52 protein-coding genes, 4 tRNA genes and 1 pseudogene (1 of these 57 only partly in view) are annotated in these 56907 nt (G+C 70.3%); 38 read left to right on the forward strand and 19 right to left on the reverse strand.

What is annotated here, in order from left to right; translation table 11 throughout:
* The 4 genes and pseudogenes from ACFY1J_RS43090 to ACFY1J_RS43105 all read right to left on the reverse strand — a co-directional run.
* Positions 1 to 230: pseudogene (locus tag ACFY1J_RS43090) on the reverse strand (2-oxoglutarate ferredoxin oxidoreductase subunit alpha); the annotation flags it as partial.
* 238 nt (positions 231 to 468) lie between these two features.
* Positions 469 to 1128 (reverse strand): LuxR C-terminal-related transcriptional regulator, encoded by a 660-nt coding sequence (locus ACFY1J_RS43095; protein ID WP_390710291.1) that lies wholly within the window; start codon positions 1126 to 1128, stop codon positions 469 to 471.
* 233 nt (positions 1129 to 1361) lie between these two features.
* On the reverse strand, positions 1362 to 2711 hold the full coding sequence (locus tag ACFY1J_RS43100) for a sensor histidine kinase (protein ID WP_390733126.1): 1350 nt from the start codon (positions 2709 to 2711) through the stop codon (positions 1362 to 1364).
* Positions 2712 to 2822: 111 nt separating this feature from the next.
* Positions 2823 to 4025 (reverse strand): sensor histidine kinase, encoded by a 1203-nt coding sequence (locus ACFY1J_RS43105; protein WP_390733127.1) that lies wholly within the window; start codon positions 4023 to 4025, stop codon positions 2823 to 2825.
* A gap of 199 nt (positions 4026 to 4224) precedes the next feature.
* On the opposite strand from ACFY1J_RS43105, the gene ACFY1J_RS43110 reads away from it, so the two are divergent.
* The 12 genes from ACFY1J_RS43110 (at position 4225) to ACFY1J_RS43165 (ending at position 15809) form a co-directional block, all read left to right on the forward strand.
* Entirely contained in the window at positions 4225 to 4629 is a 405-nt protein-coding gene (locus ACFY1J_RS43110) for an NADH-quinone oxidoreductase subunit A (protein ID WP_363293580.1), read from the forward strand.
* Positions 4620 to 5249: an NADH-quinone oxidoreductase subunit B gene (locus ACFY1J_RS43115; RefSeq protein ID WP_390710274.1), complete on the forward strand. Its 630-nt coding sequence runs from the start codon at positions 4620 to 4622 to the stop codon at positions 5247 to 5249. The genes ACFY1J_RS43110 and ACFY1J_RS43115 overlap by 10 nt, the downstream gene beginning before the upstream one ends.
* The gene (locus ACFY1J_RS43120; RefSeq protein ID WP_390733128.1) at positions 5246 to 6718 is read left to right on the forward strand and encodes an NADH-quinone oxidoreductase subunit C; all 1473 of its coding nucleotides are present in this window, start codon (positions 5246 to 5248) and stop codon (positions 6716 to 6718) included. The genes ACFY1J_RS43115 and ACFY1J_RS43120 overlap by 4 nt, the downstream gene beginning before the upstream one ends.
* On the forward strand, positions 6715 to 7683 hold the full coding sequence (locus ACFY1J_RS43125; RefSeq protein ID WP_390710272.1) for an NADH-quinone oxidoreductase subunit H: 969 nt from the start codon (positions 6715 to 6717) through the stop codon (positions 7681 to 7683). Before ACFY1J_RS43120 ends, ACFY1J_RS43125 begins: the two co-directional genes overlap by 4 nt.
* Complete coding sequence (locus ACFY1J_RS43130; protein ID WP_390710271.1) at positions 7683 to 8234, forward strand: NuoI/complex I 23 kDa subunit family protein; 552 nt, start codon at positions 7683 to 7685, stop codon at positions 8232 to 8234. Before ACFY1J_RS43125 ends, ACFY1J_RS43130 begins: the two co-directional genes overlap by 1 nt.
* A complete protein-coding gene (locus ACFY1J_RS43135) occupies positions 8231 to 8842 on the forward strand; it encodes an NADH-quinone oxidoreductase subunit J (protein WP_390733129.1) in 612 nt (203 codons plus the stop codon). The genes ACFY1J_RS43130 and ACFY1J_RS43135 overlap by 4 nt, the downstream gene beginning before the upstream one ends.
* Positions 8842 to 9222: an NADH-quinone oxidoreductase subunit NuoK gene (gene nuoK, locus ACFY1J_RS43140; RefSeq protein WP_390710269.1), complete on the forward strand. Its 381-nt coding sequence runs from the start codon at positions 8842 to 8844 to the stop codon at positions 9220 to 9222. Before ACFY1J_RS43135 ends, nuoK begins: the two co-directional genes overlap by 1 nt.
* On the forward strand, positions 9219 to 11213 hold the full coding sequence (locus ACFY1J_RS43145; protein WP_390733130.1) for an NADH-quinone oxidoreductase subunit L: 1995 nt from the start codon (positions 9219 to 9221) through the stop codon (positions 11211 to 11213). The genes nuoK and ACFY1J_RS43145 overlap by 4 nt, the downstream gene beginning before the upstream one ends.
* Positions 11214 to 11219: 6 nt before the next feature.
* The gene (locus ACFY1J_RS43150; RefSeq protein ID WP_390733131.1) at positions 11220 to 12794 is read left to right on the forward strand and encodes an NADH-quinone oxidoreductase subunit M; all 1575 of its coding nucleotides are present in this window, start codon (positions 11220 to 11222) and stop codon (positions 12792 to 12794) included.
* On the forward strand, positions 12791 to 14314 hold the full coding sequence (locus tag ACFY1J_RS43155; RefSeq protein ID WP_390710266.1) for an NADH-quinone oxidoreductase subunit N: 1524 nt from the start codon (positions 12791 to 12793) through the stop codon (positions 14312 to 14314). The genes ACFY1J_RS43150 and ACFY1J_RS43155 overlap by 4 nt, the downstream gene beginning before the upstream one ends.
* 242 nt (positions 14315 to 14556) lie before the next feature.
* Positions 14557 to 15420, forward strand: a complete 864-nt coding sequence (gene htpX, locus ACFY1J_RS43160) for a zinc metalloprotease HtpX (RefSeq protein WP_390733132.1) — start codon at positions 14557 to 14559, stop codon at positions 15418 to 15420.
* A complete protein-coding gene (locus ACFY1J_RS43165; RefSeq protein WP_390710264.1) occupies positions 15417 to 15809 on the forward strand; it encodes a YccF domain-containing protein in 393 nt (130 codons plus the stop codon). Before htpX ends, ACFY1J_RS43165 begins: the two co-directional genes overlap by 4 nt.
* Before the next feature lie 93 nt (positions 15810 to 15902).
* Here ACFY1J_RS43165 and ACFY1J_RS43170 read toward each other — a convergent pair whose 3' ends face one another.
* On the reverse strand, positions 15903 to 17153 hold the full coding sequence (locus ACFY1J_RS43170) for an APC family permease (RefSeq protein WP_390733133.1): 1251 nt from the start codon (positions 17151 to 17153) through the stop codon (positions 15903 to 15905).
* 205 nt (positions 17154 to 17358) lie between these two features.
* On the opposite strand from ACFY1J_RS43170, the gene ACFY1J_RS43175 reads away from it, so the two are divergent.
* Positions 17359 to 17625, forward strand: a complete 267-nt coding sequence (locus ACFY1J_RS43175) for a GlsB/YeaQ/YmgE family stress response membrane protein (protein WP_363293592.1) — start codon at positions 17359 to 17361, stop codon at positions 17623 to 17625.
* 81 nt (positions 17626 to 17706) lie between these two features.
* Here ACFY1J_RS43175 and ACFY1J_RS43180 read toward each other — a convergent pair whose 3' ends face one another.
* Positions 17707 to 18195 carry a YajQ family cyclic di-GMP-binding protein gene (locus tag ACFY1J_RS43180; RefSeq protein ID WP_263211521.1) on the reverse strand — a complete coding sequence of 163 codons (489 nt, stop codon included), beginning with the start codon at positions 18193 to 18195 and terminating at the stop codon, positions 17707 to 17709.
* 225 nt (positions 18196 to 18420) lie between these two features.
* On the opposite strand from ACFY1J_RS43180, the gene ACFY1J_RS43185 reads away from it, so the two are divergent.
* Positions 18421 to 18502, forward strand: a tRNA-Tyr gene (locus tag ACFY1J_RS43185).
* A 172-nt stretch (positions 18503 to 18674) separates the two neighbouring features.
* On the opposite strand, the gene ACFY1J_RS43190 is transcribed toward ACFY1J_RS43185, so the two are convergent.
* The 4 genes from ACFY1J_RS43190 to ACFY1J_RS43205 form a co-directional block, all read right to left on the reverse strand.
* On the reverse strand, positions 18675 to 19073 hold the full coding sequence (locus tag ACFY1J_RS43190; RefSeq protein ID WP_390733134.1) for a DUF6234 family protein: 399 nt from the start codon (positions 19071 to 19073) through the stop codon (positions 18675 to 18677).
* A 139-nt stretch (positions 19074 to 19212) separates the two neighbouring features.
* Positions 19213 to 21285: a hypothetical protein gene (locus ACFY1J_RS43195; RefSeq protein WP_390733135.1), complete on the reverse strand. Its 2073-nt coding sequence runs from the start codon at positions 21283 to 21285 to the stop codon at positions 19213 to 19215.
* 229 nt (positions 21286 to 21514) lie between these two features.
* A complete protein-coding gene (locus ACFY1J_RS43200) occupies positions 21515 to 22171 on the reverse strand; it encodes an NAD(P)H-binding protein (protein ID WP_363293624.1) in 657 nt (218 codons plus the stop codon).
* Between the two features lie 123 nt (positions 22172 to 22294).
* A complete protein-coding gene (locus tag ACFY1J_RS43205) occupies positions 22295 to 23563 on the reverse strand; it encodes an amidohydrolase family protein (protein ID WP_390733136.1) in 1269 nt (422 codons plus the stop codon).
* Positions 23564 to 23821: 258 nt separating this feature from the next.
* Between ACFY1J_RS43205 and ACFY1J_RS43210 the strand changes: the two genes are divergently transcribed.
* The 9 genes from ACFY1J_RS43210 to ACFY1J_RS43250 all read left to right on the forward strand — a co-directional run bounded on the left by ACFY1J_RS43210 (position 23822) and on the right by ACFY1J_RS43250 (position 30502).
* Positions 23822 to 23894: transfer RNA gene (locus tag ACFY1J_RS43210), tRNA-Thr, on the forward strand.
* Positions 23895 to 23940: 46 nt separating this feature from the next.
* A tRNA-Met gene (locus tag ACFY1J_RS43215) sits at positions 23941 to 24013 on the forward strand.
* A gap of 88 nt (positions 24014 to 24101) precedes the next feature.
* Positions 24102 to 24266: a 50S ribosomal protein L33 gene (rpmG, locus tag ACFY1J_RS43220; protein WP_003948671.1), complete on the forward strand. Its 165-nt coding sequence runs from the start codon at positions 24102 to 24104 to the stop codon at positions 24264 to 24266.
* Between the two features lie 136 nt (positions 24267 to 24402).
* Positions 24403 to 24867, forward strand: coding sequence for a MaoC family dehydratase N-terminal domain-containing protein (locus ACFY1J_RS43225; RefSeq protein WP_390710259.1), 465 nt, complete (start codon positions 24403 to 24405; stop codon positions 24865 to 24867).
* Positions 24868 to 24872: 5 nt separating this feature from the next.
* Positions 24873 to 25301 carry a MaoC family dehydratase gene (locus ACFY1J_RS43230; protein WP_390710258.1) on the forward strand — a complete coding sequence of 143 codons (429 nt, stop codon included), beginning with the start codon at positions 24873 to 24875 and terminating at the stop codon, positions 25299 to 25301.
* A gap of 1033 nt (positions 25302 to 26334) precedes the next feature.
* Entirely contained in the window at positions 26335 to 26907 is a 573-nt protein-coding gene (locus ACFY1J_RS43235) for a TetR/AcrR family transcriptional regulator (RefSeq protein ID WP_390710257.1), read from the forward strand.
* A gap of 95 nt (positions 26908 to 27002) precedes the next feature.
* Complete coding sequence (locus ACFY1J_RS43240) at positions 27003 to 28487, forward strand: DHA2 family efflux MFS transporter permease subunit (RefSeq protein WP_390733137.1); 1485 nt, start codon at positions 27003 to 27005, stop codon at positions 28485 to 28487.
* A gap of 134 nt (positions 28488 to 28621) precedes the next feature.
* Positions 28622 to 29677 carry a UDP-N-acetylmuramate dehydrogenase gene (locus ACFY1J_RS43245; protein WP_390710255.1) on the forward strand — a complete coding sequence of 352 codons (1056 nt, stop codon included), beginning with the start codon at positions 28622 to 28624 and terminating at the stop codon, positions 29675 to 29677.
* Between the two features lie 150 nt (positions 29678 to 29827).
* Entirely contained in the window at positions 29828 to 30502 is a 675-nt protein-coding gene (locus tag ACFY1J_RS43250; protein WP_390733138.1) for a hypothetical protein, read from the forward strand.
* On the opposite strand, the gene ACFY1J_RS43255 is transcribed toward ACFY1J_RS43250, so the two are convergent.
* Positions 30483 to 31523: an adenosine deaminase gene (locus ACFY1J_RS43255; protein WP_390733139.1), complete on the reverse strand. Its 1041-nt coding sequence runs from the start codon at positions 31521 to 31523 to the stop codon at positions 30483 to 30485. The genes ACFY1J_RS43250 and ACFY1J_RS43255 overlap by 20 nt on opposite strands.
* Positions 31524 to 31675: 152 nt before the next feature.
* Complete coding sequence (locus ACFY1J_RS43260; protein WP_390710252.1) at positions 31676 to 32902, reverse strand: pyridoxal phosphate-dependent aminotransferase; 1227 nt, start codon at positions 32900 to 32902, stop codon at positions 31676 to 31678.
* Positions 32903 to 33163: 261 nt separating this feature from the next.
* Between ACFY1J_RS43260 and ACFY1J_RS43265 the strand changes: the two genes are divergently transcribed.
* The 3 genes from ACFY1J_RS43265 (at position 33164) to nusG (ending at position 34578) form a co-directional block, all read left to right on the forward strand.
* A tRNA-Trp gene (locus tag ACFY1J_RS43265) sits at positions 33164 to 33236 on the forward strand.
* Between the two features lie 107 nt (positions 33237 to 33343).
* Positions 33344 to 33631, forward strand: coding sequence for a preprotein translocase subunit SecE (gene secE, locus ACFY1J_RS43270; RefSeq protein ID WP_363293632.1), 288 nt, complete (start codon positions 33344 to 33346; stop codon positions 33629 to 33631).
* Positions 33632 to 33711: 80 nt separating this feature from the next.
* Positions 33712 to 34578, forward strand: a complete 867-nt coding sequence (gene nusG / locus ACFY1J_RS43275) for a transcription termination/antitermination protein NusG (RefSeq protein WP_390710251.1) — start codon at positions 33712 to 33714, stop codon at positions 34576 to 34578.
* 234 nt (positions 34579 to 34812) lie between these two features.
* Here nusG and ACFY1J_RS43280 read toward each other — a convergent pair whose 3' ends face one another.
* Positions 34813 to 35634: a hypothetical protein gene (locus ACFY1J_RS43280; RefSeq protein WP_390710250.1), complete on the reverse strand. Its 822-nt coding sequence runs from the start codon at positions 35632 to 35634 to the stop codon at positions 34813 to 34815.
* A 401-nt stretch (positions 35635 to 36035) separates the two neighbouring features.
* On the opposite strand from ACFY1J_RS43280, the gene rplK reads away from it, so the two are divergent.
* The 9 genes from rplK (at position 36036) to ACFY1J_RS43325 (ending at position 48193) form a co-directional block, all read left to right on the forward strand.
* A complete protein-coding gene (rplK, locus tag ACFY1J_RS43285) occupies positions 36036 to 36470 on the forward strand; it encodes a 50S ribosomal protein L11 (RefSeq protein ID WP_033528316.1) in 435 nt (144 codons plus the stop codon).
* Positions 36471 to 36575: 105 nt separating this feature from the next.
* Positions 36576 to 37301: a 50S ribosomal protein L1 gene (rplA, locus tag ACFY1J_RS43290; protein WP_250402411.1), complete on the forward strand. Its 726-nt coding sequence runs from the start codon at positions 36576 to 36578 to the stop codon at positions 37299 to 37301.
* Between the two features lie 162 nt (positions 37302 to 37463).
* A complete protein-coding gene (locus ACFY1J_RS43295) occupies positions 37464 to 38387 on the forward strand; it encodes a hypothetical protein (protein WP_390733140.1) in 924 nt (307 codons plus the stop codon).
* A gap of 97 nt (positions 38388 to 38484) precedes the next feature.
* Positions 38485 to 38634 (forward strand): hypothetical protein, encoded by a 150-nt coding sequence (locus tag ACFY1J_RS43300; protein WP_390710248.1) that lies wholly within the window; start codon positions 38485 to 38487, stop codon positions 38632 to 38634.
* A gap of 458 nt (positions 38635 to 39092) precedes the next feature.
* On the forward strand, positions 39093 to 39623 hold the full coding sequence (rplJ, locus tag ACFY1J_RS43305; RefSeq protein WP_363293636.1) for a 50S ribosomal protein L10: 531 nt from the start codon (positions 39093 to 39095) through the stop codon (positions 39621 to 39623).
* A 114-nt stretch (positions 39624 to 39737) separates the two neighbouring features.
* Positions 39738 to 40121, forward strand: a complete 384-nt coding sequence (gene rplL, locus ACFY1J_RS43310) for a 50S ribosomal protein L7/L12 (RefSeq protein WP_390710247.1) — start codon at positions 39738 to 39740, stop codon at positions 40119 to 40121.
* 155 nt (positions 40122 to 40276) lie between these two features.
* Positions 40277 to 40465, forward strand: a complete 189-nt coding sequence (locus ACFY1J_RS43315) for a hypothetical protein (RefSeq protein ID WP_363293637.1) — start codon at positions 40277 to 40279, stop codon at positions 40463 to 40465.
* Between the two features lie 245 nt (positions 40466 to 40710).
* Complete coding sequence (rpoB, locus tag ACFY1J_RS43320) at positions 40711 to 44196, forward strand: DNA-directed RNA polymerase subunit beta (RefSeq protein ID WP_390710246.1); 3486 nt, start codon at positions 40711 to 40713, stop codon at positions 44194 to 44196.
* A 97-nt stretch (positions 44197 to 44293) separates the two neighbouring features.
* The gene (locus tag ACFY1J_RS43325) at positions 44294 to 48193 is read left to right on the forward strand and encodes a DNA-directed RNA polymerase subunit beta' (RefSeq protein WP_363293639.1); all 3900 of its coding nucleotides are present in this window, start codon (positions 44294 to 44296) and stop codon (positions 48191 to 48193) included.
* 76 nt (positions 48194 to 48269) lie between these two features.
* On the opposite strand, the gene ACFY1J_RS43330 is transcribed toward ACFY1J_RS43325, so the two are convergent.
* From ACFY1J_RS43330 to ACFY1J_RS43355, 6 genes are all read right to left on the reverse strand, one after another.
* Positions 48270 to 49526, reverse strand: a complete 1257-nt coding sequence (locus ACFY1J_RS43330) for a M48 family metalloprotease (RefSeq protein ID WP_390733141.1) — start codon at positions 49524 to 49526, stop codon at positions 48270 to 48272.
* 42 nt (positions 49527 to 49568) lie between these two features.
* Complete coding sequence (locus ACFY1J_RS43335; RefSeq protein ID WP_390710244.1) at positions 49569 to 50117, reverse strand: Pycsar system effector family protein; 549 nt, start codon at positions 50115 to 50117, stop codon at positions 49569 to 49571.
* Positions 50114 to 51310 carry a PE-PGRS family protein gene (locus ACFY1J_RS43340; protein ID WP_390710243.1) on the reverse strand — a complete coding sequence of 399 codons (1197 nt, stop codon included), beginning with the start codon at positions 51308 to 51310 and terminating at the stop codon, positions 50114 to 50116. The genes ACFY1J_RS43335 and ACFY1J_RS43340 overlap by 4 nt, the downstream gene beginning before the upstream one ends.
* Positions 51311 to 51340: 30 nt before the next feature.
* Positions 51341 to 53455, reverse strand: coding sequence for a hypothetical protein (locus tag ACFY1J_RS43345; RefSeq protein WP_390733142.1), 2115 nt, complete (start codon positions 53453 to 53455; stop codon positions 51341 to 51343).
* Positions 53452 to 54273 (reverse strand): hypothetical protein, encoded by an 822-nt coding sequence (locus ACFY1J_RS43350; protein WP_390710241.1) that lies wholly within the window; start codon positions 54271 to 54273, stop codon positions 53452 to 53454. The genes ACFY1J_RS43345 and ACFY1J_RS43350 overlap by 4 nt, the downstream gene beginning before the upstream one ends.
* A 632-nt stretch (positions 54274 to 54905) precedes the next feature.
* Positions 54906 to 55610, reverse strand: coding sequence for a Crp/Fnr family transcriptional regulator (locus ACFY1J_RS43355; RefSeq protein ID WP_390710240.1), 705 nt, complete (start codon positions 55608 to 55610; stop codon positions 54906 to 54908).
* A gap of 381 nt (positions 55611 to 55991) precedes the next feature.
* Here ACFY1J_RS43355 and rpsL point away from each other — a divergent pair, with 381 nt between their 5' ends.
* The 3 genes in view from rpsL to fusA are tightly spaced (at most 39 nt apart) and all read left to right on the forward strand, a layout consistent with a single transcriptional unit that may run on beyond the window.
* Complete coding sequence (rpsL, locus tag ACFY1J_RS43360) at positions 55992 to 56363, forward strand: 30S ribosomal protein S12 (RefSeq protein WP_003948652.1); 372 nt, start codon at positions 55992 to 55994, stop codon at positions 56361 to 56363.
* A 2-nt stretch (positions 56364 to 56365) separates the two neighbouring features.
* The gene (rpsG, locus tag ACFY1J_RS43365; RefSeq protein ID WP_003992340.1) at positions 56366 to 56836 is read left to right on the forward strand and encodes a 30S ribosomal protein S7; all 471 of its coding nucleotides are present in this window, start codon (positions 56366 to 56368) and stop codon (positions 56834 to 56836) included.
* A gap of 39 nt (positions 56837 to 56875) precedes the next feature.
* Positions 56876 to 56907: the 5' end (the start) of an elongation factor G gene (gene fusA, locus ACFY1J_RS43370; RefSeq protein WP_390733143.1), read on the forward strand. 2095 nt of this gene lie beyond the right edge of the window; only the first 32 of its 2127 coding nucleotides appear in the window; its start codon is at positions 56876 to 56878; the stop codon falls past the right edge of the window.

Below are 56907 nucleotides of genomic sequence, written 5' to 3' on the forward strand. Positions count from 1 at the left end.
GCACGGATCTCCGCGGGAAAGTTGGGCAGAGTCGAGAGGTCATTGCCGAAGGACGCCGTCTCGGACGTGAACCGGTCACCGGTGAGCTGCATACCGTCACCCGAGTCCCCCGCGAACCGGATGATCACCCGATCGAGGCGTCGTACATCCTTCACGCCACTCGGTTTCCGCTGCTCTCCTACGACGGCTCCGTCGGCCTGTTCCGCTGTCCTGCTGACCTGGCTGGTCACTGAACTGGACCTCCTTCGAGGCGGCTGTCCGGGCTTGGTCGTCCCATGGACCTTCCCAGGATCAACCCTACGTCGGTTAGGGTCGCCTTCCCTCGGCCGTTCGCATGATGGACGGCACATTGAGACGACTCGTCGCCCTGACTTGTCATGATTTCTCGCCCCCCGGGGCTTTCTATGGAGACGCTCCCGTGTGTTGGTCGGTTCTCGTGCGGGTGTGCGCTGACACAGTGTCAGGTCCTCATGAGTTCAGATAGGTGAGAACGGCCAGAACACGCCGGTGGTCCCCGTCGCTGGGCGACAGCCCCAGCTTCAGGAAGATGTTGCTGACGTGCTTCTCCACGGCTCCGTCGCTGACCACCAGCTGCTTGGCGATCGCCGAGTTCGTCCGTCCCTCGGCCATCAGCCCCAGCACCTCCCGCTCCCGCGGGGTGAGCCCGGCGAGCACGTCCTGCTTGCGGCTGCGCCCGAGCAGCTGCGCGACGACCTCGGGGTCCAGGGCCGTACCGCCCTGCGCGACCCGGACGACCGCGTCCACGAACTCCCGCACCTCTGCGACCCGGTCCTTGAGCAGATAGCCGACGCCACGGCTGGAACCGGCCAGCAGTTCGGTGGCGTAGCGCTCCTCCACGTACTGTGACAGCACCAGCACACCCAGTCCGGGATGCGCCTTGCGCAGCCGCACCGCGGCCCGTACCCCCTCGTCGGTGTGCGTCGGCGGCATCCGTACGTCCGCGACGACGACATCCGGCAGCGCGCCCTGCGCGTGCAGGTCGGCGATGGTCTTGACCAGCGCCTCGGCGTCCCCGACACCGGCGACGACATCGTGCCCCCGGTCGGTCAGCAACCGGGTCAGGCCCTCCCTGAGCAGCACTGAGTCCTCGGCGATGACCACCCGCACCCTGTCCTCCACGATCTTCCGGCCCCCACAACCCGTCTTCGTTCCGCGCTCCCCTGACGAAAGTCCAGCATTCCAGCATTCGGACCTCATCGCGCCCGGGCTGCGGGATTGGGCGCGGGGCATGTCGGGTTCCGCTCCCCGGACGGCTTGTTGTGGGGTGGTCCGGGCGTGCCACGGCAGCCGGGGGAGGGGCACGGTGGGGCCCGGCGGTGGGGCCCGCCGAGCCGAAGCCGTCAGCGGCGCCAGGGCAGCTCCGCCGTGATCCGGGTGGGACCGCCGGCCGGGGAGTCCACGACCAGGATTCCGTCCACGGCGTCCAGCCGCTCGGCCAGCCCCGCCAGCCCCGAGCCCGCGAAGACGTCGGCGCCGCCCACCCCGTCGTCCGCGACCTGCAGCATCAGCCGGTCCTCGGACCGCCACACGTCGACCGTGGCCCGGCGGGCCCGGGAGTGCTTGCTGATGTTCTGCAGCAGCTCGGAGACGGTGAAGTAGGCGATCCCCTCGATGGCCGGCGCCGGCCGCTCCTCAAGGTCCACGTCGACCTGCACCGGCACCGTGCACCGCGAGGCGACCGCGGACAGTGCCGCGTCCAGCCCCCGGTCCGTCAGCACCGCCGGATGGATCCCGCGGGCCAGGTCGCGCAGCTCCTGGAGCGCCGTCTTCACCTCGCCGTGGGCCTCCTCGACCATCCGCGCCGCCGCCTTCGGGTCCTCCGTCAGCTTCTCCTTCGCCAGCCCCAGATCCATGGCCAGCGCCACCAGCCGCGCCTGTGCCCCGTCGTGCAGGTCCCGCTCGATGCGCCGCAGGTCGGCGGCCGCCGTGTCCACCACGACCCCCCGGTCGGACTCCAGCTCCACCACCCGCGTCGCCAGCTGCGACGGTCCGAGCAGCCCCTGCACCATCAGCCGGTCCACCAGCGTCAGCGCCCGCACGATCCACGGCGTGGCCAGCGTGAAGAGCAGGCCCACCAACGCGGTGACGGTGATCTCGAAGGGATTGTCGAGATAGATGCTGTGGGTCCCGTCGCCGTACAGCTGAAGGCCGCCCTGTCCGCCGTACATCGGGAACAGCCAGAACCACAGCGGGTACGTCAGCAGCGCCCAGCCGTACGCCCAGAAGTTCACCGCGACGACGAACGAGAACACCGCCCACGGGAAGTGCAGCAGCGCGTACAGCAGGTGCCGCCACGACGTGCCGCTCTTCAGGACCGCGCCCATCCAGGCCGGCGCGCCGGGCTTGCGCATCCGCAGCGGCTCGGGGTCGGCCACCTGGAGGCGGAGCAGCCCGCGGGCCCGCGCCCGCTCCAGCGCCCCGAAGCTGCGGCAGCCGGCCAGCGCCGCCGCCAGCACCGGGATCCCGAGGAACGTCACCAGCAGGCCCGCCCCGAGCGACACCATCGTCACGGCGAACACGAAGAACACGGTGCTGATCGGGAAGCTGAGCAGGACGTAGCCGAACTCCCGCCAGCTGCGTGCCTCGAACGGAGCCCGCAGGGCGGCGGGCAGGTGCCGCTCCCTCTCGTCCGCGTCCCGGAATCCGGGCCCGCTGTGGTGCCCGTACCCCTGTCCGTACTCCGTGGCCATCGGCGTCGTCCGTTCTCCTCGTCCGGCGGCTGTGTTGCCGTACCCCCACCCTGCTGCGCCGCAGGTCCGCGGACCATGGAGGCCGTCGGCGTCTTGTCCGGGGGGTTTTCCCTACTCCCCGTGGGGGGCCTGGCTCCGGTCCCGCCAGGGCAGCTCGGCGGTGACCGTGGTCGGGCCGCCGGGCGGCGAATCGACGACGAAGAGGCCGTCGACGGCGCCCAGCCGGTCCGCGAGACCGCGCATCCCGCTGCCGCCGTCCAGGCGCGCGCCCCCGCGGCCGTCGTCCCACACCTGGATCAGCAGCCGGTCCTCCGCCCGCCACACGTCGACCGAGGCGGACCGCGCCCCGCTGTGCTTGCTGACGTTCTGCAGCAGCTCGGAGACGGTGAAGTAGGCGATGCCCTCGATCGCGGCGGCCGGTCTCGACTCCAGGTCGGCGGTCACCTTCACGGGCACGGTGCAGCGGGAGGCGACCGAGGACAGGGCCGCGTCCAGGCCACGGTCGGTCAGTACGGCGGGGTGGATGCCACGGGCCAGGTCGCGCAGCTCCTGGAGCGCCAGCTTCACCTCGCCGTGCGCCTCCGCGACCATCGCCGCGGCCGAATCGGGGTCCTCCAGGAGCTTCTCCTTGGCCAGGCCCAGCCCCATGGCCAGGTTGACCAGGCGGGCCTGCGCCCCGTCGTGCAGATCGCGCTCGATGCGCCGCAGGTCGGCGGCCGCGGTGTCGACCACGACCCCGCGATCGGACTCCAGTTCGGCGATACGGCGTTCCAGCTCGTCGGAGGGCGAGAGCAGCCCGCGCACCATCACCCGGTCCACGTTCGACAGCCCCCGCACGATGTACGGCAGCACCGGCCACAGCACGAACAGCCCGGTCAGCACCGTGACGAAGGTGACGATGCCCCACGGCAGCCTGATGAGGTCGTACAGCAGCGTCCGCCAGCCCACCGGGTCCTTCAGCGCCAGCCACAGCCGCGGCAGCAGCCCGCCGCCCTTGCCGAGCGGCAGCGGACTCGGCTCCTCCACCCGCACCCCGAGCAGCCCGCGGGCCCGCGCCCGCTCCAGCTTCCCCAGGTGCCGTGCGCCCAGCAGCGCGCCCGCGAGCAGCGGGAAGCCGACCACGGTGACCGTCAGCATGCCGCTCACGAACAGCGCGGTGACCGCGTAGGTGAACCCGAGCAACGTCATCGGCAGGTTCACCAGGAGATGCGCGATCTCCTTCCAGGTGTGCCGGTCATAGGCGAAACGGACCGGTGGCAGCTGTTCGTCGCCGTCGGCCCGCGCGACGCCGGCGGAGGGGGTGGGAGCGGTCATACCGGTTAGCGTGCCGTGCGTCGCGCGATGGCGCCATGAAGTTCGCCGCAGGGGTCTCCTGGGGAAAACCCCACCCTGGCGTCTCACGCCGTGACAGGCTGCTTACGGTCCCTTTATCAGGGCCTAGACTCCCGTGCGTACAGATCGTTCGAATCAAGAGTTCACCGAAGTCACCAGGTCAGGGAGCGAGGGACGGACGTTGCGGGAGACGTTGGGGGGCTCGACCACCGTCGCGGCGGGGTACTTCCAGTCCTATTCGGTCGTGGGACTGCTTGCTCTTGTGGGCGTGCTCTTCGTCGGAGTCGCCTTCGGCGCGGGACGCCTGCTGCGGCCGGTGGTCCCCACACCAGAGAAACTTCTGACATACGAGTGCGGCGTGGATCCTGTAGGTGAGGGCTGGGCACACACCCAGGTCCGCTACTACGTGTACGCCTTTCTGTACGTGATCTTCGCGGTCGACTCGATCTTCCTGTTCCCCTGGGCGACGATCTTCGCCGCCCCCGGCTACGGCGCGACCACGCTCGTGGAGATGTTCATCTTCCTCGGCTTCCTTGCCGTGGGTCTGTTGTACGCATACAAGAAGGGAGTCCTGGCATGGACGTGACGAACACGACGCCGGATGCGACTCCTTCGCTCTCCGAGCCGGTGCTGCTTCCTGAACCGAAGCGGCTGGGCGCGCTCGCCCGCCTGGCTCCCGAGCCCATGAAGGTGGTCCTGAACTGGGGCCGCCGCTACTCGCTCTGGGTCTTCAACTTCGGCCTCGCCTGCTGCGCGATCGAGTTCATCGCCGCGTCGATGGCCCGCCACGACTTCATCCGCCTGGGCGTGATCCCCTTCGCGCCGGGCCCGCGCCAGGCCGACCTGATGGTCGTCTCCGGCACGGTCACGGACAAGATGGCCCCCGCGGTGAAGCGCCTGTACGAGCAGATGCCCGAACCGAAGTACGTGATCTCCTTCGGCGCCTGCTCCAACTGCGGCGGCCCCTACTGGGACTCCTACTCCGTCACCAAGGGCGTCGACCAGATCATCCCGGTGGACGTCTACGTCCCCGGCTGCCCCCCGCGCCCCGAGGCGCTGCTCCAGGGGATCCTCAAGCTGCAGGAGAAGATCGCCAGGGAGTCCCTGGAGGAGCGGTACGGCGCCACTGGTGCCTCGCGCCCTTCGGCGGCCGCGCTGCAGAGCCCCTTGGTGAAGGCGCCCGTTGCGGAGGGGGACGCGAGATGACCACCGTCGGCTGGCTGCCCGCCCCCGTCGAAGACCTCTTCGGCGCGGAGGCCACGGCCGAGGAGTCGTACGAGGTCCTGACGGTGGACGTCCCGCCGTCGTCCTGGCTCACCGCCCTGGAGACGGCCCGTACGACCCTGTCCTGCACCTACTTCGACTGGCTGAGCGCGGTCGACGAACCGGGCGCGGGCTTCCGCGTCTCGGCGCACGTCGTCGCCCTGTTCCCGGTCCGCCGTCTGCTGCTGCGCACGACGGTCCCGCACGAGACCCCGGTCCTCGCCTCCGCCGTCGGCGTCTACGCGGGCGCGCGCTGGCACGAACGCGAGACGCACGAGATGTTCGGCGTCGACTTCGAGGGCCACCCCGGCCTGGACCACCTCCTCCTCCCGGAGACCTTCGAGGGCCACCCCCTCCGCAAGGACTTCGTCCTCGCGTCACGCGTCGCCAAGGCCTGGCCCGGCGCGAAGGAACCGGGCGAGTCCGACCACGGCGGCCCCAAGCGCCGCCAGATGCTGCCGCCGGGCGTCCCCGACCCCAACGAGTGGGGCCCCCTGAAGGGCCAGCTCCCTCCTGCTCCGGCCCGCCCCGCCCGCGCCACCGCGGGCGAGCGCCCCGCCCGCGCGGCGGGGGAGCGGCCGGTACGACGTGCCCGCACGGCGGCACAGGGCTCGGCCAGCCAGACCCCGACACCGGAGACGCCGGCCGCCGAGACCGCCGCGGCGAGCCCGGCTCCGCCCGCCGAGACCGCCACCCCGACCGGTCCCGCACGCCGGGCACGCAGCGCGAGCGAGGGTTCCGCGTCCCAGGGGGTCCAGGAGCCGACTTCGGCACAGCAGCAGCCTTCGCCGACTGCCCCGACTGCCCCGACTGCCCCGACTGCCCCGACTGCCCCGACTGCCCCGACTGCCCCGACTGCCCCGACTGCGCCGACCGAGCCGACCGAGCCGACCGAGCCGACCGGTCCGACCGAGCAGCCGGAGCCGACGGGGGCGCCGGAGTCTGCGGCTGCCGCGGGGCCGCGCCGGGCGCGGAGCGCGTCGGGAGGCTCGGCCTCGCAGCGCGCGGCGTCGGCAGAACCATCGGCACCGGGCGCCCCCACCCGGCCGTCCGCACGTCCCACCGCCGCCCGCAGCTCGGACGCGCCCTGGCACCACGCCCGCCCGGCTTTCGACGAGGCGGCGCCGGAGCCGAAGGCGGAAACCGAGCCCAAGGCGGAAACCGAGCCCAAGACGGAGACGGAACCCGAGGCGGAGACGGAACCCACGGCGACGACGGAGCGTGAGCCGGAGGCTACGCCCACGTCCACGCCCACGATCCCGTCACCGGAGCCCCCCGAGGCTCCCGCGCAAGAAGAGTCGGCCTCTCCGGTCCCCGAGCCGGAAGAGGCTACCCCCGGTGAGCAGGCCCCCGCGGTCGGCCCCGCCCCTGAAGAGCAGAACCGTGACGATCGCACCGGAGGCCCGCAGTGAACGACGTGCTCGACGTCACCCTGCGACTTCTGGCCGTCTTCGTCGTCTTCCTCACCTTCCCGCTGATCGTCGGCCAGACCGAGCACAAGGTGATGGCCCACATGCAGGGCCGCCTCGGCCCGATGTACGCCGGCGGCTTCCACGGCTGGGCCCAGCTCATCGCCGACGGCGTGAAGTTCGCGCAGAAGGAGGACGTCGTCCCGGCCGGCGCGGACCGCCGTATCTTCCAACTCGCCCCGGCCGTGGCGCTCCTGCCGTACCTGCTCGTCCTGCTCGCCATCCCGATCGGCCCCGGCGAGGGCGCGGTCGGCCAGGTCCTCGACGCGGGCGTGTTCTTCGTGCTCGCGGTGATGGGCGTCGGCGTCCTCGGCTCGCTGATGGCCGGCTGGGCCAGCGCCAACAAGTTCTCCCTCCTCGGCGGCCTGCGCACCGCCGCCCAGCTCCTCGCCTACGAACTCCCGATGCTCCTCGCCGCCGCCTCGGTGGCGATGGCGGCCGGCACGGTCTCCCTCCCCGGCATCGTCAGCGCCTTCCACTGGTGGTGGCTGCCCTGGCAGATCACCGGCGCGATGGTGTTCTTCGTGGCCGGCCTCGCGGAGCTGCAGCGGCCGCCGTTCGACATGCCAGTCGCCGACTCGGAGATCATCTTCGGCGCGTACACCGAGTACACCGGTCTCCGCTTCGCCCTGTTCCTCCTCGCCGAGTACGCGGGCATCATCGTCCTGTGCGGCCTGACCACCGTCCTCTTCCTGGGCGGCTGGCACGGCCCCTGGGGCGCCGAAGGCCTCGGCTGGCTGTGGACCCTGCTGAAGACCGCGATCCTCGCCTTCGTCGTCATCTGGCTCCGCGTCACCTACCCCCGCCTGCGCGAGGACCAGCTCCAGAAGCTCTCCTGGACCCTCCTCGTCCCCCTCTCCCTCGCCCAGATCGCCCTCACCGGCATCGTCAAGGTGGTGATCTCCTGATGTCCCCCTTCCCAGGCTCCGGCCTCGCCAAGGGCCTGGCCGTCACCCTGCGCACGATGACCAAGAAGACGGTCACCGAGCAGTACCCGGACGTCCAGCCCGAACTGCCGCCCCGCACCCGCGGCGTCATCGGCCTGTTCGAGGAGAACTGCACGGTCTGCATGCTGTGCGCCCGCGAGTGCCCCGACTGGTGCATCTACATCGACTCCCACAAGGAGACGGTCCCGGCGGTGGCCCCCGGTGGCCGCGAGCGCAGCCGCAACGTCCTCGACCGCTTCGCCATCGACTTCTCCCTGTGCATGTACTGCGGTATCTGCATCGAGGTCTGTCCTTTCGACGCCCTGTTCTGGTCCCCCGAGTTCGAGTACGCCGAGACCGATATCCGCGAACTCACCCACGAGCGCGACAAACTCCGCGAGTGGATGTGGACCGTCCCGGCCCCGCCCGCCCTCGACCCCGCCGCGGAGGAACCGAAGGAACTCTCCGCCGCCCGCAAGAGCGCGGAGAAGCTCGCGGCCGCGCAGGCCGAGCCTCAGGAGGGGGACGCGTGAGCCTCGCCGCCGCACCCCACGGCTTCCTCTCCCCGAACGGTGTCGAGATCGCCTTCCTCCTCGTCGGCCTGACCACCTTCGGCGCCGCCCTGGTCACCGTCACCACCCGGCAGCTGGTGCACGCCGCCCTGTGGCTCGTCGTCGCCCTCGGCGGCCTGGCCGTCGAGTACCTCCTGCTCACCGCCGAGTTCATCGCCTGGGTGCAGGTCCTCATCTACGTCGGTTCCATCGTCGTCCTCCTCCTGTTCGGTCTGATGCTCACCAAGGCCCCCATCGGCCGCTCCCCGGATGCCGACTCCGGCAACCGCTGGGCCGCCCTCACCGTGGCCGGCGCCGCCGCGGCCGCCCTGGTCTGGGTGGTCGTCGACGCCTTCCGCACGACCTGGATCGACCTGGGCGGCGCCGCCGCCGGCTCGACCAAGGTCACCGGCCAGAGCCTCTTCCAGAACTGGGTCCTCCCCTTCGAAGCGCTCTCCGTCCTCCTCCTCGCCGCCCTGGTCGGCGCGATCGTCCTGTCCCGCAAGGCGAAGGCGGACGCGGCCAGCCCGGCCGGCGGACAGGTCCCCGGCAGCCGCAGCGGCCAGGCAGACAAGGAAGGTGTCCGCTGATGCACCTCGCCTATCCCGCCGTGCTCTCCGCCCTCCTCTTCTGCACCGGCCTGTACGGCGTCCTCGCCCGCCGCAACGCGATCCTGGTCCTGATGTCCGTCGAGCTGATGCTCAACGCCGTCAACCTCAACCTGGTCGCCTTCGACGTGTGGCTCAGCAAGGCCGCCCAGGAGACCCTGCACTCAGGCCAGGCCCTGACCCTGTTCACCATCGCCATCGCCGCCGCCGAGATCGGCATCGGCCTGGCGATCGTCCTCGCCGTCTACCGCAACCGCGGCACCTCCGACATCGACCGCCTCCGCGACACCGCCGAGGGCCCCGAGGCCGACGGCCCCGACAGCGACGCCCTCGCGGCCGAGAAGGCAGAGGCCACCGCGTGACCACGACCACCCTCGCCGTCCTCGTCCCCCTCCTGCCGTTCCTGGGCGCCGTCGCCGGCCTGCTGCTGGGCCGCACGGCCCCCGGATTCGTCCGCCCGCTCGCCGTCCTGCCGACCTTCGCCGCACTGGTGCTGGCCGTGCTGGTCGCCGTGCGCCAGGGCGGCGACGCGGCCGTCACCGCCCACACCGAGCTCACGCCGACCGGCTCCATCCCGATCGAACTGGCCCTGTACATCGACGGCTTCGCCGCCCTCGTCGCCATCCTCGTCGGCGTCGTCGCCACCTGTGTGCAGATCTACTCGACCGGCTACCTGCGGGACGACCCTCGCTACCCCTCCTACGCCGCCCTCGTCTCCCTGTTCACCTCCGCGATGTTCCTGGTCGTCTACTCCGGCGACCTGATCGTGCTGCTGGTCGGCTGGGAAGTCATGGGCATCTGCTCCTACTTCCTGGTCGGCCACTACTGGGAGACCCCGGAGGCCCGGGCCGCCTCCATCAAGGCCTTCCTGGTCACCAAGCTCGGTGACGTCCCCTTCCTGATCGGCCTGTTCGCGCTGGCCACCGACGCCGGTTCGTTCCAGATCACCAAGGTGCTCGGGACCGTCGCGAGCGGCGGGCTCGACCACCCGACCCTGATCGCCCTGCTGCTCCTGTCGGGCGTCGCGGGCAAGTCGGCGCAGTTCCCGCTGCACACCTGGCTCCCCGACGCGATGGCCGGTCCGACCCCCGTCTCCGCGCTGATCCACGCCGCGACGATGGTCGCCGCCGGTGTCTACTTCGTCGCCCGTCTCCTCCCGGTCTTCCAGGCCTCCGCGGCCGCGATGGTCGTACTCGCCGTCATGGCCGCCGTCACCATGGCCGGCTCGGGCCTGGCCGCACTCGCCCAGGACGACATCAAACGGGTCCTGGCCTACTCGACCATCGGCCAACTCGGCTACATGACCGGCGCCCTGGCCGTCGGCGACCGCGGTGCCGCCGTCTTCCACCTCCTGTCCCACGGCGCCTTCAAGGCGCTGCTGTTCCTCGCGGCCGGCGTGATCATCCACGCCGCCGGCACCAACTCGCTGGCCGCCATGCACCGCATGGGCCATCTGCGCGACCGCGTCCCCGACGCCTTCTGGACGATGACCGTGGCGCTCCTCGCGCTCGCCGCCATCCCGCCGTTCAGCGGCTTCTTCTCCAAGGAGTCCGTCCTCGGCGCCGCCGAGCACGTCGCCACCGGCCACACCGAGCACGCTCCCGGCAGCGCCGGCTGGATCGTCCTCGTCGCCGGTCTGATCACGGCCCTGCTCACCGCCGCCTACGCGACCCGCCTGTGGCTGCTCGCCTTCCGCGGACGGGGGGCCGAGGCCCCGGACCACGGGAAGCAGCCCCTGGCGATGACCCTCGTGCTGTGGGTCCTCGCCGTCCCGTCGATCGCCATGGGCGGGCTCGCCTACCGCGTGCTGCCCGACTGGTTCGACGGCCGCGAACTGAACCCGACCCCGGTCACCACGATCCTCGGCACGGGCCTCGCCCTGGTCGGCGTCCTCGTCACCTACGGCGCCTGGCAGCGGACCGGCGCACTCGCTGCCCGAGTCCCCTTGGGCGCCGTCGCCGCCCATCCCGAGGGCGACGCCGGGCTCGTCGAGGCGGAGGCCATCGCCAGCCACAAGCCCGCCTACGGCGACGTGGCCTACGCACCCGACCCGGCGGATCCCGGACGGCTGCTGCTCGGCCCGCTGTACCGGCACGCGGCCGTCGGCTTCCACCTGGACGCCGTGTACGCGGCGCTGTTCGTCCGCCCGGTCAGCGCCGGAGCGAGTCTCGTCCAGTTCCTCGACCGCGAGGTCGTCGAGACCTACGTACGCGGCGCGGCCGAACTACCCCGCCTGCTCGGGGCCGCCGTACGGCGCGCCCAGACCGGCAATGTGCAGACCTATGTGAGCGCGCTGCTCGCCGGCACCGTCGTCCTGGCGGTCGCCGTCCTCCTCGTCGCCACGGGAGCGTGAGCAGGCGTGATCGATATCAACGAGTCCGTGATGCAGTTCCTTCTGGCATTCGTCGTCGTCGGCCCGCTCCTCGGCGCTGTCGCCGCTCTCCTGCCCGCCCCGCCCGGGCTGAAGGGGAAGTCGCCCGAGCAGGCCGTGCTCCGGCACGGAGTGACCGTCACCGGCGCGATCCTCGTCGCCGCGATCGCCCTCGCGCTCGGCTTCGACCACGACCAGCCGTCGAAGATGCAGGCCACGACCGACATCAGCTGGATCCCCGCACTCGACGTGCGGATCCACCTCGGCATCGACGGCATTTCCCTCCCCCTTCTGGTCCTGACCGCGCTGCTGACCTTCCTGTGCGCGCTGTACTCCTACTTCAAGATGCCTGCGGGGCCGACCCCGAAGGCCTTCGTCGCCCTGCTGCTCGTCCTCGAGTCCGGCACGCTCGCGACCTTCGCCGTCCTCGATCTGCTGCTGTTCTTCCTCGCGTTCGAGATGGTGCTCATCCCGATGTACTTCCTCATCGCCCGCTGGGGCGGCGAGGGCCGCACCCGGGCCGCCTGGAAGTTCATCCTCTTCACGCTGCTCGGGTCCGTCGTCATGCTGCTCGGCCTGCTCCTGATCGGGATCAAGGCGGGCACATTCGACATGGTGGCACTCGCCACTGACAACGGCCGGTCGCTGACCACATCCGTGCAGGTCATCGCCGTTTTGACGATCGGGATCGGGCTCGCGGTCAAGACGCCCATGTGGCCGCTGCACAGCTGGCTGCCGGACGCCCACACCGCCGCCCCGACCGTCGGCTCGGTCCTGCTGGCCGGCGTGCTGCTGAAGATGGGCACGTACGGGTTCGTCCGCATCCTGCTGCCGATCGCGCCGGACGGTTTCCGCACCTTCGCGCCGTATCTCGCCGCCTTCGCCGTCGTCGGGATCATCTACGGGTCCCTGGCCTGCCTGGCCCTCGCCAAGCAGGGCGCGAAGGGCGATCTCAAGCGGCTCATCGCCTACTCCTCCGTCGGCCACATGGGCTTCGTCCTGCTCGGCATCGCGACCATGACCCCGACCGGCGTGAACGGCGCGCTGTTCGCCAACATCGCGCACGGCCTCATCACCGGCCTCCTCTTCTTCGTGGTCGGTGCGCTCAAGGACCGCACGGGCACGACCGACCTCGACGCCCTGGCCGAGGAGACGGGCGCCGCGCTGTACGGCAAGGCCCCGCGCCTGGGCGGTCTGCTGGCCTTCGCCGCGGTCGCCTCGCTCGGCCTGCCGGGCCTGGCCGGATTCTGGGGCGAGATGCTGGCCATGTTCGGCGCGTTCAACCCCGCGGCCGACCTCAGCCGGCCCGCGTTCCTCACGTTCATGTCCATCGCCGTGTTCGGCACGCTGCTGACCGCCGCGTACATGCTGATCGTGGTCCGCCGCGTCTGCATGGGCGCCGTACCGCAGGACATGCCGAGGCTCGCCGACGTACACACGTACGAGTTCGCGGCCTGGACCCCGCTCGTCGCCCTCACCGTCGTCGCCGGACTGTGGCCGAAGGTCCTCCTCGGCCTGACCGATCCGGCCGTGCAGCAGCTCCTCGCAGGAGGCACCCGATGAGCGCCCTGGCCCAGCCGCTGGCAGCGTCGGCGGTCCAGTCCGTCGACTGGCTCGCGATCGCCCCGCCCACCGCCGCGGCGGTCGTCGGACTCGCCGTCCTCGTCGCCGACCTGTTCGTACCCGACGCCAGGAAGGCCGTCCTCGGCTGGGTCTCCGTCGCGGGACTCGCCGTCTCGGCGCTCCTGCTGCTGCCCCTTCTGGACGGCGACCGCAGCACGTTCTGCCTCACCGGCGACCCGCGCGCGTGCAGCTACACGGCCGACCGGTTCACCCTCGTCATCCAGTTCCTCGTCCTCGGCGGCGCCCTCCTCGCCGCGCTGCTGTCGGTCACCGCGCTGAAGGACGCCCGCAGGAACATCCCCGAAGGGGAGTTCTGGTTCCTGTTGCTGTCCTCGGCGGCGGGCGCCGCCCTGCTGCCCGCCTCCCGCGACCTCGCCACGCTCATCGTGGCCCTGGAAGTCGCCTCCCTGCCCGCGTTCGCCCTCGTCGGCATCCGGCACGGCGACCGCAAGTCCTCCGAAGCGGCCCTGAAGTTCTTCCTGTCCTCGGTCACCGCCACCGCGGTCAGCCTGATGGGCATCAGCTTCGTGTACGCCTCCACGGGCACCCTCTACCTGACCCGGATCGCCGACCGCATCCAGCACGTCGACGGGCAGCTCCACACGCTCGCCCAGACCGGGGTCGTCCTCACCCTCGTCGGCTTCGCCTTCAAGACGGCCGCCGTCCCCTTCCACTTCTGGGTGCCCGACACCTATGTGGGGGCCCCGCTCCCCGTCGCCGCCTATCTGTCGGTCGTCGGCAAGGCGGTCGGCTTCTCCGGCCTGATCCTCGTCACCGTCGTCGCCCTCCCGTCGTACGGCGACGTGTGGGGACCGGCACTCGCCCTGCTCGCCGCCCTCACCATGACCGTCGGCAACGTCGGCGCCCTGCGCCAGCAGGCCACGCGCGCGTACAGCGCCGTACGGCTGCTCGCCTGGTCCTCCGTCGGCCAGGCCGGCTACCTCCTGGTACCGATCGCCGCCGCCGCGTACGTCAAGGACGGCCAGAAGGCGATCGGCTCCACCGTCGCCTACGCCCTCATGTACGGCGCGGTGAACCTCGGCGCCTTCGCGGTGGCCGCCCTGGTGGGCCGTACGAAGCACCTGAACCGCGTCTCGGACTACCGCGGCCTCTACGCGTCGAACCCCCTCGCCGCGCTGACCCTGGCCTTCTTCCTGCTGTGCCTCGCCGGACTGCCGCCCGGCATCATCGGCCTGTTCGCCAAGGTCACCGTCTTCTCGGCGGCCGTCGACGCGGGCCTGGGCTGGCTGGCCGTCGTCATGGCCGTCAACGTGGTGATCGCGCTCTTCTACTACCTCCAGTGGACGGCCCTGCTGTTCCGCGCCCCCGAGGGCGAGCCCGCGAGGCACCGCGTCCCCGCCCCGCTCACGGCTGCGATCACCGTCACCGCCGTCCTCGGTGTCGTCCTGTCCGGAGCCCCCCAACTGGTGCTGCGCTTCGCGGCCACCGGCCTGTTCTGAGCCCTCCTCACGCGCGCGTGGGCAGGCCCCGCGCCCCACGCGCGCGTGCCGGCCACGGCCGCCGTCACCCGGACGGCCCATGCACGGCAACGCACGCACAAGGGAACTAGTGGCCGCCGCCTGGCGTTGACCAGTGCGGGAGGGTCCACTGGACGTGACACCACGGCACCAGTGGCTTCGGACACCAGCAAGCAGCTCAGCAAACAAAGGGTTCCCCTGCTGCACCACTTGGAGGGCGTACCGTGCACCGCCGGCACAACGGGCTCAGGACGGCAGTACTCCTCGGGGGACTGTCCGCACTCATCATCGTCATCGGCAGCTTCTTCGGCCGCACTGGCCTGATCGTCGCCGTCCTGGTCGCGCTCGGCACCAACGCGTACGCGTACTGGAACAGCGACAAGCTGGCACTGCGTGCGATGCGCGCCCGCCCGGTGAGCGAGTTCGAGGCCCCGGCGCTGTACCGCATCGTCCGCGACCTCTCCAACCAGGCCCGGCAGCCCATGCCCCGCCTGTACATCTCCCCGACGGAGGCGCCGAACGCCTTCGCGACGGGCCGCAACCCGCGCAACGCCGCCGTGTGCTGCACCGAGGGCATCCTGCGCATCCTGGACGAGCGCGAGCTGCGCGGCGTCATCGGCCACGAGCTCAGCCATGTCTACAACCGCGACATCCTCATCTCGTCCGTCGCGGGCGCCCTCGCCTCGGTGATCATGTTCCTGGTCAACTTCGCCTGGCTCATCCCGATCGGCCGCTCGGACGACGACGACGGCCCCGGCCTGCTCGGCCTGCTGCTGATCATGATCCTGGGCCCGCTCGCGGCCTCCCTCATCCAGCTGGCCATCAGCCGCTCCAGGGAGTACGAGGCGGACGCCTCGGGCGCCCAGCTCACCGGCGAGCCGCTCGCCCTCGCCGGCGCGCTGCGCAAGCTGGACGCCGGCACCAAGCAGCTTCCGCTGCCCCCCGAGCCCCGGATCGAGACCGCGAGCCACATGATGATCGCGAACCCCTTCCGTCCGGGCCAGGGACTGACCAAGATGTTCTCGACGCACCCGCCGATGGCGGACCGGATCGCTCGGCTAGAGAAGATGGCAGGTCGCAACCAGTGAAGACCATCCTGAACGTCATTTGGCTCGTCCTGAGCGGGTTCTGGCTGTTCCTGGGGTATCTGCTCGCGGGCGTACTTCTGTGCATCACGATCATCGGCATCCCGTTCGGCATCGCGGCCTTCCGCATCGGCGTCTACGCCCTGTGGCCCTTCGGATACACGACGGTCGAGCGCCGTGACGCCGGAGCCGGCTCCTGCATCGGCAACGTCCTGTGGCTGATCCTCGCCGGCTGGTGGCTGGCCATCGCCCACATCGTCACGGGCGTGCTGCTGTGCATCACGATCATCGGGATCCCGTTCGGCATCGCCAACTTCAAGCTGATCCCCGTATCGCTGCTCCCGCTGGGCCGCGAGATCGTGCCGACGGACCAGCCGTTCGCGACGCGCTGACCGCGCGGGGACCGGGGTCCTGAGGGGCGGGTCGGGAAGCCGCCTTCGCGCCCCTCCTGCCCTTCCTGTCGGGCTATCGGGGTCTATCGGGGGCTATCGGGCTCGGGCCGCCACCCACCGCCGTACGCCGAAGGCCCCCGCCCCCACGGCCAGTACGGCCGCCCCGGCCACCACCGAGGCGGCCGGCAGCGCGAACGCCAGGGTCACGCACCCCAGCAGGCCCAGAGCCGGCAGCGCGCGCGACAGGAGAGCCGGGCTCAGCGTCCAGGCAGCGGCGTTGGCCACCGCGTAGTAGGCCAGCACGCCGAACGACGAGAAGCCGATGGCGCCCCGGACGTCCACGGTCGCGGCCAGCACGGCGACGACCGCGCCCACGGCCAACTCGGCCCGGTACGGCACCTGGAAACGCGGATGCACCGCGGCGAGGGCCGCGGGCAGATGACGGTCGCGGGCCATGGCAAGCGTCGTCCGGGACACGCCCAGGATCAGCGCGAGCAGCGACCCCAGTGCGGCCACCGCGGCTCCCACCCGCACCACGGGCACCAGCCCCGAGGCCCCGGCCGCCCGCACCGCGTCGGCCAGCGGCGCGCTCGCGTGCCCGAGACCGTCGGCGCCCAGCACAAAGAGGACGGCGACGGCCACGCACGCGTACACCGCGAGCGTGATGCCCAGCGCCAGCGGGATCGCGCGGGGAATGGTGTGTGCCGGATCCCGTACCTCCTCGCCGAGGGTGGCGATCCGCGCGTACCCGGCGAACGCGAAGAACAGCAGCCCCGCGGCCTGAAGGACCCCGCCCACGCCCGTCGAGACCCCGACGTCCAGCCGCCCTGCGTCGGACTGCCCGGAGGCGAGGCACACCACCACGACGGCGGCGAGGACCGCCAGCACCACCGCCACGATCACCCGGGTCAGCCAGGCGGACTTCTGGATGCCGCCGTAGTTCACCGCGGTCAGCGCCACCACCGCCGCGACGGCCACCGCATGCGCCTGCCCCGGCCAGACGTACGCGCCCACGGTGAGCGCCATGGCGGCGCAGGAGGCCGTCTTCCCGACGACGAAGGCCCAGCCCGCGAGGTATCCCCAGAAGTCCCCGAGCCGCTCCCGCCCGTACACGTACGTGCCGCCCGACGCCGGATACCGGGCGGCCAGCCGCGCCGAGGACATGGCGTTGCAGTAGGCCACCACGGCCGCGAGGGCCAGCCCCACGAGCAGCCCCGATCCGGCCGCGCGGGCCGCGGGCCCGAGGGCGGAGAAGACGCCCGCCCCGATCATCGAGCCGAGCCCGACGACCACGGCGTCACGCACCCCCAGGGTGCGTCGCAGAGAGGATGCGGAGCCGGCCATGCGCCGCACCCTACTGACCGCTGCAACCGCCCGGTGTACCGGCGGCGTCCTCGCCATCGACAAGGCACGAACACGCGCGCGACGGACACCCCGGACCACCGCACGCTACGGGCCGCGCGGCACGGACTGCGCGGCACAGCCGGCCCGAACGCAGATCACAGGGCCGGGACAGTGCGGACACAGCGCGAGAGGGCAGGTTCACGGTATGAGCATCATCGGTTGGATCATCCTGGGACTGTTGGCCGGAGCCATCGCGAAATTCCTGCTGCCGGGCCGTGATCCCGGCGGCTTCATCGGCACGACGCTCATCGGCGTCGCGGGCGCGTTCATCGGGGGCTGGATTTCGGCCCGCTGGCTGGACCACCCGATCACCAAGAACTTCTACGACGGTGCCACCTGGGCCGCCGCGATCGGCGGCTCGCTGGTCCTGCTGATCCTCTACCGCATCCTGTTCGGCAACTCGCGCGACTGAGCGCGCCTCTGGGACCGCAGCCGGCAGCGAGAAGGGTGGGCACCGCCTGGTGCCCACCCTTCCTCGTGCTCGCCGCCGGGACTACCGGTAGTTCACGAACTGCAGTGCGAAGTCGAAGTCCTGGCCCTTCAGGAGCGCGATCACGGCCTGCAGGTCGTCGCGGCTCTTGGAGCTGACCCGCAGTTCCTCGCCCTGGACCTGGGCCTTCACACCCTTGGGGCCCTCGTCACGGATGATCTTCGCCACCTTCTTCGCGTTCTCCTGGGAGATGCCCTCCTGGATCGACGCGAAGATCTTGTACTCCTTGCCGGAGAGCTGGGGCTCGCCCGCGTCCAGCGCCTTCAGCGAGATACCCCGCTTGATCAGCTTGGACTGGAAGACGTCGAGGATCGCCTTGACCCGCTCCTCGGAGTTCGCCTGCATCAGGATCTTCTCGCCGGACCAGGCGATCGAGGCGCCCACACCCTTGAAGTCGTAGCGCTGCGAGACCTCCTTGGCGGCCTGGTTGAGGGCGTTGTCGACCTCCTGCCGCTCGACCTTCGAGACGATGTCGAAACTGGAGTCGGCCATGTCCTGTGGCTCCTTGTATCCGGGTGCGTATCGGGTGCGTGTCGGCGTGCGTGGGGGTGGCCGCCGACCCCGGCACAGGGCCGGTCCGCATCCGCACCAGCCTAGCCATCCCGCGCCCCGAGAGTGCCGATCAATCGAGTGGCGAAGCACCCCTGTGCATCGGGTATTGTTTACGTCGTTGCCAGGGAGCACCGCCGAATAGCGGTGCGACGGGCAGCAAACCCCGGCGGTGTGCCCGAGCGGCCAAAGGGAGCAGACTGTAAATCTGCCGGCTCAGCCTTCCCAGGTTCGAATCCTGGCGCCGCCACACTGGGGATGACCCCCTCCACTCTGCGGAAACGCGGAGTGGAGGGGGTCTCTTCGTGTTCGGGGGCGATCTTTCGAGTGGAATCGAAACAGGGTGACTTGTCTCACGCTGTTCCGGGCGGATCCGGGGCCGGCAACAGGCGACAACGTGGCCCTATCCGCGCCCGGTTGCCTCAGCAGTTCGCGCTGTAGCGGATACAACCGGGCGACGGGGAATGGCTGTTGTCCCACTCATGCCGCGCCGCCGCCAGCACTCCGCCTGCCAGGAGGGCCACCAGCAGGTGTGCGATCACAGTCCAGCGGGCACGGAAGATTCCCGCGAGAACTGCCAGGACTAGTACGGCGATCAGCAGCGTCCGTACCCGCTCGATGTGCGCGAGGTCGGCCGCGTCGATCCGTGCTTGGTCGCCTTGCGCTGCCCATACCTCCAGGCCGACGCCGTATATCCAGTCCAGCACGAGCCACGCGGTCTCCAACAGGAACAGTGGGATCGCGAGGGCGAGGTCCACGCCCAGGCGTGTTCTGCGCGACCAGGGGCGCCGGCGTTCCGGCGCTGAGACGGTGTCGGTCATGGGTGCAGGGTGCCGCGGCCGGTGGGGACGCGCATGAGCACCCGTACTCAACTCTGGTCCGGTGACGTACCGCCCGAGTGGTGGCCCGCGCGGTACTCCTCCAGGCGGTACTGCTGCTACGGCGTACTCGCCCCCGGGCTCAGCCCTTGAGGGGCTCGCTGTCCAGTGGTGACCCGGCCTCCCGCTGGCTCGGGATCGCGGCGAGTGCTCGTACCGCCATGCCCGCCCGTTCCTCGGCCTTCGCGCTCAGTGTGCGGGCCGCCTCGTTGAAGCGGACGACGGACGGCGGGTCGGAGGGGCCGAGCAGGTGCAGTTTGAGCTCGGTGCGGGCCTCGGCGTAGGTGTCCTGCGCGGGGTGGCGTACGGACTCCAGCAGGGCCGGTATGCCGGAGGCGTCCGGAGTGAGGACGGCGCCTGCCCGGACCGTGGGGAACGTGTCGCGGAAGTCCTGCTCGGCAAGGCCGCTGGTGTTGGCGACGGCGTAGGGCTTCTCGCTCTCCAGATAGTCGGATATGACGCTGGAGACATCGCTGACCAGCACGTCGGCGACATTGAAGCAGGCATAGACGGTCGGCCGTGCCTCGGTGATGATCCGGTGCTCCCACGCCGGGAACGAGGCCCAGTACGCGGCCTCCCAGGCGGCGGTCGCGGCGGCCACGGCCGCGGCCCGGCCGGGCTCCGGCACGGACTGGAGCAGCATCCGCTCCGCGTCGTCCGCGCTCTCCCGGAACGCGGACGTGGTCAGACGGTCGAGTTCGGCCGTCCGGCGGGTCAGTTCCTCCGCCGCGGCGGGCGCGGGCCGCTCCGTGGGGTGTTCCGCGGTACGTACGACGTTCGCGGCGCGGATCAACTCCTGGATCCGGGTGTTCGCGGCCGCCGCCCGGGGTTCGACCGAGCCGGTCAGCGGGTGCGGCTTGTACAGGAGCCGGACCCCCGGATCGGCCAGGAGGGCGCGGACGATGTTCTCGCCTGCCTCGATCACCGAGGTGTTGCCCGGGTTGCCGTCCCAGCCCTCCCACGTGGGCGCGTAGAGAACCGTGGTGTACGGGCCCGTGGGCGCACCGGCGTACGGCGCGATCGCGTCCAGCTGCGGGCGTCCGATCTCCACCACGTCCCGGTCGTCGACACCCACGTTCGCCAGGGCGTACCGCTCGCGCGCCGCGGGACCGGCCACCCACACCTCGTCGTACGCCTTGGCGTACGGATTGCAACTGGACAGCTTGTCGCTCTCGCCGTGGTTGACGAACGCGTGCTTGATGGTGGGGATCCGCAGCACCTGCGAGGTCTTCCCCGAGTTCGACGGATGGATCAGCATCTTCAGTGTCGAGTGCTCCAGCCGCATCAGGTCGGCGACCTTCGGCAGACACACGATCGGGATGTCGGTGGAGGAGATCTTCCGCACCATGAAGCGCTCACGCAGCACGATCAGCGGGCGGCCCTCCAGCCGGGCCAGCGGTTCCAGCCACATGTTCGCCTGGTAGGCCGAGCTCGTGCCGCCGGAGAAGTACATGCCCACCGTCGGCCGGTACTCCGCGAGCCAGGCCTCGAACCACTCCAGCGCCTGTTCGCTCGTCACCGGCCCGCGTCCCGGGCGCAGTCGCAGCAGCAGCATGCCGACGGCGACCGCCGCGAGGGCGGCGGACACGGCGATTCCCGCGGCGGCCCACCGGGGCGAGCCGCCCGCCGCGTCGGTCAGCAGGCCGGCCGTCGAGGGCAGGCTGAACATGAGGAGCCGCTGGCCGGAGCGCTGGATCAGCAGCGCCGGGGGAGCGGGGCTCAGCCGCAGCGGCGAGGCGTCGATGTTCCGGGTCACCACGGGCAGGGTGCGGGTGCGGCGTACGAGGATCGCCACCGCCTGGCACGCGAAGTGCAGGGCGTAGAAGATCAGCAGACCGCAGACGAGAGCCAGGTACTTCTTCTCGTAGTCCTGATCCTCGATGACGATCAGGCCGGCCACCATCAGCAGGTCCCGGACGACCTGGCGCACGAACACGGTCGCGTGCAGCTTGCCGAGGGCGGCGGCGAGGTTCCGCTGCCAGCGGTGCAGTGCGAAGTCCGCCGCCAGCCCGACGGCGGTGGCGCCGGCGAGCAGGGGGACGCTGGGGAGGAAGGCGCCCGCTGCCTGTACGGCGTACGACAGGGCGAGCACCGTGGGCAGGAGGAGGCGTGCCGCTGCGGTGCGCAACCGAGCGGGCAAGGGAGATGCTGACACTTCGCGGGCTCCAGGCAACTCAACATCCCCGAGCACGGACTCGCTGACCGGCGCGATGAGGTGGCCGCGGGCCGGAAGCCGATGCGTATGGATGTTCTCTCAAGAGGGTGGTGGGACTTTACCTGTTGGCTGGCTGGAATTTACCTGCGAGGTGGCTGGAGGTTACCTGTGCCGCCGCAGCCTTGACTTTTGCAGGGGGTGAGCTGCGTCACAGGCCGGGCGTAGGGCCTCAGTTCCCGGCCACCGACTTCACCGCCACCGACACCGGGGTCGACCCGCCGATCAGCTCCAGGACCAGACCGGCCGTCGCCGAGGTGTCGACCAGTTCCGCCAGTACGGCGGCCACGTCGTCACGCGGGATCATGCCGCGGCCGGTGTGCGCCTCCAGGCGTACGAGACCCGTGCCGGCGTCGTTCGTCAGGGAACCGGGGCGCAGGATCGTCCAGTCCAGGGCGTCCAGTCGGCTCACATACGCGTCGGCCTCGCCTTTGGCCCGCAGATACGCGTCGAAGACGTCGTCGCCCTGGTGCGCGGGATCGGCGCCCAGCGAGGAGACGACCACGAAACGGCGTACGCGCGCGCGGACGGCCGCGTCCGCGAACAGCGTCGCCGCGCCCTTGTCCACGGTCTCCTTCCGGGCCACACCGCTGCCCGGGCCGGCGCCCGCCGCGAACACCGCCGCGTCCGCGCCCTGCAGATGCGCCGCGACCTCCTCCACCGAGACCGACTCCAGGTCCAGCAGGACCGGTTCGGCGCCCGCCTCCCGGAGGTCATTGCCCTGCTCTGCCTTGCGGATGATCCCCGCGACCTCGTCCCCGCGCGCGGAGAGCAGCCGCTCCAGCCGCAGCGCGATCTGACCATGACCACCAGCGATGACAATGCGCATGGTTCCGACCGTACGCCCGCGGCGCCTCATCCGCCGGATCCGACCGACCGCGGTGCGGCGGCCGGGGCCGTGCGGAGGCCGGGGCCGTGCGGCCGCACCAGGGCCGGCTCCGCGGCCCCGGGCTTACGAGACCTGCCCCCGCCCCTGCCGCGGCAGCCCCAGTTCCGCCGCCACCGCCGAGTTGCAGTACTCCCGTACCGCGCTGGTGCGGGCGACCACGCGTCCGCGGTGCACCACGATCCGGCTGTACGCCAGGGACAGGGCGCCCGCCAGATGGTGGCCCCGCACGGCGAGGAGTTCGGCGGGGAAGCCGGCCTCCACGCGGACCTCGGGGAGGCCGAGGACCGTGCGGGCCGAGGTGCTCACCGCGTCGTAGGCGTCCTCGGGACGCAGGCCGTAGCGGGAGGACAGGAGGTAGGCCGCCTCCAGGGGGTCGCCCCGGCCGACGGGGTTGGAGACGTCCCGCAGGGCCCCGCTGCCGGCGGCGACCCGGACCCCGGCGGTCCGCAGGAGTCGTACCGGAGCCGTACCCCGCCGGTCGACGCCCCCGCAGCCGCCCTGGGGCAGGCACACCACCGTGACCCCGGCGGCCGCGAGCTGGTCCGCGACGCGGGAGGACGCCTCGGCGGGCAGCCGGGCCAGACCGGCGCAGGGGCCGAGGGTCACGCCGGGGCGCAGACCGCCCGCCATCGCCGCGAGCCGGGCCAGACGCGCGGGGTCGGCGGCGTCCGTGTGCAGGTCGACGGGGCAGCCGTGCTCGGAGGCCAGCTCCAGGACCGTCTCGACGTAGCCCGTGGGGTCCGGGTCCAGGTCCGGGCAGCCGCCCACCACGGCGGCGCCCATCTTCAGCGCGTCCCGCAGCATCGCGAGCCCCTCGGCCCCGGCCACCCCGGTCAGCAGCCGCGGCATCGCCACCGCCGTCAGCTCCGCGAGCCCGCGCAGCGAACGCCGTGCCTGCAGTACGGCGGCCAGAGCGCCCAGCCCCTGCACATTGCCCACGCGCACATGGGCCCGCAGCGCCGTTGCCCCGTGGCCCAGTTGCAGCAGCGCGGCTTCCGTGCATCGGCGTTGGACGTCCTCCGGGTCGTACGAGACCGGTCCGCAGGTGTCGGCCGACAGCGCGGTGTCGGCGTGGGCGTGCGGTTCCGCCGGGGCGGGCAGGAGCAGATAGCCGGTGAGGTCCACGCGGGTGCCCGCGGCGCGGACCGGGCCCGGTGCCAGGCTGCCGGCCGTCCCGACCGCCTCGATACGCCCGCCGCCCAGCCGCACGTCCACGGTCCGGCCGTCGGTGAGTCGCGCCCCGCACAGCAGCAGGGCGGCCCCGTCGGACCGTCCCGGGGAACCCGACGAGTTCGGCGACGAATGGGGCGGCTGCGGCTGGCTGTCGGGCATCGCGCTCCAAGGGCTCGGGGGTCCAGGGGGCCACGGGGGCCAAAGGCTCGGGGACCGTGCTCGGGGACGCAAGATCACGCAGAGTGAGTCGAGCCTAGGGTGACGAGCCGCACAGGTCCGGGAGGAGCGCAATAGTCGTACCGGCGTGGTCCGGAGGTGCCCACGGGGCTGCCGGGGAGCCGGTGCAAGAGGTCAGGGAGGGGTGCTCGAAACGGATTTGGGTGAACGGCTGCCGAGCGTGTAATGTCTTCATCGCTCGCCCCAATAGCTCAGTCGGCAGAGCGTCTCCATGGTAAGGAGAAGGTCTACGGTTCGATTCCGTATTGGGGCTCTGGTGTGAGAGGTTCCCGCCGCAAGGCGGGATCTGATCACATCAAAGCGGTGTAGCTCAGTCGGTAGAGCAAGCGGCTCATAATCGCTGTGTCACCGGTTCAAGTCCGGTCACCGCTACTGACAGTAGCCGATTGTGGGGTCGGTCCTTCGATCGGCTACTCTTTCTTGCGTTGAATAACCCATCCGTTCGTCAAGGAGCACTCACGTGGCTGCCACCGACGTCCGCCCGAAGATCACGCTGGCCTGCGTGGAGTGCAAGGAGCGGAACTACATCACCAAGAAGAACCGGCGTAACAACCCGGACCGTCTTGAGATGAAGAAGCACTGCCCGCGTTGCAATGCGCACACCGCGCACCGCGAGACGCGATAAATCAGGCTCGTACACGAGGCCGCCCCCGCAGTTCGGGGGGCGGCCTCGTGTCGTTCCAGCCCCGGTTACCGGTCGGTTCGGCCGGTCACGGCAGCCGAGCAGGTCAACCACAGCAGACATCAGGAGGTGCCGGGCCATGGCGCTCGACCAGTCCTTCGTGGGGCGGACCTACCCGCCCACCGAGCCCTACGAGGTGGGCCGGGAGAAGATCCGCGAGTTCGCCGAGGCGGTCGGGGACACCAACCCCGCCTACACGGATGCGGAGGCCGCCAAGGCGCTCGGCCACCCCGATGTGATCGCTCCGCCGACCTTCGTGTTCTCCATCACCTTCAAGGCGGCGGGACAGGTTGTCGAGGACCCGCAGCTCGGTCTCGACTACGACCGAGTGGTGCACGGGGACCAGAAGTTCGTCTACAGCCGCCCGGTGCGGGCCGGCGACCGGCTCTCGGTCACCTCGACCATCGAGGCGATCAAGTCCCTTGCCGGGAACGACATCCTGGACATCCGTGGCGAGGTCCACGACGAGGCGGGCGAGCACGTGGTGACCGCCTGGACCAAGCTGGTCGCGCGCGCGGCGGACGCCGAGGGCGGGGAGGGCTGAGACCGATGACGGCGAAGATCGCATACGACGAGGTCGAGGTCGGCACCGAGCTGCCGGCGCAGAGCTTTCCGGTGACCCGCGCCATGCTGGTGCGGTACGCGGGGGCCTCCGGGGACTTCAACCCCATCCACTGGAACGAGAAGTTCGCCAAGGAGGTGGGTCTGCCTGACGTCATCGCACACGGCATGTTCACCATGGCCGAGGCGATCCGTGTGGTGACCGACTGGGCCGGCGACCCGGGCTCGGTCGTCGAGTACGGCGTCCGCTTCACCAAGCCGGTCGTCGTCCCCAACGACGACAAGGGCGCCGTGATCGAGGTCACCGCCAAGGTCGCGGCGAAGCTTGACGACAACACGGTCCGGGTGGACCTGACGGCAATGAGCGACGCCAAGAAGGTACTGGGCATGTCCCGGGCCGTGGTCCGCCTGGCCTGAACACCGCGCGTACGAAACAAGGGGCGCCCTCTGTGACGGGGCGCCCCTTACACGTGGGCTTCGTGCGCGCGCATGGCGACTGGTGGTGGTGGCTGTGGCGGCTGCCATCTGCCCGCGATCCTCGGGCGGTTGTCTTCGGCCGCGTGCGCACGAGTTTCCTCGACGTTCCGTGCGTACGCCCGTGACTCCGACGTACGCTTCCCCATCGCGCTGCGGGCCATGTCAGCCCGACCGCCTCAGCACGCTCATTGAGAGGGGAGCGCTGCGAGACGTCCTGGCTTTCGCGGAGAGGGACAGCGGAGCGGCCGGGGAAGGGTCGCGGTGATGCGGGACCGCTGCGAGCCGCGGACGGGCAGGGTCGGCGGTCTGCTGTGTGTGGGCGCAGTCATGCCGATCCTCGCGTCGGCGCATGGGGACTGGTGCTGTCATCCGCCCGCGATCCTCGGGTCGAGCCCGCGACACCTGTGAGCGGGCCTCCGGCGGTTGCCTCCGGCCGTGGTGATGTTGGACCGCTGCGAGCCGTGGACCGGCGGGGTCGGCGGTCTGCTGTGTATGGGCGCAGTCATGCCGATCCTCGCGTCGGCGCATGGGGACTGGTGCTGCCATCCGCCCGCGATCCTCAGGCGAGCCCGCGCCCCCCGGAGCGAGCCTCCGGCGATCGTCTCCGTCCCCGCGCGGGCGACCGCCCTCGGCGTCCTGCGTTCGCCCGCGCCCCCGCCCGCTCCCCCCCCATAACCCCGCGCGCCCTGCGCTCCCGCCGAGCGGGACAGCAGCAGGGTCGGGGAAGGCCCCGGTCTGCTCGATTCCCAGGCAAGCCCGCGCCCCCGCCCGCCCGGCACCCGGCCCAAACCCACCGCCAACCCACCGCCAACCCCACCACGCCCCCGACGGCCGTTTCCCCTGCTCACGACGCCTCCCACCCAGCCGACTCCACCGCCGGCGCAGCCCGCCGCACGCCCCGCCCCCGCACCCCGAAAACCCAACGCCCCACGCCCCCTTGACTTAGTTAGTGATTGAGTACTAACTTTCTCTCATGGCGAGGATGAGTGCGGAAGAGAGGCGCGAGAGCGTCGTACGCGCGGCGATCGCGGAGTTCGCGCAGAGGGGCTACTACGGCACCTCCACCGAGGCGATCGCCAAGCGCGTGGGCGTCTCGCAGCCGTATCTCTTCCGGCTCTTCCCGGGCAAGAAGGCGATCTTCGCCGCCGCCTCGCTGCGCTGCATGGAGGACGTGTGCGGTGTCTTCGAGGAGGCGACGAAGGGGCTGGACGGCGAGGAGGCCCTGCACGCCATGGCCAACGCGTACGTACGACTGATCCAGGAGCATCCCGAGCGGCTCCAGATGCAGATGCAGACGTACATCGCGGTGGCGGCCGCCGAGGCCGAGGGCGACCACGAGTTCGGTGAGGCCGTACGGGCCGGCTGGATGAAGCTCTGGGAGACCGTGCATCTGCCCCTGGGGGCGGACGTGGGGGAGACCACGAACTTCCTGGCCTACGGGATGCTCATCAACACCCTCACGGCCATGGGGTTTCCGCCCCAGCACGAGGTCTGGGAGGGGATGTATCCGTCCGCCCGGGTCACGGGGCGGTTGGAGAAGGAGTAGAGGCCCAGGGAGAGGCGTTCCGGCGCCTTTTCATGGCCGCGAAAGTTAGTAATCAATAACTAATCATTGACCGTGGACCACGCTCTGGGGGAGCGATGTCGAAGCAGCCCGAACAGCAGACGGACAAGCAGACGGAACAGCAGGCCGAACCGACCACCGCACGCCGCGGGCAGGTCGTCTGGGCCCTCGTCATCACCAGCGTCGCCGGATTCATGGCGTCCCTCGACAACCTCGTCGTCACCACCGCCCTGCCCTCCATCCGCAAGGACCTCGGCGGAGCGCTGGACGACCTGGAATGGACCGTGAGCGCCTACACGCTCACCTTCGCCGTGCTGCTGATGTTCGGCGCCGCGCTCGGCGACCGCTTCGGCCGCCGCCGCCTCTTCCTCGCCGGGCTCACCGTCTTCACCGGCGCCTCCGCCGCCGCGGCCATGGCACCCGGCATCGACTCCCTCATCATGGCCCGCGCGGTCCAGGGCGCCGGCGCCGCCGTGATGATGCCGCTGACCATGACCCTGCTGACCGCGGCCGTGCCCGCAGCCAAGCGCGGAATGGCGTACGGCATCTGGGGCGCCGTCAACGGCCTCGCGGTCGCCTCCGGACCCCTCATCGGCGGCAGCCTCACCGAACACGTCTCCTGGCACTGGATCTTCTGGCTGAACGTCCCGCTCGGCCTGGCACTGCTGCCGCTCGCCCGCCTCCGTCTCGCCGAGTCGTACGGCGCGGGCGCCCGGCTCGACATCCCCGGCACCCTGCTCGCCAGCGGCGGTCTCTTCGGTCTCGTCTACGGCCTGGTGCGCGGACCCGCCGACGGCTGGACCAGCTCCCTCGTGCTGACCGGGCTGATCGCCGGCGTCGCCCTGCTGTCGGCCTTCGTGGTCCACGGCTCCCGCGCCAAGAACCCCATGCTCCCCATGCGGCTCTTCCGCTCCCGCGCCTTCGCCGGCATCAACGCCGCGAGCCTGCTGATGTTCCTCGGCATGTTCGGCTCGATCTTCCTGCTCAGCCAGTACATGCAGGGCGTGCTCGGCTACTCGCCCACCCAGGCCGGCCTGCGGATGCTGCCCTGGACCGGCATGCCGATGCTCGTCGCGCCCATCGCGGGCATCCTCTCCGACCGCATCGGCGGCCGCCCCGTCGTCGCCACCGGACTGTTCCTGCAGGCCGTCGGGCTCGGCTACCTGGCCTACGTGGACACGGCTGGCGCCTCCTACGCCGCCCAACTGCCCGCCCTGATCATCAGCGGTATCGGCATGGCCCTCTACTTCGCCCCGGCCGCCAACCTGGTGATGTCCAGCGTCCGCCCGCAGGAGCAGGGCATCGCCTCCGGCGCCAACAACGCGCTGCGCGAGGTCGGCGGAGCGCTCGGCATCGCGATCATGTCGTCGATCTTCTCGGCGCAGGGCGGCTACGAGTCCGCGCAGTCCTTCGTCGACGGTCTGCGGCCCGCCCTGGTCACGGGCTCCGGAGTGGTCGCCCTCGCCGCCCTCGCCGCCCTGGTGATCCCGGCCCGGCGCCGCGCCGCCCGGCTCGTGGCGACGAACGAGCAGGCGCCGGTCCTGGAGGCCGTCGCCGGCTGACACCTCCGGCGGCCCGATGACGGGCACGCGCGCGTGGGGCCCCGTTCTCCGGAACGGGGCCCCACGCGCACGTGGAGGCATACGGGCGAGCCACCCGGCCGGGGCTGTCACCGGTGTCTCGTAGTCTTGAGCGCGTGCAGGAACTCCACGACGCCCCCCTCGCCCCGCTGACCACCTTCCGGCTGGGCGGTCCAGCGACCCGGCTCGTCACCGCGACCACCGACGCCGAGGTCGTCGACGCCGTCCGCGAGGCCGACGACAGCGGGACGCCGCTGCTGGTCATCGGCGGCGGATCGAACCTCGTCATCGGCGACAAGGGCTTCGACGGCACCGCCCTGCGCATCGCCACCAGCGGGTTCGAGCTGCGCGGGACCACCCTGGAGCTGGCCGCGGGCGAGGTGTGGACCGACGCCGTCGCCCGCACCGTCGAGGCAGGGCTCGCCGGTATCGAGTGCCTCGCCGGCATCCCGGGATCCGCGGGCGCGACGCCGATCCAGAACGTCGGCGCGTACGGCCAGGAGGTCTCCTCGACCATCACCGAGGTGATCGCGTACGACCGGCGGGACGGAAAGACGGTCACCCTCACGAACGGGGAGTGCGCCTTCTCGTACCGCCACAGCCGCTTCAAGGCGGACCCCGCGCGCTATGTCGTGCTGCGCGTCCGATTCGAGCTGGAGGACGCGGCCGGGCTGTCGGCCCCCATCAAGTACGCCGAGACGGCCCGCGCCCTCGGGGTCGAGCCGGGGCACCGGGTGCCGCTCGCCGCCGCCCGCAAGACCGTCCTCGACCTGCGTGCCGGGAAGGGCATGGTCCTGGACGCCGAGGACCACGACACCTGGTCGGCCGGTTCCTTCTTCACCAACCCGATCCTCACCCACGAGCAGTTCGCCGCATTCCACGCGCGCGTGCGCGAGCGGCTGGGCGACGGCGTCGAGCCGCCCGCCTACCCCGCGGGCGACGGCCACACCAAGACCTCGGCGGCCTGGCTGATCGACAAGGCGGGCTTCACCAAGGGGTACGGCAGCGGGCCCGCCCGCATCTCCACCAAGCACACCCTCGCCCTCACCAACCGGGGCGAGGCCACCACCGAGGACCTCCTCGCCCTGGCCCGCGAGGTCGTGGCGGGCGTCCGCGCGGCCTTCGGGATCACGCTGGTCAACGAGCCGGTGACGGTGGGCGTCAGCCTCTAGGAGCCGTGCCGCTCCGGATGCAGTGGCGCTCCAGAGGCCGTGCGCGGTCGCGGAGGGCGCGGGAATTTCCGTTGCCGACGGCCGCGCCCGACCGCGACCCTGGGGGCATGAGGCCCCCTATGTGCACCCTTATATGCAGCTGAGACCGCCATGCAGCTGAGACTGCGCCAGTTCCGCCCCCGGACCGGACCCCACGAACACCGGGTCGTCCAGCCCCGGCAGCCCCTGCGCCACACCACACTGCGCGCCCCGGACCCCATCGGCTGGCTGTACGGCGACCACGACGGACTGAACCGGCTCGCGGGCCTGTTCTCCTTCGCCGCCTGTTCACGGCACACCATCGTCCATGTGCCGCTGCGGGACGCGGTCCCGCCGGACGAAGGCATCGGGGAACCGGTCGACCTCGTCCTGGTCCACCATGCGTACGGACTGCGCCCCAGCAAGTGGCCCGCGCTGCGCCGCGCGCTCGGAGCCGGCACCCCGCTCACCGTCCGCACCGACGAGGCACGCACGGCGCGGGACGCCGCGTCCTGGCGCGGCCGGCAGCAGCGCGCCGGCTCTCGCGACGAGCTGCGGCACACGACCCACGCCCGCACGTTCTTCCTGTTCGGCAGCCGGGACGTCTTCGCCGAGACGGCCACGTCCCTCGCCTACGCGGCGGGCTGGGGGCCGCGCCAGAAGCGCGTCGCCGAGGGGCACTCACGCATGATGGCGGGGCTGCCGCTGGTCGAGACGCCCGGCGGGGGCGGCGGGCACCCCGACGAGGTCCTGGTCTGCTTCAAGGCGTATCCGCCCTACGCCCACTTCAAGAGGCCGGGCCGCTGAGCCAGTCGTCCACGCCCGCCAGCAGCTTCGTCTTCACGTCCTCCGGCGCCGCCGAACCCCGCACCGACTGCCGGGCCAGTTCCGCCAGCTCCGCGTCCGTGAAACCGTGGTGCCGGCGGGCCAGCTCGTACTGCGCGGCCAGGCGGGAGCCGAAGAGCAGCGGGTCGTCGGCGCCCAGGGCCATGGGGACGCCCGCGTCGAAGAACGTCCGCAGCGGGACGTCCTCCGGCTTCTCGTAGACCCCCAGCGCCACGTTCGACGCGGGGCACACCTCGCACGTCACGCCCCGGTCCGCCAGCCGCTTCAGCAGCCGCGAATCCTCCGCCGCGCGCACACCGTGCCCGACCCGCGATGCGTTCAGGTCGTCCAGACAGTCGCGCACCGACGCCGGGCCGGTCAGCTCGCCGCCGTGCGGCGCCGCGAGCAGCCCGCCCTCGCGTGCGATGTGGAACGCCCGGTCGAAGTCCCGCGCCATGCCCCGCCGCTCGTCGTTCGACAGCCCGAAGCCCACCACGCCCTGGTCGGCGTACCGCACCGCGAGACGGGCCAGCGTGCGCGCGTCCAGCGGGTGCTTCATACGGTTGGCGGCCACCAGCACGCGCATGCCCAGGCCGGTGTCTCGGGACGTCGTCTCCACCGCGTCCAGGATGATCTCCAGCGCCGGGATCAGACCGCCCAGGCGGGGTGCGTACGAGGTCGGGTCCACCTGGATCTCCAGCCAGCCCGAGCCGTCCCTGAGGTCTTCCTCGGCGGCCTCCCGGACCAGGCGCCGGATGTCCTCCGGCTCTCTGAGGCAGGAGCGCGCCGCGTCGTACAGCCGCTGGAAGCGGAACCAGCCCCGCTCGTCCGTGGCCCGCAGCTTCGGCGGTTCCCCGCTGGTCAGTGCTTCCGTCAGCGCCTCGGGCAGACGCACGCCGTACTTGTCGGCCAGTTCCAGGACGGTCCCCGGCCGCATCGAGCCGGTGAAGTGCAGATGCAGATGGGCTTTCGGCAGCTCAGAGACATCACGTACACGCTCCATCCCAGGATCCTGCCGTATGCCCGTGTCGTGTCGGTAGCTCTTTCCCCGAACGTGGTCTTGCTCGCACACGGAGACGAAGAAGCGGGCCGCCTCCCCGCAGGGAAACGACCCGCCACGCGCGCGTGAAGCAATGAGCCGACGACCGGGGGACGTCAGTCCCGCGCCTCCGCCAGCAGCTTCTGGATCCGGCTCACGCCCTCGACGAGATCCTCGTCACCGAGCGCGTACGACAGCCGCAGATAGCCGGGAGTGCCGAAGGCCTCGCCCGGGACGACCGCGACCTCGGCCTCCTCCAGGATCAGCGCGGCCAGCTCGACCGTGGTCTGCGGGCGCTTGCCGCGGATCTCCTTGCCGAGCAGGCCCTTGACCGACGGGTACGCGTAGAAGGCGCCCTCGGGCTCCGGGCAGACCACGCCGTCGATCTCGCCCAGCATCCGCACGATCGTCTTGCGGCGGCGGTCGAACGCCTCGCGCATCTTCGCGACGGCCTCCAGGTCGCCGGAGACGGCGGCCAGGGCGGCGACCTGGGCGACGTTCGACACGTTGGAGGTGGCGTGCGACTGGAGGTTCGTCGCGGCCTTGACCACGTCCTTCGGGCCGATGATCCAGCCCACGCGCCAGCCCGTCATCGCGTACGTCTTCGCCACACCGTTGACCACGATGCACTTGTCGCGCAGCTCGGGCAGGAGGGCGGGCAGCGAGGTGAACTTCGCGTCGCCGTAGACGAGGTGCTCGTAGATCTCGTCCGTCAGGACCCACAGGCCGTGCTCGGCGGCCCAGCGGCCGATCGCCTCGGCCTCCTCCTGGCTGTAGACGGCGCCGGTCGGGTTGGACGGGGAGACGAAGAGGACGACCTTCGTGTTCTCCGTGCGGGCCGCCTCCAGCTGCTCGACGCTCACCCGGTAGCCGGTCGTCTCGTCGGCGACGACATCGACCGGGACGCCGCCGGCCAGGCGGATCGACTCCGGGTACGTCGTCCAGTACGGCGCCGGGACGATGACCTCGTCGCCCGGGTCGAGGATCGCGGCGAAGGCCTCGTAGATGGCCTGCTTGCCGCCGTTGGTGACCAGGATCTGGGCCGGGTCGACCTCGTAGCCCGAGTCCCGCAGCGTCTTCGCGGCGATCGCGGCCTTCAGCTCGGGCAGACCGCCGGCCGGTGTGTAGCGGTGGTACTTCGGGTTCTTGCAGGCCTCGATGGCGGCCTCGACGATGTAGTCCGGGGTCGGGAAGTCGGGTTCACCCGCGCCGAAGCCGATCACCGGACGCCCGGCGGCCTTGAGGGCCTTGGCCTTGGCGTCCACGGCGAGGGTGGCGGACTCGGAGATCGCGCCGATTCGGGCGGAGACCCGGCGCTCGGTGGGAGGGGTTGCAGCGCTCATGGGGTCCATCGTTTCAGACGGGAAACGACCCCGGCACGCCGGTTTCACAGACTGAACGGCATCGGGCCGACCACTGAACAAGAGTCCGGATCCGGGCTGCCGCCAGGACGATCTTCCGTCCGGTGAGGTCGTGCGGACACATTCTGTTCGACGCCGGGCCCCGGACCACGTACACTCCTACCTCGTTGGCCTTCGGCGGCCGCGTTCAACCGGTGCACACCGAGCACCCGGTCGGATGCGGTAAGTTGGGGGAAACGCCAAAGGGTCGTAGCTCAATTGGTAGAGCACTGGTCTCCAAAACCAGCGGTTGGGGGTTCAAGTCCCTCCGGCCCTGCTACACACACCGCCAGGATGTGTGCGCATGTACGTACAGCATTGCACCGCCGTGCGGCTCAGAAACCGGGCGCGGCACGGCCACGACCCGGGATCAGGTGAGGACGAATGACGGACGCCGTGGGCTCCATCGACACGCCTGATGCTCAGGACGAGGTGCCGGAGTCCAAGAAGAAGACCCGCAAGGGCGGCAAGCGTGCCAAGAAGGGCCCGCTGAAGCGCCTCGCGATCTTCTATCGCCAGGTCGTCGCGGAGCTCCGCAAGGTCGTCTGGCCGACACGCAACCAGCTGACGTCGTACACCACTGTGGTGATCTTCTTCGTCGCCATCATGATCGCGCTGGTGACCGTGATTGACTATGGGCTCAACCACGCGGCCAAGTACGTCTTCGGCTGAGCCAAGAGCGAAGGGCGCCGTGGTACCGGCGCCCGTTTTCGCATGTTCCACCTCTATGTATCCAGGAAGAAGCAGCCATCGTGTCTGACCCGAACCTGAACGACGACGCCGCTGAGCCTCGCGGGGCTGCTGCCGAGGCGGTGGACGACGAGCTCGACATCGTCGAGGGCGCGGACGAGCAGGACGAGTTCGAGGCTGCCGAGGCCGAGTCGGGGGAGCCGGCCGAGGAGGCCGCTCTGCACGTCGAGGACGAGGACGGCGAGGACATCGCGGCCGACGAGTCGGCCGACCTGGCCGAGGAGGTCTCCGAGGAGGAGCCCGCCGAGCCCGTCGACCCGGTCCAGGCCCTGCGCGAGGAGCTGCGCTCGCTGCCCGGCGAGTGGTACGTCATCCACACGTACGCCGGCTACGAGAACCGCGTGAAGACCAACCTGGAGCAGCGCGCCGTCTCGCTGAACGTGGAGGACTACATCTTCCAGGCCGAGGTGCCGCAGGAAGAGGTCGTTCAGATCAAGAACGGCGACCGCAAGACGATCAAGCAGAACAAGCTCCCGGGCTACGTCCTGGTCCGTATGGACCTGACGAACGAGTCCTGGGGCGTCGTCCGCAACACCCCCGGCGTCACCGGCTTCGTGGGCAACGCCTACGACCCCTACCCGCTGACCCTGGACGAGATCGTCAAGATGCTCGCCCCGGAGGCCGAGGAGAAGGCCGCCCGCGAGGCCGCCGAGGCCGAGGGCAAGCCCGCCCCGCAGCGCAAGGTCGAGGTCCAGGTGCTGGACTTCGAGGTCGGCGACTCGGTCACCGTCACCGACGGCCCGTTCGCCACGCTGCAGGCGACCATCAACGAGATCAACCCCGACTCGAAGAAGGTCAAGGGCCTGGTGGAGATCTTCGGCCGCGAGACGCCGGTCGAGCTCTCCTTCGACCAGATCCAGAAGAACTAAGTCCGATCCGGACTCAAGAACACCCCGACCAGCGGTTTCGCCGCCGGTAGGGGTGTTCTTTGCGTCGTGTGGGCCGTCCTGGGCCGTCGCCTCCGACAGGCTCCGGCCGGACTTCGCGGTCGAAGCCAACTCAGCAGTCGAAGACGCCCCTACGCGCGGTTTCCCGCGGCAGGGGCGTCGTGTGTATCGGGTTTCGTCGTGCTGACGCGGGCGCGGACTGTCCGCGGAGCCGGGTCAGTTCATTCGCCGCCTCCGGAGCCACAGGCGGTGGGCGGCCGCGGCGCAACCCAGTGCCACGAGCGCACCGCCCGCGACGAACGTGGGCACCGGCGACTTGATGGAACCTCCCTCGCCCGCAGCCACGGGGCCCGGGATCACGGCGGGAGCGGCCGCGAAATTGCTCACGCCGGCGGTGCCGCGCGGGATCGCGACGATGTTGGTCCCGAGGTTGCCGAAGCCGCCCAGGAAGGGCCCGGGGAAGAATCCATGCCCCCGTCCCTCGTCGCGGTGGTTGTTGTTCTCGTTGTCGTGGGAGACGTTGTGCGAACCCTGCTCATTGGCGTTGTTCACGGGGTTCTGGATGACCACCTGCTGCACGGGACTGGAGGTCCCGTTGCTGGAGATGGTGCCTCCCCCGGTGGGGGAGACGCCCGTGGGTGTCCCTTCGGTACCGCCCTGGGGCAGCACCGAGGCCGGGTCGGCCTGGGGCAGCACTCCGGCCGGTTCGGCCTGGGACGCCGTCTCGTAGGCCGGGTCCAGGGCGGGCTGCTGAAGGGACGGGTCCTGCGGGATGTCGACCGGCCCGGCGTCCTGGGCGATGTCGTTGGGCACGGCCTCCTGGGCGGTGCTCTGCCCGACGTCCTGCTGGGACTGCTCGGACGGGACCAGGGCGCTGTCCTGGGCGGCGTCCTGCTGGGGTTCGTAGGACCGGCTCTGGGGCGCCGCCCTGAGTGCATCCACCTGCTCGGCCGGTGCCGCGAAGGCGACCGGGGCGGTGGTGCCGGCTATGAGGCCGACCAGGGCGGCAGCGGAAACGGTATGGGCGGTGCGGCGCATGGGGGTCGACTCCTTCGAGTGGTGAGACACGCCGTTCATGCCTCTGCAGCCCATCAGAGCCCGGTGAGCGGTCCGGCGCGCGCGGCCGAGGGCCATTAGCGGGGCAGGGGCGGGCTGAACGGGTGACATCCGGAGCCGATCCGTGCCCGACGGGGAACTGTGATGCCGCATGTCCGCCGTGGCGTTCCTGGGAGTGGGCCGATCCGTGCGAGCCGGCCGGCGGACCACTTCCGAGTGATGGGCCGAAGGCCTCGCGCAGGCCGCCTGACCTGGACGATTTCTTGTCCCGGGGGCACAGCGGCTATCGTTGTGCGGTATGCCATCTGCGGGATCATGCACTTCCCGGTGCAGCCGAATGACGCAGCTGGTAATCAACCTCTCAGTAAGGACCCGGAGAGAGCATGCCTCCCAAGAAGAAGAAGGTCACGGGGCTCATCAAGCTCCAGATCCAGGCCGGCGCCGCCAACCCGGCTCCGCCGGTCGGCCCGGCGCTGGGTCAGCACGGCGTCAACATCATGGAGTTCTGCAAGGCCTACAACGCCGCGACCGAGTCGCAGCGCGGTTGGGTCATCCCGGTGGAGATCACGGTCTACGAGGACCGTTCCTTCACCTTCGTGACCAAGACGCCGCCGGCCGCGAAGATGATCCTCAAGGCCGCGGGCATTGAGAAGGGCTCCGGCGAGCCGCACAAGACCAAGGTCGCCAAGATCACCGAGGCGCAGGTCCGCGAGATCGCCACGACGAAGATGCCCGACCTCAACGCCAACGACCTGGACGCCGCCGCGAAGATCATCGCCGGTACCGCGCGTTCCATGGGCGTCACGGTCGAGGGCTGAACCCCACCTTCGTAGAACCATGCAGCTGCCGAATACGCAGCCGCACGTGGTAGGGCCTGCTCGGCCCGTACACCACGACTCCTTTCAGAACACACAGGAGCAGTTGTGAGCAAGCGCAGCAAGGCTCTCCGCGCTGCGGACGCCAAGGTCGACCGGGAGAAGCTGTACGCCCCGCTCGAGGCCGTCCGTCTCGCCAAGGAGACCTCCACGACCAAGTTCGACGGCACCGTCGAGGTCGCCTTCCGTCTGGGTGTCGACCCGCGCAAGGCCGACCAGATGGTCCGTGGCACCGTGAACCTTCCGCACGGCACCGGTAAGACCGCCCGGGTCCTGGTCTTCGCGACCGGTGACCGTGCCGAGGCCGCGCGTGCCGCGGGCGCCGACATCGTCGGCGCCGACGAGCTGATCGACGAGGTGGCGAAGGGCCGTCTGGACTTCGACGCCGTCGTCGCCACCCCGGACCTCATGGGCAAGGTCGGCCGCCTCGGCCGCGTCCTCGGCCCGCGTGGTCTGATGCCGAACCCGAAGACCGGCACCGTCACCCCCGACACCGCCAAGGCCGTCACCGAGATCAAGGGCGGCAAGATCGAGTTCCGCGTCGACAAGCACTCGAACCTGCACTTCATCATCGGCAAGACGTCGTTCGAGGACGCCCAGCTGGTGGAGAACTACGGCGCGGCCCTGGAGGAGATCCTCCGTCTGAAGCCGTCCGCCGCCAAGGGTCGCTACATCAAGAAGGCCGCCATCAGCACCACGATGGGCCCCGGCATTCCGGTCGACTCGAACCGCACCCGCAATCTCCTCGTCGAGGAGGACCCGGCCGCCGTCTGAGCCTGAGCTCACCCCGGTAGCCGCGTCGGGTACGCGTCATTGAAGGGCGGGCCCGGAACCTATGAGGTTCCGGGCCCGTCCTTTCTTTGTGCGACTTTTCGTACGACCGCCAGTGCGCCGGGCCGGCCCGCTGGCGCAGGACTCGCATAGGGGTGGGACGACATGAAGAGCACGACCGTGCGCCGCGTGACCCTTTCGATCGCGGTGGTGACCGCGCTGACGGGGGTGGCCGCCTGCGGTTCCTCGGACTCCTCCAGCGGCTCCGGCAAGGACGACAAGGCGGGCGGGAAGAGCACGACGCACATCAGCCCCGTCGCGGCCCTGCGCTCCGCCGAGAAGTCCACGGACCAGGCCGAGTCGGCCAAGGTCCGCTCGTCGACGACCGTCGGCTCCGTGATGTCCATGACCGCGGACGGCGCCCTCAGCTGGGCCGACGGCCTGCAAGGCACGCTCACCATCGACTACACCGGCGGCTCCACGGCCCAGACGATGCGCCAGCTCGGCTCGACGTCGATGGAGGCCCGCTATCTGCCCGACGCCTACTACGCCCACATGAGCGACAAGTTCGCCCGGCAGGCGGGCGGCAAGCACTGGATCCGGTACGCGTACGACGACCTCGCCAAGCTCGGCGGCGGCTCCGGCGCGTATCTGAAGGACCAGATGCAGAACACCACGCCGAACCAGTCCGTGAAGCTGCTGCTGGCCTCCGGGGACGTCAAGAAGGTCGGCGAGGAGAAGGTCTCCGGCGTGAACGCCACGCACTACTCGGGCACCGTGAACGTCGCCGACCTGGCCGGCAAGAGCAGCAACCTCAGCGCGAGCCAGCTGGCGGACCTGAAGAAGCAGCTCACCCAGGCCGGGGTCAGCACGGAGACCGTGGACATCTGGGTCAACGACCAGAACCTGCTGGTCAAGAAGGTCGAGAAGGCTGACATGACGGCCGGCCGGATGACCCAGACCGCGTACTACAGCGACTACGGCGTGAAGGTCTCGGCCGAGAAGCCCCCGGCGAACGACACCAAGGACTTCACCGACCTGGTGAAGAGCTCGGGCACGGCAGGGGGCGGCTCCGGCACCAGCTCCTGAACCCCCGCGCCGCACGGACCCCTGCACGGTCGGCTGCGGGACGGGAGGCGAGGAACGCTCCTCGGAGTCGTCTCGGGCGCCGGCCGTCCTGCGGGCCGTGGAGAAGACCCAGACCGTGTCGTCCCTGCGCTACCGGATGACCGGGAGGATGCCGGAGGACAGGCGGGCCCGGGCCGACGGGGTGGTCTGCGCCAAGCCGCCGACGGCTTCGGCCCGACTGCCAAGTTCCGCTCCGGCGACGGACTGAAGACGGACACCAGCGCCATACGCGACCAGGCCGGGCGCAACCCGGCCCGGGAGGCCGCCTTCCTGGCTGGCGCTGCCGCTGCCGACGTCCGATGGGTCGCGGCGTGAAGGTCGCCGGGGCCACCTACCGGGACATGGGCGGCGACCTGAGCAAGCCGGTGAAGAAGGGGCGCCGCCGAGCCCCGTACGGACCGATTTGCTTGAGTGCGACCAGGTCCCGTACTCTCCTACAGAAGCCAAAGACCGCTGGTCGTTGCCGTACGTTCGCGAGAAGGTGCGGTGGCCGAAGGATCCGCTGAAAAGTGGGCGACCCGCGCAGGTGAGTGTGGAAGAACTCCCGGAGCATACGCGTTCTGCGCGTGCGGCCGGTCGAGTCCGCCCCGAGCGCCTGCGCCGGGGCGTTTCGTTTATCTCAGCCCCTTCCGAGCGGTCCATCACCCGGAAGGAGGCCGACGCTCTATGGCAAGGCCCGACAAGGCTGCCGCGGTAGCCGAGCTCGCGGAGCAGTTCCGCAGCTCGAACGCCGCCGTGCTGACCGAGTACCGGGGTCTCACCGTGGCGCAGCTCAAGAACCTGCGTCGTTCGCTCGGTGAGAACGCCCAGTACGCCGTGGTGAAGAACACGCTGACCAAGATTGCGGCCAACGAGGCCGGGATCACGACGCTCGACGACCTGTTCAACGGTCCGACGGCGGTCGCCTTCGTCACCGGTGACCCGGTGGAGTCGGCGAAGGGTCTTCGTGACTTCGCCAAGGACAACCCGAACCTCGTCATCAAGGGCGGTGTCCTTGACGGCAAGGCGCTGTCCGCCGACGAGATCAAGAAGCTTGCGGACCTTGAGTCCCGCGAGGTTCTGCTCGCCAAGCTGGCGGGCGCCTTCAAGGGCAAGCAGACTCAGGCTGCTCAGGTCTTCCAGGCGCTCCCGTCGAAGCTCGTCCGCACCGTGGACGCTCTTCGTGCCAAGCAGGCCGAGCAGGGCGGTGCCGAGTAACTCGGCTCGCGAAATGACCGCCGCCGTCCGAGGCGGAGGTCGTAGCGGGCCGAACGTACGCCCGCCATACATGTACATCCGGCACCAGCCGAATTAGTGGAAGGATCGCCCACCATGGCGAAGCTCAGCCAGGAAGACCTGCTCGCGCAGTTCGAGGAGATGACCCTCATCGAGCTCTCCGAGTTCGTGAAGGCCTTCGAGGAGAAGTTCGACGTCACCGCCGCCGCCGCGGTCGCCGTTGCCGCTCCGGGCGCCCCGGGTGCCCCGGTCGAGGCCGTCGAGGAGAAGGACGAGTTCGACGTCATCCTCACCGGCGCCGGCGAGAAGAAGATCCAGGTCATCAAGGTCGTGCGTGAGCTGACCTCCCTGGGCCTGAAGGAGGCCAAGGACCTCGTGGACGGCGCTCCGAAGCCGGTCCTCGAGAAGGTCGCCAAGGAGGCCGCCGAGAAGGCCGCCGAGTCCCTCAAGGGCGCCGGCGCCTCCGTCGAGGTCAAGTGACCCCACGGGTCCGCGTGGACTCCTTTGCGCGCTGACGACAGCCCCGTAGGGCTGTAACGCGAACGCACCGAAGAGCGATCATCCATCCGGGTGGTCGCTCTTCGGCGTTCCGAGGGTCGGGCGGCGGCTGCCTTGCACCGGATGGTGTGGGGAGTATGGTGATCTTCGTCGTGCCCTCAAGCGCCCCTGGTGTCCGGCTGCAAGTGACGAGCGCAGCATCCGGTTTGGGCGGGGAGGGCCTTGACGAACCGCACGCAGCGCGCAATTCTCAGGACGCGTCGTCACAAGGATCCGAATCCGAGGCATGGATCGACGACGAAGAGGGCAGTATCAACGTGCGTTGAGGGCAGGATGCCGAGGGCGTTGACAACAACGAGGGTCGCGAAAAACCCGCACTGGACATCAGTGTGCCAAGTGGCTACACTGACCCTTTGCGCTGCCTGTTAGCTGTCCCCTGCCCGTCACCAGGGGCATGCCCTCACTTGAGCACAGACGACTGAACCTTCCCTGACCTGGGATTTCTGTCTCCGTGCGCGGGAGAGGGGCCGGTACGCGCGCAGTGAGTCCGAGCCCTCGGAAGGACCCCCTCTTGGCCGCCTCGCGCAATGCCTCGACCGCGAATATGAACAACGGCGCCAGCACCGCCCCGCTGCGCATTTCCTTTGCAAAGATCAAGGAGCCTCTCGAGGTTCCGAACCTGCTCGCGCTGCAGACCGAGAGCTTTGACTGGCTGCTCGGCAACACCGCCTGGCAGAGTCGGGTCGAGGAGGCTCTGGAGAACGGTCAGGACGTCCCCACCAAGTCCGGTCTGGAGGAGATCTTCGAGGAGATCTCCCCGATCGAGGACTTCTCCGGGTCGATGTCCCTGACGTTCCGGGACCACCGCTTCGAGCCGCCGAAGAACTCGATCGACGAGTGCAAGGAGCGCGACTTCACGTACGCCGCCCCGCTCTTCGTCACGGCCGAGTTCACCAACAACGAGACCGGTGAGATCAAGTCCCAGACGGTCTTCATGGGCGACTTCCCGCTCATGACGAACAAGGGCACGTTCGTGATCAACGGCACCGAGCGTGTCGTGGTGTCGCAGCTGGTCCGTTCGCCCGGTGTCTACTTCGACTCCTCCATCGACAAGACCTCCGACAAGGACATCTTCTCCGCCAAGATCATCCCGTCCCGGGGTGCCTGGCTGGAGATGGAGATCGACAAGCGCGACATGGTCGGTGTCCGTATCGACCGCAAGCGCAAGCAGTCCGTGACCGTCCTCCTGAAGGCGCTCGGCTGGACGACCGAGCAGATCCTTGAGGAGTTCGGCGAGTACGAGTCCATGCGCGCCACCCTGGAGAAGGACCACACCCAGGGCCAGGACGACGCGCTGCTCGACATCTACCGCAAGCTGCGTCCGGGCGAGCCCCCCACGCGTGAGGCCGCGCAGACGCTGCTGGAGAACCTGTACTTCAACCCGAAGCGCTACGACCTCGCCAAGGTCGGCCGCTACAAGGTCAACAAGAAGCTGGGTGCGGACGCGCCGCTGGACGCGGGCGTCCTGACCGTCGAGGACGTCATCTCGACGATCAAGTACCTGGTGAAGCTGCACGCGGGCGAGACCGAGACGGCCGCCGACAACGGCCAGACGATCGTCGTCGAGACGGACGACATCGACCACTTCGGCAACCGTCGTCTGCGCAGCGTCGGCGAGCTCATCCAGAACCAGGTCCGCACCGGTCTGGCTCGTATGGAGCGCGTCGTGCGCGAGCGCATGACCACGCAGGACGTCGAGGCGATCACGCCGCAGACCCTGATCAACATCCGGCCGGTCGTCGCCTCCATCAAGGAGTTCTTCGGCACCAGCCAGCTGTCCCAGTTCATGGACCAGAACAACCCGCTGTCCGGGCTGACGCACAAGCGTCGTCTGTCCGCGCTCGGCCCGGGTGGTCTCTCCCGTGAGCGGGCCGGCTTCGAGGTCCGTGACGTGCACCCGTCCCACTACGGACGCATGTGCCCGATCGAGACCCCTGAAGGCCCGAACATCGGTCTCATCGGTTCGCTCGCCTCCTACGGCCGGGTCAACGCGTTCGGTTTCGTCGAGACCCCGTACCGCAAGGTCGTCGACGGCCAGGTCACCGACGAGGTGGACTACCTGACCGCCGACGAGGAGGACCGCTTCGTCATCGCCCAGGCCAACGCCACGCTCACGGACGACATGCGGTTCGCCGAGAACCGCGTCCTGGTCCGCCGTCGTGGCGGCGAGGTCGACTACGTCGCCGGTGACGACGTGGACTACATGGACGTCTCGCCGCGCCAGATGGTGTCGGTCGCGACCGCCATGATCCCCTTCCTCGAGCACGACGACGCCAACCGTGCCCTCATGGGCGCGAACATGATGCGCCAGGCCGTGCCGCTGATTAAGTCGGAGGCCCCGCTCGTCGGCACCGGCATGGAGTACCGCTCCGCCGTCGACGCCGGTGACGTGGTCAAGGCCGAGAAGGCGGGTGTGGTCCAGGAGGTCTCCGCGGACTACATCACCACCGCCAACGACGACGGCACGTACATCACGTACCGCCTGCACAAGTTCGCCCGGTCCAACCAGGGCACCTCGGTGAACCAGAAGGTCGTCGTCAACGAGGGCGACCGGATCATCGAGGGCCAGGTCCTCGCCGACGGCCCGGCCACCGAGAACGGTGAGATGGCCCTCGGCAAGAACCTGCTCGTGGCGTTCATGCCGTGGGAGGGTCACAACTACGAGGACGCGATCATCCTGTCGCAGCGCCTCGTGCAGGACGACGTCCTCTCCTCGATCCACATCGAGGAGCACGAGGTCGACGCCCGTGACACCAAGCTCGGCCCCGAGGAGATCACCCGGGACATCCCGAACGTCTCCGAGGAGGTCCTCGCCGACCTCGACGAGCGCGGCATCATCCGCATCGGTGCCGAGGTCATCGCCGGCGACATCCTCGTCGGCAAGGTGACCCCGAAGGGTGAGACCGAGCTGACCCCCGAGGAGCGCCTGCTGCGCGCGATCTTCGGTGAGAAGGCCCGTGAGGTCCGTGACACCTCGCTGAAGGTGCCGCACGGCGAGACCGGCAAGATCATCGGCGTGCGCGTCTTCGACCGCGAGGAGGGCGACGAGCTTCCCCCCGGTGTGAACCAGCTGGTGCGCGTCTACGTCGCGCAGAAGCGCAAGATCACCGACGGTGACAAGCTCGCCGGCCGCCACGGCAACAAGGGCGTCATCTCGAAGATCCTGCCGATCGAGGACATGCCGTTCCTGGAGGACGGCACCCCGGTCGACATCATCCTCAACCCGCTGGGTGTCCCGTCCCGAATGAACCCGGGACAGGTCCTGGAGATCCACCTCGGCTGGCTCGCCAGCCGCGGCTGGGACGTCTCCGGCCTCGCGGAGGAGTGGGCGCAGCGCCTCCAGGCGATCGGCGCCGACGCCGTCGCTCCCGGCACCAACGTCGCCACCCCGGTCTTCGACGGTGCGCGTGAGGACGAGCTGGCGGGTCTGCTCCAGCACACCATCCCGAACCGCGACGGCGAGCGCATGGTGCTCCCGTCCGGCAAGGCGCAGCTGTTCGACGGTCGTTCGGGTGAGCCGTTCCCGGACCCGATCTCGGTCGGCTACATGTACATCCTGAAGCTGCACCACCTGGTCGACGACAAGCTGCACGCCCGCTCGACCGGTCCGTACTCGATGATCACCCAGCAGCCGCTGGGTGGTAAGGCACAGTTCGGTGGCCAGCGCTTCGGTGAGATGGAGGTGTGGGCCCTCGAGGCCTACGGCGCCGCGTACGCGCTCCAGGAGCTGCTGACCATCAAGTCCGACGACGTCACCGGTCGCGTGAAGGTCTACGAGGCCATCGTCAAGGGCGAGAACATCCCCGAGCCCGGCATCCCCGAGTCCTTCAAGGTGCTCATCAAGGAGATGCAGTCGCTCTGCCTGAACGTGGAGGTGCTGTCCAGCGACGGTATGTCCATCGAGATGCGTGACACCGACGAGGACGTCTTCCGCGCTGCGGAGGAGCTCGGCATCGACCTGTCCCGGCGCGAGCCGAGCAGCGTCGAAGAGGTCTGACGGGAGTCCGGCGGGGCCCTCACCCACAGGGCTCCGCCGACCCCCAGGCCCCCGTTTCAGACCACAGACTTACGACCCTGAGAGGGATTGACGCATAGTGCTCGACGTCAACTTCTTCGACGAGCTCCGGATCGGCCTGGCCACCGCGGACGACATCCGTCAGTGGAGCCACGGCGAGGTCAAGAAGCCCGAGACCATCAACTACCGCACCCTCAAGCCCGAAAAGGACGGACTCTTCTGCGAGAAGATCTTCGGTCCGACCCGGGACTGGGAGTGCTACTGCGGCAAGTACAAGCGCGTCCGCTTCAAGGGCATCATCTGCGAGCGCTGTGGCGTCGAGGTCACGCGCGCCAAGGTGCGCCGTGAGCGGATGGGCCACATCGAGCTGGCCGCGCCCGTCACGCACATCTGGTACTTCAAGGGCGTCCCGAGCCGGCTGGGCTACCTGCTCGACCTGGCTCCCAAGGACCTCGAGAAGGTCATCTACTTCGCGGCGTACATGATCACGTACGTCGACGAGGAGCGCCGCACCCGCGACCTGCCCTCCCTGGAGGCGCACGTCTCCGTGGAGCGCCAGCAGGTCGAGAACCGTCGCGACGCCGACCTGGAGGCCCGCGCCAAGAAGCTCGAGGCCGACCTGGCCGAGCTGGAGGCCGAGGGTGCCAAGGCCGATGTGCGCCGCAAGGTGCGCGAGGGTGCCGAGCGCGAGATGAAGCAGCTGCGCGACCGTGCGCAGCGCGAGATCGACCGGCTCGACGAGGTGTGGACCCGCTTCAAGAACCTCAAGGTCCAGGACCTCGAGGGCGACGAGCTGCTCTACCGCGAGCTGCGTGACCGCTTCGGCACGTACTTCGACGGCTCGATGGGCGCCCAGGCCCTGCAGAAGCGCCTGGAGTCCTTCGACCTGGAGGAGGAGGCCGAGAAGCTTCGCGAGATCATCCGTACCGGCAAGGGCCAGAAGAAGACGCGCGCCCTCAAGCGGCTGAAGGTCGTCTCCGCGTTCCTGCAGACGTCCAACAGCCCCAAGGGCATGGTCCTCGACTGCGTGCCGGTCATCCCGCCGGACCTGCGTCCGATGGTGCAGCTGGACGGTGGCCGCTTCGCGACCTCCGACCTGAACGACCTGTACCGCCGTGTGATCAACCGCAACAACCGTCTGAAGAGGCTCCTGGACCTCGGTGCCCCGGAGATCATCGTCAACAACGAGAAGCGCATGCTTCAGGAGGCTGTTGACGCCCTCTTCGACAACGGTCGTCGCGGCCGCCCGGTGACGGGCCCCGGCAACCGCCCGCTGAAGTCCCTCAGCGACATGCTGAAGGGCAAGCAGGGCCGCTTCCGTCAGAACCTGCTCGGCAAGCGAGTCGACTACTCGGCGCGTTCCGTCATCGTCGTCGGCCCGCAGCTGAAGCTGCACCAGTGCGGTCTGCCCAAGGCCATGGCGCTGGAGCTCTTCAAGCCGTTCGTGATGAAGCGCCTGGTCGACCTGAACCACGCGCAGAACATCAAGAGCGCCAAGCGCATGGTGGAGCGCGGCCGCACCGTCGTGTACGACGTCCTCGAAGAGGTCATCGCCGAGCACCCGGTGCTGCTGAACCGTGCGCCCACCCTGCACCGCCTCGGCATCCAGGCCTTCGAGCCGCAGCTGGTCGAGGGCAAGGCCATCCAGATCCACCCGCTCGTCTGCACCGCGTTCAACGCGGACTTCGACGGTGACCAGATGGCCGTGCACCTGCCGCTGTCCGCGGAGGCGCAGGCCGAGGCCCGCATCCTGATGCTGTCCTCGAACAACATCCTCAAGCCGGCCGACGGCCGTCCGGTGACGATGCCGACCCAGGACATGGTCCTCGGTCTGTTCTTCCTCACCACCGACGGCGAGATGCGGAACGTGAAGGGCGAGGACCGCTCCTTCTCCTCCGTGGCCGAGGCGATCATGGCGTTCGACGCCGGCGAGCTCTCGCTGCAGTCGCGCGTGGACATCCGCTTCCCGGTGGGCACCATCCCGCCGCGCGGCTGGACCCCGCCGGCCCAGGAGGAGGGCGAGCCCGAGTGGCAGCAGGGTGACAGCTTCCGTCTGAAGACCACGCTCGGCCGTGCGCTCTTCAACGAGCTGCTGCCCGAGGACTACCCGTTCGTCGACTACGAGGTCGGCAAGAAGCAGCTCTCCGAGATCGTCAACGACCTCGCCGAGCGCTACCCGAAGGTCATCGTGGCGGCGACGCTCGACAACCTGAAGGCGGCCGGCTTCTTCTGGGCCACCCGTTCCGGCGTCACCGTCGCCATCTCCGACGTCGTCGTTCCCGAGGCGAAGAAGGAGATCGTCAAGGGCTACGAGGCGCAGGACGAGAAGGTCCAGAAGCAGTACGAGCGCGGTCTGATCACCAAGGACGAGCGCACGCAGGAGCTCATCGCGATCTGGACCAAGGCGACCAACGAGGTCGCCGAGGCGATGAACGACAACTTCCCGAAGACCAACCCGATCTTCATGATGGTGAACTCGGGTGCCCGAGGCAACATGATGCAGATGCGTCAGATTGCCGGTATGCGTGGTCTGGTGTCGAACGCCAAGAACGAGACGATCCCGCGTCCGATCAAGGCGTCCTTCCGTGAGGGCCTGTCCGTGCTGGAGTACTTCATCTCCACGCACGGTGCCCGTAAGGGTCTGGCGGACACCGCTCTGCGTACCGCCGACTCGGGTTACCTCACCCGTCGTCTGGTCGACGTCTCCCAGGACGTCATCATCCGCGAGGAGGACTGCGGCACCGACCGTGGCCTCAAGCTCCACATCGCGGAGGTCGACGCGGCCGGCGTGCTGCGCAAGGCGGAGAACGTCGAGACGTCCGTGTACGCGCGCTGCCTCGCCGAGGACATCGTGGTCGACGGTCAGGTCCTGGCCCCGGCCGGCACCGACCTCGGTGACGTCCTCATCGAGGAACTGGTGGCCCGTGGCGTCTCCGAGGTCAAGACCCGCTCGGTCCTGACCTGTGAGTCCGCCGTCGGCACCTGCGCCATGTGCTACGGCCGCTCGCTGGCCACCGGCAAGCTGGTCGACATCGGTGAGGCGGTCGGCATCATCGCCGCCCAGTCCATCGGTGAGCCCGGTACCCAGCTGACGATGCGTACCTTCCACACCGGTGGTGTGGCCGGTGACGACATCACCCAGGGTCTGCCGCGTGTCGTCGAGCTCTTCGAGGCCCGTACCCCGAAGGGTGTCGCCCCGATCTCCGAGGCCTCCGGCCGCGTGCGGATCGAGGAGACCGAGAAGACCAAGAAGATCGTCATCACGCCGGACGACGGCAGCGACGAGACGGCCTACCCGATCTCGAAGCGCGCCCGACTCCTGGTCAGCGAGGGCGAGCACGTCGAGGTGGGCCAGAAGCTCACCGTGGGTGCCACCAACCCGCACGACGTGCTGCGCATCCTGGGCCAGCGTGCCGTCCAGGTCCACCTGGTCGGCGAGGTCCAGAAGGTGTACAACTCGCAGGGTGTGTCGATCCACGACAAGCACATCGAGATCATCATCCGGCAGATGCTGCGCCGCGTGACGATCATCGAGTCCGGCGATGCCGAGCTGCTGCCCGGCGAGCTGGTCGAGCGCTCGAAGTTCGAGACCGAGAACCGTCGTGTGGTCCAGGAGGGCGGTCACCCGGCCTCCGGTCGTCCGCAGCTCATGGGTATCACCAAGGCCTCGCTGGCGACCGAGTCCTGGCTGTCGGCGGCGTCCTTCCAGGAGACGACCAGGGTCCTCACGGACGCGGCGATCAACGCCAAGTCCGACTCCCTGATCGGCCTCAAGGAGAACGTCATCATCGGTAAGCTCATCCCGGCCGGTACGGGTCTGTCCCGCTACCGCAACATCCGGGTCGAGCCGACCGAGGAGGCCAAGGCCGCGATGTACTCGGCCGTCGGCTACGACGACATCGACTACTCGCCGTTCGGCACCGGCTCCGGCCAGGCCGTTCCGCTGGAGGACTACGACTACGGTCCGTACAACCAGTAAGGCGCGAGCGTCCGCTTGAAGGAGGGCGGTCACCCCACGGGGTGGCCGCCCTCCGGCGTTTCCGAGCGGACCGCGCTCACAGTCCGGTGCGCAGATACGGCTCCAGACGGGCCAGCCTGGTGGCGTGGTCGGGGTGGGTGGAGAGCAGACGGGCCAGCGGGCCCGGCCGCTCCAGACGCTGCCCCGCGGCCGCGGCGCGGACGGCCTCCGCCTGCTCCTCGGCCTCCAGACGGTGCAGCACCTCGGTCATCTGCCGGGCGAAGCCGAGGGCGGCCGCCTGCTGGTCGGCCCGCAGCTCGCCCTGGCGCCCCGCGAAGGCGAGCAGATACGGCGCGAGGACCAGTGGAATGGTCACGAACCACGCGCTGATCACCGCGAAGACGACGAACATCCCCATGAACAGCACCAGCAGCCCGGTCGCCACCACGGAGAACCGGCTGGCCACCATCACGGTGACACTGGCCAGGAACTTGGTGACGGCCCAGGCGATCCGGCCGGGCAGCGAGTACCAGTAGCCGAGCAGCCCCGCCCAGGAGTGACCGCCGGTGTGATGGCCCAGCTCATGGGCGAGTACGGCGGCGAGGTTGCCGCTCGGGATCTCGTTCAGCGCGTACGTCGTGACGCTGACGACATGCCCCGCGACCGCGGACGCGTTCAGCTCGTCGCTGTTCTCGACCATCAGCTCGTACGTGTGCGCCTCTATGCCCGCGCGGGCGGTGACCTCGCGCCATACGGGCTCCAGCCGGGACAGCTCCAGGGCCGTCGGCGCGCGGAGCTTCAACACCCTGCGGGCGAAGAGGAGTTCGGCGGGCCGGTGAAACACGAGCCCGCCGCTGGCCAGCCAGACGAGAACCGCGAGCCACCCGCCCACGGTCCCGCCGAACGCCGTCCCGACGGCGGCGACCACGGCACCGCTCACCAGCGCCCCCGGCAGATGCACGACGAGCCGCCCCACGGCGGTGGCGTCGGCACCGCGCTGATGGGCGGCGACATGGACGCGGGAGCCGAGGTGACGGTAGTCGAGATCGTCCGGGGCGGCGGCCTGCGACGTCTGGGAGGGGGCCGGGTGGGGCGGAGCGGTGGGCTGGAACTGCGAGGGCGGGGGCGTCATCGGGTACTGCCGGGCGGGGCCAGTGGGGTACTGCGGTGCCGGAGCGGTCGGGTACTGGGGCGGGTACTGCGGGGCGCCGGCGCCCGTCGGGTACTGCGGCGGGTACTGCGGGGCGGCGCCCGGATACGCGGGCGGTGCCGTCGGGTACGTCGGGGCGGGCGGAGGGGTGGGGTACTGGGGTTCCGGAGGCGGGTAGGGACCGGGGTCGGGTGTTTCGGACATGGGGACGTTTCCTTCGGGTGCCGTGTTTCGAGTGAGCGGGCTTCAGCCGACCAGCAGGGCGGTGGGAAGCAGGACCGTGCCGGCACAGAAGGCGATCAGGCCGGTACGGATCCACTGGTGCTTGCGGGCGGCGATGCGGCTGGTCTCGGTGAGGGCCGCGGTGAGCCCGGCGACGGGGTCGCGTTCGGTGTCGGCGAGCGCATCGGCCAGCCGGCCCGCGCGTACGGCCTCCTGGACGTCGCCGAAGTAGCAGAGGGGCTGGCCCGGGGTCCACACACCGGTGCGATACCGGGGCAGTACGGCGAGCAGCAACGCCAGCAGCGACAGGGCGAGGGCGAGAGCGCCGGCCCACCACAGCAGGGTCCCCGCGGCCGACAGCACCCCCGGCGCCCACTTCCGCCCGGCCACCAGCCCGCTGAACGCCCCGGCGGTCAGCCCCAACGCCGCGACCAGCACGGCCGCCTTGCTGTCGGCCCGCGCGATCTCCCCGCGCATCTCGACGAGGAGCCGCTCGGCGGTGCCGAGACCGGGGAAGCCGAGACCGGGGGAGCCGACGGGCGCCGGGCGGGGTGCGGTCCCGGGCGTCGTCACGACGCCTCCGGTTCCGGACCGGGCCGGGGCGGGGTGTACGGCGCGGGCATGGGCGGGGTGGCCGGCGCGGGACCCTCCTGGACCGCGTACCCGGGGGAGGGACCGTCGGCGGGGGCGTACGGCGCTGCCGGGTCGCCGGGCTGGGGCGGGTAGGCCGCCGGTGCCGAAGGCTGTCCCTGCGGCGGCTGCCCCGGATATGCCGGCGCCTGCGGAGCCGCCGGCAGGGCCCCCGCCGCACCCGGACTCGCCCCGCGCATACGGATGATCGCGTCTATCTCCTGGCGGACCTGCCTGAGGGACTCCGCCTTCTGGTAGTCCTCCAGGTCGTCGCTGCCGAGCTGCTCCAACTGGGCCTTGATGACGGTCAGTTGGTCCTGGTGGATGTTGTCGATGACCAGCCGTGTGTCCTCGGGGTGGGCGGCCAGATGGACGGCCCACGCGCCGACCCCGCCGTACTGGAGGTGGTACTGATAGAAGTTGATCTTCTCGGCGACCAGCTGCTGATGCTGCCGCTGCTGCAGCGCCTCCAGCTCGTACTGCTGCCGCGCCTGCCGCAGCCGGAACTCGTGCTCCGGGTCGAGCATCTCGGACTCGTAGCGCAGCGTCCGCTTCCGCTGCCGATGGGCGATCGCCTCGTCGTCGAGCCGCAGCCGCACCATGCAGGTGACCTCCAGCCCGATGCCCGCCGCGAAGGCCCCGCTCTCGACGGCCTGCTGGACCTCGACCTCCGCCGACGGGCTCTCCTCGATCGGGAAGCGCCGGCTGACCGGGCGGGCCAGCTGCTGCAGTTCGCGGGTCAGCCGAGTCGGCACATCGCGTTCACCGCTGCGTACGTACGCCTCCGGATCCCGCACCCGCCAGGTCAGGTCCGCCGTCGCGCCGAAGGCGAACGCGTCGTCGTCGCTCGGCAACTCCAGCTCCAGCCGGACCGGGTGGCTGCCCATGTCCACCTCGTACACCGAGGTGTAGCGACGCGTCGCCGCGTCCGTACGGCTGGGCCGGAGCGGCGGGACGTACACGTCGTACGCGCCGCCCGCCGTGGCGAAGACCAGCGCGTGGTCGATCGCGCCGACCACCCGCCGCGCGGTGTAGTCGAACCGCGAGATGGGCCGCACCGTGAGTACCGGGTCGATCAACGTGCTGTGCCGGTCGGCCTGTTGCTGCCACTCCGGCTGACGGCGGAAGTCCGCCATGGGACAACTCCTCGGGTGTTGCGGGGTCGGTCAGGAAAGAGTCGAAGCGGCGGGCCAGAGCACGTCCAGCAGCCGGTCGGCCACGGGCGGCCGCGGCCCCCCGTCCTCCGCGCGCATGGTGCGCAGTTCGTGGTCGAGCCGGTCACGGTCGGCCGCCTCGACGACCAGCGCGGGCAGCAGCAGCTCCAGGGCCTGGGCCGCGTCCGCCCGGCGCTGGGCGACATGCACCCAGGTGCGCAGCGCGCCCAGCGCCTGTCGGGTGTGGGCCCGGTCGCCCAGGGCGGTGCGCCACAGGGTCGCCAGGTCGCGGGCCGAGTCGGGCTCGTACATGCCGGTGTCGGCGTACCACTCGACGAGCGCGCCCTCCTCGGCGTTGTCGCAGGCGCGTACGAAGGCGTTCAGGGCGAGGGCGCGGACCGCCGGGGTGTCGTCGTACAGCAGCCGTACGAACTCGGAGAGCACCTCGCCGGGGCGCCGCCCCGAGGACAGCAGGAGGGCCGCCGACTCGATCAGGCTCTCCGCCTCCGCGTCGCTGCTGACGTCCGCCCGCGCCCGGCCCGCCAGCGCGGCCAGGGCCGGGCCCGCCAGCTCGGGGCGGAGCGGCGCGAGCAGGCCGAAGGCCCGGATGGCCGTCCAGCGGCGGGCCCAGTGCGAGTCCGTGCACCACTGGGTGAGCAGCCGCGGTACGGCGGGCGCGTCGAGGAGCTGGGCCAGGGTGAGCGCGTTGGCGGCCGTCACCCGGGGGCCGAAGGCCTTCGAGTCGGCCCAGCCGTCGATGAGCAGCGCGATCGCCGAGGGCAGATCGGCGGCGGCCAGCAGCGCGGCGGCCGCGGCGGTCCGGGTGCGCACCACCGGCCGCCCGTCCCGGGCCAGTTCACGCAGCCACGCCACCAGCGCGGGCCGGGCGGAGGGGTGCCCCGTCCAGACCTCGGTGAGCAGCACACGCGCGGTGCGCTCCTCCCGGAACCCCGCCATGAACTGCGGTACGGCACCCCAGTCGGTCTGCTCGTCCCGCAACTCCCCCTCCGCGTGCGCCCGCTCCAGCCGGTCCGCGGCCGAAGGCCCGAACACCGGGATCTCCGGGGGCAGTTCGGGATGCTGGAGCTTCTGGAAGTGCACGAAGAGGCGGTCCGCGAGCTCGGCGGCGAGCACGTACGGGGCCTGGTCGAAGACCGCGAGCGAGATCAGGAAGGCCTTCTCGCGCAGCTCCGTCTCAGGCGCGCCGAGCCAGCCGCGGCACTGCTTCTCCACCGCGGTCTGCCCGAAGTCCGCGAGCCGGGCGCCCGCCTCGTCACTGCCGTCGTACGCGGCCAGCTCCCGCGCGAACTCGGCGGCCTCGGCGGGGCGCCGCCCGCGCGCGAGGAACTCCCGCACCGGCGCGAGCGCCAGCAGTCGCGCCGTCTCGTCCCGCCGGCGTACGGCCAGATGTGCCCGTACGACGTCCTCGGCCGCCGGCGGCTGCCAGGGCGTCGGGGTGACGCCCTGCAGGAAGGGTGAGTTCTCGACCGTGATCACCAGGTGGCCGTCGGTCTTCTTGAGCTGGTCCACGGCCGCGTAGAGGTGGGTGTCGCGCAGCGGCCGGTTGCGGGTCAGCGGCAGGTCGCGCAGTACATGGCCGCCCGGCCGGGTGAGCTGCGCGGGCAGGGTCGCGGGGGTCGTCTCGGCGGGCAGGGCGTGGACGGCGGGCACGCCGAGGCGGTGCAGCAGCATAAGGGCGGCGGCGTAGCGGCCGGCGGCGTGCGGGCCGGACAGGACGACGATCCGCTCCTGCCGCAGCCGGTGCAGGGCGGCTTCGAAGGCGGGGCCCTCGGCGAAGACCGCGTCCAGGGCGTCGAGCTCGGCCCGCGGGACCTCTCCGGAGGCGTACGAGGCGGCCGTCGGACCATGGTGGTGGATCTCGGTCTTGCCGCCCATGAAGACGTCCCCGGTGACCTGCCCGCCGGACACCCCGTGCTGGGCCCCGCCGACCAGGCTGCCCCCGAAGGAGGCCGCCGAGCCGAGGATGAAGCCCGGGGTGTGGGCGAACAGCTCACGCTGGGCGGCGCGGGCCTCCTGGGCGCTCTCGGCCTCTTCCCCGGGTCTGTCGCCCTCGGGCTCGTGCGCGGCCTCCGTGTCCGGCGGCCGCTGCTCGGACGGAACCGTCACGCCGCGTCACCCCCGGTCCCGCCGAGGTGCACATCTCCGGTGACCTGCCCGCCGGAGACTCCGTGCTGGTCACCGCCGACCAGGCTGCCGCCGAAGCTGGGCGCGCCGCCGTTGAAGTTGAAGACGACGCCCCCGGTGGGGGGAGTGGAGGGCGATGTCCGCCCCGGTGCCGGGCCGTCCCCCGAAGCACCCGGCACCGGGGCTCCCCCCGCCCCCGTTTCACTGTGGTTCCGGGGCCCGGCCGCCCCCTCGGGCACCGGGCCGTGCAGCCACGCCTTCAGCGGGCCGTTCTTGCTGTCCACGGTCACCTCGTGGAAGTCCGCCGCCGGGACCCCCGTGTGGTCGTGCCGCACGATTCCCGTGTAGACCCCCTCGGACACGCACAGCGCGAAGTCGTCCCGTCGCTCGCGCAGCGCGGCACGCAGCAGACCGGCGTCCAGGAGGCGGCAGGCGTGGTTGAGGTCGGAGCCGACCCAGCCGTGCTCGTCGATGGCGACGTACCCCGAGGCGACGACCCCGCGCAGCCGGATCTGCGCCGAGCTGGACGCCATGCGGTTGACCGCCCGCAGCTGGGCGGGGACCGAGGTGAGCAGGGCCCGCAGCAGGGCCGGCACGGAGGAGTTGGCGTCGATCAGCTCCATCACGGAGTCCCCGCGGTCGGCCCGCAGGCGCAGCGTCTCGTCGATCCCGGCGCTCTCCAGGGCGCGGTCGGTGACGTCGTACAGCATCCGCCGTAAGTAGGCCTGCTCGACGTCGTCCCGGTCGCTGTAGCGCTCGATGTCGAGCAGCAGGATGGTCCGGCTCACGGGATCGGTCATGATCGCCTTTCGGGAAGGGGGCCGTCGCTGTCGCCCGGCGAGACGAGAAGAGTGGCGCGTGGGGCGGCACCGGGGAGAGGGCGGATGACGCACTCGAACTGTGACCGTGTGCACAGAACGCGCTTGCTGGCCCGTAGCCCGCTCACGGGGCCTCCGGGTCGGCCGCCCTGGGCCTCCGGGTCGGCCGTCCCGGGCCTCCGGGTCAGCCCCCTGGGCTTCCGGGTTGGCCGTCCTGGGCTTCCGGGTCCGCCCCCTGGGCTTCCGGGTTGGCCGTCCTGGGCTTCCGGGTCAGCCGCCCCGGGCCTTCGCGTCGGCCGCCCTGGGCTTCCGGGTTGGCCGTCCTGGGCCTCCGGGTCAGCCTCCTGGGCTTCCGGGTTGGCCGTCCTGGGCTTCCGGGTCAGCCTCCTGGGCTTCCGGGTTGGCCGTCCTGGGCTTCCGGGTCCGCCCCCTGGGCTTCCGGGTCCGCCCCCTGGGCTTCCGGGTTGGCCGTCCTGGGCTTCCGGGTCAGCCGCCCCGGGCCTTCGCGTCGGCCGCCCTGGGCCTTCGCGTTGGCCGTCCCGGGCCTTCGCGTCAGCCGTTCCGACCTTCGCGTCGCCCTGGGCTTCCGCGTCAGCCAGCCCCGGGTTTCCGCGTCACCCGTCCCGCGCGATCCGCCGCAGCACGTCCATCCGTACGATCCGCAGCGTCCGTCGGCCGGTGACCACCACCCCGCGGTCCCGCAGCTCCTTCAGCAGCCGCTGGACCATCTCCCGCGACGCCCCGACCGACCCGGCCAGCTCCTGCTTGCTGAGCGGGACGAGGAGCTCGACGCCGGTCTCGGTGTAGCGGGCGTTCGTACGGGCCAGTTCGAGCAGGAGGGCGGCCAGGCGTTCCCGTACGTTCATGGACGCGAACTCCAGGCGGCGCTGGTCGGCCGCGCGCATCCGGTCGGAGGTGAGGCCGAGGAGGGCGTAGGAGACGTCGGGGGAGTGCCCGAGGAAGTCGGTGAAGCGGTCCCGTTCGACGGCGACCGCGCGGACCGGCTCCAGGGCGGTCACGGTGGCCGAGCGCGGGCGTCCGGTGAGCGCGGCCGACTCGCCGACGATGTCGCCGGGACCGCGCAGGGCGAGCAGCGCCTCGTAGCCGTTGACGGCGGCCGCGGTGACCTTGGTCCAGCCGTGGATGACGAAGAGGACGTACGAGGAGGGCTCGTGCTGGTGGAGCAGCACGTCCCGAGGGCGGAAGGCGAGCTCGCGGCCCAGGGCGAGCAGCGCCTCGCGGGCGCCCTTCTCCAGACGCGCCAGGAAGGGCACCCGGTCGTCGAGACCGGTCCCGTCGGGTAAGTCGGCCGCCGTCATGTGTTCCCCCGTCCCCCACGATCGGTACAGCAACCGTTCAACGTACTGAACAAGCCGTTGGCATGGGCACGGAACCGGCGACAACCCCGCGACATTCACTCCGGGCCCACGATTGCAAGGGTGACAAACCCGGCGTGTCGGGGCGCACTCCATTTGTTTTGACCGAAGTCCGTGAGGTAGGTACGCTCAGACCTTGTGCCTGGGGTGTGCCCTGGCTCTCGTGCGTGCCTTCAACCGCATGGCGAGCCGACACCGGCCACCGTAATCTGCGCCCTTTTTCGCCTGGCGGCAAAGGTCCGCGGGATTCGACACACCCGACCGCGTGGGTCGGCGACGTTCCAGGTTAGCTGTACCTATCGGCACACAGAAACCGGAGAAGTAGTGCCTACGATCCAGCAGCTGGTCCGCAAGGGCCGGCAGGACAAGGTCGAGAAGAACAAGACGCCCGCACTTGAGGGTTCCCCTCAGCGTCGTGGCGTCTGCACGCGTGTGTTCACGACCACCCCGAAGAAGCCGAACTCGGCCCTGCGTAAGGTCGCGCGTGTGCGTCTGACCAGCGGGATCGAGGTCACCGCTTACATTCCGGGTGAGGGACACAACCTGCAGGAGCACTCCATCGTGCTCGTGCGCGGCGGCCGTGTGAAGGACCTGCCGGGTGTTCGCTACAAGATCATCCGTGGCTCCCTCGACACCCAGGGTGTCAAGAACCGCAAGCAGGCCCGTTCCCGCTACGGCGCCAAGAAGGAGAAGTAAGAATGCCTCGTAAGGGCCCCGCCCCGAAGCGCCCGGTCATCATCGACCCGGTCTACGGTTCTCCTCTGGTCACGTCGCTCATCAACAAGGTGCTGCTGAACGGCAAGCGCTCCACCGCCGAGCGCATCGTCTACGGCGCCATGGAGGGCCTGCGTGAGAAGACGGGCAACGACCCGATCATCACGCTGAAGCGCGCGCTGGAGAACATCAAGCCGACCCTTGAGGTCAAGTCCCGCCGTGTCGGTGGTGCGACGTACCAGGTTCCGATCGAGGTCAAGCCCGGTCGCGCCAACACCCTCGCGCTGCGCTGGCTCGTCGGCTACTCCCGCGCCCGTCGCGAGAAGACCATGACCGAGCGTCTGCTCAACGAGCTTCTCGACGCTTCGAACGGCCTCGGTGCGGCCGTCAAGAAGCGTGAGGACACGCACAAGATGGCCGAATCCAACAAGGCCTTCGCGCACTACCGCTGGTAGTCGCTACCCACATCGAGACCGAGAGAAGACTGAAGCCTTATGGCTACCACTTCACTTGACCTGGCCAAGGT

Source organism: Streptomyces sp. NPDC001406 (assembly GCF_042895285.1).
Lineage (GTDB): Bacteria > Actinomycetota > Actinomycetes > Streptomycetales > Streptomycetaceae > Streptomyces.

Coding starts and splice junctions, on each gene's coding strand:
- ACFY1J_RS43330 (WP_390733141.1), bottom strand. CDS start 49,526: ATGTCCGAAACACCCGACCCCGGTCCCTACCCGCCTCCGGAACCCCAG.
- ACFY1J_RS43190 (WP_390733134.1), bottom strand. CDS start 19,073: ATGACCGACACCGTCTCAGCGCCGGAACGCCGGCGCCCCTGGTCGCGC.
- secE (WP_363293632.1), top strand. CDS start 33,344: ATGACGGACGCCGTGGGCTCCATCGACACGCCTGATGCTCAGGACGAG.
- ACFY1J_RS43355 (WP_390710240.1), bottom strand. CDS start 55,610: ATGACGGCGGCCGACTTACCCGACGGGACCGGTCTCGACGACCGGGTG.
- ACFY1J_RS43340 (WP_390710243.1), bottom strand. CDS start 51,310: ATGGCGGACTTCCGCCGTCAGCCGGAGTGGCAGCAACAGGCCGACCGG.
- ACFY1J_RS43115 (WP_390710274.1), top strand. CDS start 4,620: ATGGACGTGACGAACACGACGCCGGATGCGACTCCTTCGCTCTCCGAG.
- ACFY1J_RS43180 (WP_263211521.1), bottom strand. CDS start 18,195: ATGGCCGACTCCAGTTTCGACATCGTCTCGAAGGTCGAGCGGCAGGAG.
- ACFY1J_RS43240 (WP_390733137.1), top strand. CDS start 27,003: ATGTCGAAGCAGCCCGAACAGCAGACGGACAAGCAGACGGAACAGCAG.
- rpsG (WP_003992340.1), top strand. CDS start 56,366: ATGCCTCGTAAGGGCCCCGCCCCGAAGCGCCCGGTCATCATCGACCCG.
- ACFY1J_RS43200 (WP_363293624.1), bottom strand. CDS start 22,171: ATGCGCATTGTCATCGCTGGTGGTCATGGTCAGATCGCGCTGCGGCTG.
- ACFY1J_RS43260 (WP_390710252.1), bottom strand. CDS start 32,902: ATGAGCGCTGCAACCCCTCCCACCGAGCGCCGGGTCTCCGCCCGAATC.
- ACFY1J_RS43280 (WP_390710250.1), bottom strand. CDS start 35,634: ATGCGCCGCACCGCCCATACCGTTTCCGCTGCCGCCCTGGTCGGCCTC.
- rplK (WP_033528316.1), top strand. CDS start 36,036: ATGCCTCCCAAGAAGAAGAAGGTCACGGGGCTCATCAAGCTCCAGATC.
- ACFY1J_RS43295 (WP_390733140.1), top strand. CDS start 37,464: ATGAAGAGCACGACCGTGCGCCGCGTGACCCTTTCGATCGCGGTGGTG.
- ACFY1J_RS43235 (WP_390710257.1), top strand. CDS start 26,335: ATGGCGAGGATGAGTGCGGAAGAGAGGCGCGAGAGCGTCGTACGCGCG.
- ACFY1J_RS43120 (WP_390733128.1), top strand. CDS start 5,246: ATGACCACCGTCGGCTGGCTGCCCGCCCCCGTCGAAGACCTCTTCGGC.
- ACFY1J_RS43100 (WP_390733126.1), bottom strand. CDS start 2,711: ATGGCCACGGAGTACGGACAGGGGTACGGGCACCACAGCGGGCCCGGA.
- ACFY1J_RS43315 (WP_363293637.1), top strand. CDS start 40,277: ATGGTGATCTTCGTCGTGCCCTCAAGCGCCCCTGGTGTCCGGCTGCAA.
- ACFY1J_RS43170 (WP_390733133.1), bottom strand. CDS start 17,153: ATGGCCGGCTCCGCATCCTCTCTGCGACGCACCCTGGGGGTGCGTGAC.
- ACFY1J_RS43250 (WP_390733138.1), top strand. CDS start 29,828: ATGCAGCTGAGACTGCGCCAGTTCCGCCCCCGGACCGGACCCCACGAA.
- rplL (WP_390710247.1), top strand. CDS start 39,738: ATGGCGAAGCTCAGCCAGGAAGACCTGCTCGCGCAGTTCGAGGAGATG.
- ACFY1J_RS43350 (WP_390710241.1), bottom strand. CDS start 54,273: ATGACCGATCCCGTGAGCCGGACCATCCTGCTGCTCGACATCGAGCGC.
- ACFY1J_RS43175 (WP_363293592.1), top strand. CDS start 17,359: ATGAGCATCATCGGTTGGATCATCCTGGGACTGTTGGCCGGAGCCATC.
- ACFY1J_RS43225 (WP_390710259.1), top strand. CDS start 24,403: ATGGCGCTCGACCAGTCCTTCGTGGGGCGGACCTACCCGCCCACCGAG.
- ACFY1J_RS43130 (WP_390710271.1), top strand. CDS start 7,683: ATGTCCCCCTTCCCAGGCTCCGGCCTCGCCAAGGGCCTGGCCGTCACC.
- ACFY1J_RS43255 (WP_390733139.1), bottom strand. CDS start 31,523: ATGGAGCGTGTACGTGATGTCTCTGAGCTGCCGAAAGCCCATCTGCAT.
- ACFY1J_RS43105 (WP_390733127.1), bottom strand. CDS start 4,025: ATGACCGCTCCCACCCCCTCCGCCGGCGTCGCGCGGGCCGACGGCGAC.
- ACFY1J_RS43230 (WP_390710258.1), top strand. CDS start 24,873: ATGACGGCGAAGATCGCATACGACGAGGTCGAGGTCGGCACCGAGCTG.
- nuoK (WP_390710269.1), top strand. CDS start 8,842: ATGCACCTCGCCTATCCCGCCGTGCTCTCCGCCCTCCTCTTCTGCACC.
- ACFY1J_RS43205 (WP_390733136.1), bottom strand. CDS start 23,563: ATGCCCGACAGCCAGCCGCAGCCGCCCCATTCGTCGCCGAACTCGTCG.
- ACFY1J_RS43155 (WP_390710266.1), top strand. CDS start 12,791: ATGAGCGCCCTGGCCCAGCCGCTGGCAGCGTCGGCGGTCCAGTCCGTC.
- rplJ (WP_363293636.1), top strand. CDS start 39,093: ATGGCAAGGCCCGACAAGGCTGCCGCGGTAGCCGAGCTCGCGGAGCAG.